At 40.4% G+C, this 57,671-nt stretch carries 55 protein-coding genes and 2 pseudogenes (2 of these 57 only partly in view); 37 read left to right on the forward strand and 20 right to left on the reverse strand.

Annotated features, from left to right (window positions below):
- The 10 genes from F972_RS14195 to ubiG all read right to left on the reverse strand — a co-directional run.
- On the reverse strand, window positions 1–543 hold the 5' portion of the coding sequence (locus tag F972_RS14195) for a TetR/AcrR family transcriptional regulator (RefSeq protein WP_026040037.1). The gene continues 69 nt to the left of window position 1, outside the view; only the first 543 of its 612 coding nucleotides appear in the window; its start codon is at window positions 541–543; its stop codon lies beyond the left edge, outside the window.
- A 243-nt stretch (window positions 544–786) separates the two neighbouring features.
- On the reverse strand, window positions 787–1,587 hold the full coding sequence (locus F972_RS14200; protein WP_004756799.1) for an ATP-binding cassette domain-containing protein: 801 nt from the start codon (window positions 1,585–1,587) through the stop codon (window positions 787–789).
- Between the two features lie 15 nt (window positions 1,588–1,602).
- Window positions 1,603–2,406: an aliphatic sulfonate ABC transporter permease SsuC gene (gene ssuC / locus F972_RS14205; RefSeq protein WP_004680185.1), complete on the reverse strand. Its 804-nt coding sequence runs from the start codon at window positions 2,404–2,406 to the stop codon at window positions 1,603–1,605.
- Window positions 2,403–3,578, reverse strand: a complete 1,176-nt coding sequence (gene ssuD / locus F972_RS14210) for an FMNH2-dependent alkanesulfonate monooxygenase (protein WP_004770030.1) — start codon at window positions 3,576–3,578, stop codon at window positions 2,403–2,405. The genes ssuC and ssuD overlap by 4 nt, the downstream gene beginning before the upstream one ends.
- An 80-nt stretch (window positions 3,579–3,658) precedes the next feature.
- Complete coding sequence (locus F972_RS14215; RefSeq protein ID WP_004770031.1) at window positions 3,659–4,651, reverse strand: sulfonate ABC transporter substrate-binding protein; 993 nt, start codon at window positions 4,649–4,651, stop codon at window positions 3,659–3,661.
- 291 nt (window positions 4,652–4,942) lie between these two features.
- Window positions 4,943–6,298: an amino-acid N-acetyltransferase gene (gene argA / locus F972_RS14220; RefSeq protein ID WP_004758647.1), complete on the reverse strand. Its 1,356-nt coding sequence runs from the start codon at window positions 6,296–6,298 to the stop codon at window positions 4,943–4,945.
- A gap of 111 nt (window positions 6,299–6,409) precedes the next feature.
- Window positions 6,410–6,868 (reverse strand): RcnB family protein, encoded by a 459-nt coding sequence (locus F972_RS14225; protein ID WP_004680181.1) that lies wholly within the window; start codon window positions 6,866–6,868, stop codon window positions 6,410–6,412.
- Window positions 6,869–7,036: 168 nt separating this feature from the next.
- Window positions 7,037–7,783, reverse strand: a complete 747-nt coding sequence (locus F972_RS14230) for a YciK family oxidoreductase (protein ID WP_004680180.1) — start codon at window positions 7,781–7,783, stop codon at window positions 7,037–7,039.
- A 30-nt stretch (window positions 7,784–7,813) separates the two neighbouring features.
- Window positions 7,814–8,512, reverse strand: coding sequence for an HAD family hydrolase (locus tag F972_RS14235; RefSeq protein WP_004770033.1), 699 nt, complete (start codon window positions 8,510–8,512; stop codon window positions 7,814–7,816).
- Window positions 8,512–9,225, reverse strand: a complete 714-nt coding sequence (gene ubiG / locus F972_RS14240) for a bifunctional 2-polyprenyl-6-hydroxyphenol methylase/3-demethylubiquinol 3-O-methyltransferase UbiG (RefSeq protein ID WP_004680179.1) — start codon at window positions 9,223–9,225, stop codon at window positions 8,512–8,514. Before ubiG ends, F972_RS14235 begins: the two co-directional genes overlap by 1 nt.
- Window positions 9,226–9,406: 181 nt before the next feature.
- Between ubiG and F972_RS14245 the strand changes: the two genes are divergently transcribed.
- Complete coding sequence (locus F972_RS14245; protein ID WP_004770036.1) at window positions 9,407–10,030, forward strand: thiol:disulfide interchange protein DsbA/DsbL; 624 nt, start codon at window positions 9,407–9,409, stop codon at window positions 10,028–10,030.
- 54 nt (window positions 10,031–10,084) lie between these two features.
- Here F972_RS14245 and F972_RS14250 read toward each other — a convergent pair whose 3' ends face one another.
- Entirely contained in the window at window positions 10,085–10,720 is a 636-nt protein-coding gene (locus tag F972_RS14250; protein WP_004675353.1) for a TetR/AcrR family transcriptional regulator, read from the reverse strand.
- 107 nt (window positions 10,721–10,827) lie between these two features.
- A complete protein-coding gene (locus F972_RS14255) occupies window positions 10,828–11,478 on the reverse strand; it encodes a TetR family transcriptional regulator (RefSeq protein WP_004770038.1) in 651 nt (216 codons plus the stop codon).
- A gap of 310 nt (window positions 11,479–11,788) precedes the next feature.
- On the opposite strand from F972_RS14255, the gene F972_RS14260 reads away from it, so the two are divergent.
- From F972_RS14260 to F972_RS14275, 4 genes are all read left to right on the forward strand, one after another.
- Window positions 11,789–12,814 (forward strand): flavin reductase family protein, encoded by a 1,026-nt coding sequence (locus F972_RS14260; RefSeq protein ID WP_004770039.1) that lies wholly within the window; start codon window positions 11,789–11,791, stop codon window positions 12,812–12,814.
- 30 nt (window positions 12,815–12,844) lie between these two features.
- A complete protein-coding gene (locus F972_RS14265) occupies window positions 12,845–13,987 on the forward strand; it encodes a fatty acid desaturase family protein (protein WP_171062522.1) in 1,143 nt (380 codons plus the stop codon).
- 108 nt (window positions 13,988–14,095) lie between these two features.
- The gene (rph, locus tag F972_RS14270; RefSeq protein WP_004680175.1) at window positions 14,096–14,812 is read left to right on the forward strand and encodes a ribonuclease PH; all 717 of its coding nucleotides are present in this window, start codon (window positions 14,096–14,098) and stop codon (window positions 14,810–14,812) included.
- Between the two features lie 561 nt (window positions 14,813–15,373).
- The gene (locus tag F972_RS14275) at window positions 15,374–15,568 is read left to right on the forward strand and encodes an ABZJ_00068 family colistin stress protein (RefSeq protein WP_004770040.1); all 195 of its coding nucleotides are present in this window, start codon (window positions 15,374–15,376) and stop codon (window positions 15,566–15,568) included.
- On the opposite strand, the gene nadC is transcribed toward F972_RS14275, so the two are convergent.
- Complete coding sequence (gene nadC / locus F972_RS14280; RefSeq protein WP_004675342.1) at window positions 15,565–16,410, reverse strand: carboxylating nicotinate-nucleotide diphosphorylase; 846 nt, start codon at window positions 16,408–16,410, stop codon at window positions 15,565–15,567. The genes F972_RS14275 and nadC overlap by 4 nt on opposite strands.
- Window positions 16,411–16,554: 144 nt before the next feature.
- Between nadC and ampD the strand changes: the two genes are divergently transcribed.
- Together ampD and murJ are read left to right on the forward strand one after the other, a co-directional pair.
- Entirely contained in the window at window positions 16,555–17,133 is a 579-nt protein-coding gene (gene ampD / locus F972_RS14285) for a 1,6-anhydro-N-acetylmuramyl-L-alanine amidase AmpD (protein WP_004770042.1), read from the forward strand.
- Between the two features lie 61 nt (window positions 17,134–17,194).
- The gene (gene murJ / locus F972_RS14290; RefSeq protein ID WP_171062628.1) at window positions 17,195–18,745 is read left to right on the forward strand and encodes a murein biosynthesis integral membrane protein MurJ; all 1,551 of its coding nucleotides are present in this window, start codon (window positions 17,195–17,197) and stop codon (window positions 18,743–18,745) included.
- Between the two features lie 42 nt (window positions 18,746–18,787).
- Here the strand turns inward: murJ and F972_RS14295 are convergent, their stop codons facing one another.
- The 5 genes from F972_RS14295 to F972_RS14315 form a co-directional block, all read right to left on the reverse strand.
- A complete protein-coding gene (locus F972_RS14295) occupies window positions 18,788–19,471 on the reverse strand; it encodes a BamJ family beta-barrel-assembly machinery protein (RefSeq protein ID WP_010589301.1) in 684 nt (227 codons plus the stop codon).
- Between the two features lie 47 nt (window positions 19,472–19,518).
- The gene (locus F972_RS14300; protein ID WP_004758628.1) at window positions 19,519–20,226 is read right to left on the reverse strand and encodes a BamJ family beta-barrel-assembly machinery protein; all 708 of its coding nucleotides are present in this window, start codon (window positions 20,224–20,226) and stop codon (window positions 19,519–19,521) included.
- 177 nt (window positions 20,227–20,403) lie between these two features.
- Window positions 20,404–22,602, reverse strand: a complete 2,199-nt coding sequence (locus tag F972_RS14305) for a polysaccharide biosynthesis tyrosine autokinase (protein ID WP_004770045.1) — start codon at window positions 22,600–22,602, stop codon at window positions 20,404–20,406.
- Window positions 22,603–22,621: 19 nt separating this feature from the next.
- Window positions 22,622–23,050, reverse strand: coding sequence for a low molecular weight protein-tyrosine-phosphatase (locus tag F972_RS14310; protein WP_004680161.1), 429 nt, complete (start codon window positions 23,048–23,050; stop codon window positions 22,622–22,624).
- A gap of 1 nt (window position 23,051) precedes the next feature.
- Entirely contained in the window at window positions 23,052–24,146 is a 1,095-nt protein-coding gene (locus F972_RS14315; RefSeq protein WP_004770046.1) for a polysaccharide biosynthesis/export family protein, read from the reverse strand.
- A 379-nt stretch (window positions 24,147–24,525) separates the two neighbouring features.
- Between F972_RS14315 and F972_RS15610 the strand changes: the two are divergent.
- From F972_RS15610 to galE, 21 genes and pseudogenes are all read left to right on the forward strand, one after another.
- A pseudogene (locus tag F972_RS15610) lies at window positions 24,526–24,705 on the forward strand (IS3 family transposase); the annotation flags it as partial.
- 3 nt (window positions 24,706–24,708) lie between these two features.
- A pseudogene (locus F972_RS15970) lies at window positions 24,709–25,304 on the forward strand (IS5 family transposase); the annotation flags it as partial.
- Between the two features lie 161 nt (window positions 25,305–25,465).
- Window positions 25,466–26,524 (forward strand): dTDP-glucose 4,6-dehydratase, encoded by a 1,059-nt coding sequence (gene rfbB / locus F972_RS14320; RefSeq protein ID WP_034428285.1) that lies wholly within the window; start codon window positions 25,466–25,468, stop codon window positions 26,522–26,524.
- Window positions 26,524–27,399, forward strand: coding sequence for a glucose-1-phosphate thymidylyltransferase RfbA (rfbA, locus tag F972_RS14325; RefSeq protein WP_004770049.1), 876 nt, complete (start codon window positions 26,524–26,526; stop codon window positions 27,397–27,399). Before rfbB ends, rfbA begins: the two co-directional genes overlap by 1 nt.
- Window positions 27,396–27,797 (forward strand): sugar 3,4-ketoisomerase, encoded by a 402-nt coding sequence (locus F972_RS14330; protein WP_004770050.1) that lies wholly within the window; start codon window positions 27,396–27,398, stop codon window positions 27,795–27,797. Before rfbA ends, F972_RS14330 begins: the two co-directional genes overlap by 4 nt.
- Complete coding sequence (locus F972_RS14335; protein ID WP_004770052.1) at window positions 27,797–28,522, forward strand: acyltransferase; 726 nt, start codon at window positions 27,797–27,799, stop codon at window positions 28,520–28,522. The genes F972_RS14330 and F972_RS14335 overlap by 1 nt, the downstream gene beginning before the upstream one ends.
- 4 nt (window positions 28,523–28,526) lie before the next feature.
- Window positions 28,527–29,642: a DegT/DnrJ/EryC1/StrS family aminotransferase gene (locus tag F972_RS14340; RefSeq protein WP_004770053.1), complete on the forward strand. Its 1,116-nt coding sequence runs from the start codon at window positions 28,527–28,529 to the stop codon at window positions 29,640–29,642.
- Between the two features lie 5 nt (window positions 29,643–29,647).
- Window positions 29,648–30,901, forward strand: a complete 1,254-nt coding sequence (locus F972_RS14345) for an O-antigen translocase (protein ID WP_004770055.1) — start codon at window positions 29,648–29,650, stop codon at window positions 30,899–30,901.
- A complete protein-coding gene (locus tag F972_RS14350) occupies window positions 30,898–31,965 on the forward strand; it encodes a glycosyltransferase (RefSeq protein WP_004770057.1) in 1,068 nt (355 codons plus the stop codon). Before F972_RS14345 ends, F972_RS14350 begins: the two co-directional genes overlap by 4 nt.
- Before the next feature lie 51 nt (window positions 31,966–32,016).
- Entirely contained in the window at window positions 32,017–33,066 is a 1,050-nt protein-coding gene (locus tag F972_RS14355; RefSeq protein ID WP_004770059.1) for a glycosyltransferase family 4 protein, read from the forward strand.
- 26 nt (window positions 33,067–33,092) lie between these two features.
- A complete protein-coding gene (locus F972_RS14360; protein ID WP_004770060.1) occupies window positions 33,093–34,079 on the forward strand; it encodes an EpsG family protein in 987 nt (328 codons plus the stop codon).
- A gap of 12 nt (window positions 34,080–34,091) precedes the next feature.
- Window positions 34,092–35,255, forward strand: coding sequence for a glycosyltransferase (locus F972_RS14365; RefSeq protein ID WP_004770061.1), 1,164 nt, complete (start codon window positions 34,092–34,094; stop codon window positions 35,253–35,255).
- Between the two features lie 14 nt (window positions 35,256–35,269).
- Complete coding sequence (locus tag F972_RS14370) at window positions 35,270–36,097, forward strand: glycosyltransferase (protein ID WP_004770063.1); 828 nt, start codon at window positions 35,270–35,272, stop codon at window positions 36,095–36,097.
- Window positions 36,098–36,118: 21 nt separating this feature from the next.
- Window positions 36,119–37,057 (forward strand): NAD-dependent epimerase/dehydratase family protein, encoded by a 939-nt coding sequence (locus F972_RS14375; RefSeq protein WP_004770064.1) that lies wholly within the window; start codon window positions 36,119–36,121, stop codon window positions 37,055–37,057.
- A gap of 7 nt (window positions 37,058–37,064) precedes the next feature.
- Complete coding sequence (locus F972_RS14380; protein WP_004770065.1) at window positions 37,065–38,078, forward strand: MraY family glycosyltransferase; 1,014 nt, start codon at window positions 37,065–37,067, stop codon at window positions 38,076–38,078.
- Window positions 38,071–38,598, forward strand: coding sequence for an acetyltransferase (locus F972_RS14385; protein ID WP_034426728.1), 528 nt, complete (start codon window positions 38,071–38,073; stop codon window positions 38,596–38,598). Before F972_RS14380 ends, F972_RS14385 begins: the two co-directional genes overlap by 8 nt.
- A 45-nt stretch (window positions 38,599–38,643) precedes the next feature.
- Window positions 38,644–40,518, forward strand: a complete 1,875-nt coding sequence (locus F972_RS14390; protein ID WP_004770069.1) for a nucleoside-diphosphate sugar epimerase/dehydratase — start codon at window positions 38,644–38,646, stop codon at window positions 40,516–40,518.
- A 24-nt stretch (window positions 40,519–40,542) separates the two neighbouring features.
- On the forward strand, window positions 40,543–41,418 hold the full coding sequence (galU, locus tag F972_RS14395) for a UTP--glucose-1-phosphate uridylyltransferase GalU (RefSeq protein ID WP_004770071.1): 876 nt from the start codon (window positions 40,543–40,545) through the stop codon (window positions 41,416–41,418).
- Window positions 41,419–41,434: 16 nt separating this feature from the next.
- Window positions 41,435–42,694 carry a UDP binding domain-containing protein gene (locus F972_RS14400; protein WP_004770073.1) on the forward strand — a complete coding sequence of 420 codons (1,260 nt, stop codon included), beginning with the start codon at window positions 41,435–41,437 and terminating at the stop codon, window positions 42,692–42,694.
- Between the two features lie 2 nt (window positions 42,695–42,696).
- Window positions 42,697–44,370 carry a glucose-6-phosphate isomerase gene (pgi, locus tag F972_RS14405; RefSeq protein WP_004770074.1) on the forward strand — a complete coding sequence of 558 codons (1,674 nt, stop codon included), beginning with the start codon at window positions 42,697–42,699 and terminating at the stop codon, window positions 44,368–44,370.
- A complete protein-coding gene (gene galE, locus F972_RS14410; protein ID WP_004770075.1) occupies window positions 44,363–45,379 on the forward strand; it encodes a UDP-glucose 4-epimerase GalE in 1,017 nt (338 codons plus the stop codon). The genes pgi and galE overlap by 8 nt, the downstream gene beginning before the upstream one ends.
- Window positions 45,380–45,432: 53 nt before the next feature.
- On the opposite strand, the gene F972_RS14415 is transcribed toward galE, so the two are convergent.
- Together F972_RS14415 and F972_RS14420 are read right to left on the reverse strand one after the other, a co-directional pair.
- Window positions 45,433–46,803 carry a phosphohexomutase domain-containing protein gene (locus tag F972_RS14415; RefSeq protein ID WP_004770076.1) on the reverse strand — a complete coding sequence of 457 codons (1,371 nt, stop codon included), beginning with the start codon at window positions 46,801–46,803 and terminating at the stop codon, window positions 45,433–45,435.
- Window positions 46,804–47,012: 209 nt separating this feature from the next.
- The gene (locus F972_RS14420) at window positions 47,013–48,218 is read right to left on the reverse strand and encodes an amino acid aminotransferase (RefSeq protein WP_004770077.1); all 1,206 of its coding nucleotides are present in this window, start codon (window positions 48,216–48,218) and stop codon (window positions 47,013–47,015) included.
- A gap of 443 nt (window positions 48,219–48,661) precedes the next feature.
- On the opposite strand from F972_RS14420, the gene F972_RS14425 reads away from it, so the two are divergent.
- From F972_RS14425 to F972_RS14455, 9 genes are all read left to right on the forward strand, one after another.
- Window positions 48,662–49,372 carry a GntR family transcriptional regulator gene (locus F972_RS14425; protein WP_004756736.1) on the forward strand — a complete coding sequence of 237 codons (711 nt, stop codon included), beginning with the start codon at window positions 48,662–48,664 and terminating at the stop codon, window positions 49,370–49,372.
- Window positions 49,365–50,246, forward strand: coding sequence for a methylisocitrate lyase (gene prpB, locus F972_RS14430; RefSeq protein WP_004680108.1), 882 nt, complete (start codon window positions 49,365–49,367; stop codon window positions 50,244–50,246). The genes F972_RS14425 and prpB overlap by 8 nt, the downstream gene beginning before the upstream one ends.
- Window positions 50,247–50,404: 158 nt before the next feature.
- On the forward strand, window positions 50,405–51,562 hold the full coding sequence (gene prpC, locus F972_RS14435; RefSeq protein ID WP_004770078.1) for a bifunctional 2-methylcitrate synthase/citrate synthase: 1,158 nt from the start codon (window positions 50,405–50,407) through the stop codon (window positions 51,560–51,562).
- Complete coding sequence (acnD, locus tag F972_RS14440; RefSeq protein WP_004770079.1) at window positions 51,562–54,192, forward strand: Fe/S-dependent 2-methylisocitrate dehydratase AcnD; 2,631 nt, start codon at window positions 51,562–51,564, stop codon at window positions 54,190–54,192. Before prpC ends, acnD begins: the two co-directional genes overlap by 1 nt.
- Window positions 54,193–54,281: 89 nt before the next feature.
- Complete coding sequence (locus F972_RS16370) at window positions 54,282–55,280, forward strand: hypothetical protein (protein ID WP_004770080.1); 999 nt, start codon at window positions 54,282–54,284, stop codon at window positions 55,278–55,280.
- A gap of 137 nt (window positions 55,281–55,417) precedes the next feature.
- Window positions 55,418–56,098, forward strand: coding sequence for a hypothetical protein (locus tag F972_RS16375; protein ID WP_228127558.1), 681 nt, complete (start codon window positions 55,418–55,420; stop codon window positions 56,096–56,098).
- Window positions 56,099–56,249: 151 nt separating this feature from the next.
- Window positions 56,250–56,393, forward strand: coding sequence for a zinc ribbon-containing protein (locus F972_RS15620; RefSeq protein WP_004637424.1), 144 nt, complete (start codon window positions 56,250–56,252; stop codon window positions 56,391–56,393).
- Between the two features lie 126 nt (window positions 56,394–56,519).
- A complete protein-coding gene (locus F972_RS14450) occupies window positions 56,520–57,098 on the forward strand; it encodes a DUF4126 domain-containing protein (RefSeq protein WP_004770083.1) in 579 nt (192 codons plus the stop codon).
- A 154-nt stretch (window positions 57,099–57,252) separates the two neighbouring features.
- Window positions 57,253–57,671, forward strand: the beginning of a protein-coding gene (locus tag F972_RS14455) for a DMT family transporter (RefSeq protein ID WP_004770085.1). It continues 469 nt past the right edge of the window; only the first 419 of its 888 coding nucleotides appear in the window; its start codon is at window positions 57,253–57,255; its stop codon lies off the right edge, out of view.

The following is a 57,671-nucleotide window of genomic DNA, read 5'->3' on the forward strand; positions in this document are numbered from 1 at the left end:
GTTGCGCAGGGTCTTGCCTGTGACCATTTCCATTTGAGTAGAAAAATCCGCATAATTTTGGGTGATTGCCCAAATATTGATAATTAATAATTCTGCATCAATTTCTTTGGATAATTTGCCTTGTTCCTGCCAAGTCTCAATCACTTTGGTTTTGCGTTTAAACAGCTTTTTCAATGGACCTTTTAAAATCGGTAAAATATGTGGTGCACCCTGAATGATTTCCAATGCAAATAAACGAGAAGCTTTTGGCTGATCTTTTGAACTTTCGATTTTTTGCATCAAATAATGAGTTAAGGCCTCAGTTGGCTCAAGCTCGACTTCCAATATCTGTAAGGGTGCCAACCACTTTTGCATTACGGTGGTGAGCACTTCAACATACAGTGACTCTTTGTTTTCATAATAATAAAAGATATTGGATTTATGCATATTTGCCAGTTGGGCAATTTCATCCAGACTTGCACCACTAAATCCATAGACGGAAAAAACATCCAGGGCAGCATTCAGCAGTTGATTGCGCTTTTGTGTACTCTTTTTCTGTTCCATCTGCGAGCTTGATTCAAAAAATGTCATTGACATTGTAAGATAAATTGGCGGATTTGTGCAAAATAACCGTATTTTTTATCGAAAAAGCAGGGATTGCCAGACCAGTAGTCACGATGTACTTGATAATTATTGAAATCTAAAATGGGTAAGACATATTTTGTAAATAATTCCTCAGTCATTGCGAGAAATTGTCGAGTGGTTGTTGTTCTTGAAATGTGGTTTTTGAGATGGGTAAAAGCGGTTTTAGGTGGCTAAAACCGCATTAAGGACCTGTTGTTCCAACTGGGCAAAGGCAATGCTTTTTTTGCGTGGACGTGGAAGATTGACCTGGAAATTATGCGCAATATGCCCCTGATCCAGCAGAATAATTCGGTCAGCAAGCTGTACTGCTTCACTGACATCATGTGTCACCAGAATTGCGGTAAAGCCCTGTTCTTTCCAGAGGCGTTCAATCAGGTTCTGCATTTCCAGACGGGTAAGTGCGTCCAGTGCGCCAAGTGGTTCATCCAGCAACAGGATACGCGGTGCATGTGACAATGCCCGAGCCAGTGCGGCACGTTGACGCTGACCGCCTGATAGCTGGGCAGGCCATTGTGCAGCCTTTTCCTTTAGGCCGACTTTTTCTAGAAGTTGCTCTGCAAGCCCACGCTGACTTTTGGCCAATCCCAGTTGCACATTTTGCATGACACTTTTCCAGGGTAGCAGGCGTGGGTCCTGAAACATCACCCGAATGTCATCATTGGTGATGCCCTCACGGAAGTTGCGTGCGGACTGGAACTTGATTTCACCATAGCTGGTCTTTTCCAGTTGTGCGATTAGGCGTAGCAGGGTGCTTTTACCACAGCCACTGCGCCCGACAATGGCAACAAACTCGCCTGCCTGAATGTTTAAATCCAGATCCTCAAGTACCTTGACCTCGCCATAGAACTTATACAGTTGCTCAATCAGGATATCTGCACCATTGGCTGGGGCGTTTGTGGTATCTAGCTTAATAATGGGCTGGATGAAATTATTTTCATATAGGTTTAGATTGAGGTTGCTCATGTTTATTTTCCTTTTTTATTTTTGATAACCTGAATGCCAGCGTAATAAATAACGTTCCAGCAGTTGCGCAAAGACATCGGCCAGTTTCCCCAGCAAGGCATACAGCAGGATACCCACTAGCACGATATCGGTTTGTAAAAACTCCCGTGCATTCATGGTCATATAGCCAATGCCTGACTGGGCGGAAATGGTTTCAGCAACGATCAGCAATACCCACACCAAACCGAGAGAGAAACGTAGCCCCACTAAAATGGAGGGCATTGCGCCAGGTAAAATAATGTCTTTATACAGTTGCCAGCGGTTCAGCCCATAGCTTCTACCCATTTCAATCAGCTGCGGATCAACTGAACGGATGCCATGATAGGTATTGATATAGATCGGGAAAAACACCCCGACCGCCACTAGAAACAACTTGGCGGTTTCATCAATGCCAAACCATAAGATCACCAGTGGAATCAGGGCAAGTGCAGGGATGTTGCGGATCATTTGCAGGGTGGTGTCCAGCAGCGTTGATGCAACACGGGATGAGCCATTCAACAAGCCGAGAACTAGCCCCAGCCCCCCACCCACCAATAAGCCGAGTAAAGCCCGTCCAGCACTGACCTTGACATGCTGCCAAAGTTCACCACTGATGAGCAGGTGCCAAAAGGCACTGACCACAGAAGAGGGGGCGGGCAGAACCCGACTTTGCAGTAAACCTGTACTTGAGGCAATTTGCCAGATGACGATCAATAAGATCGGTAACAGCCACGGTAACAGGCCTTTGCCGAGCTGCTGTGTTCCACGTGAAACATTGTTTAAGAAAACTTTTGCACTCATGCTGTCTCCTTGACCAGATTTTTTGCTTCCGTAGTCTCAGGGACGTAGTTGTTGGCAATGATTTCCCCAAATGGTCCTGTTAAGTGCGGTTGTGCCAGTTTCTTGCGTGTTTGCAGCGGCAAGAGTGGAAACACCAATTCCGCAAAACGAATCGATTCTTCCAGATGTGGATAGCCTGAGAAAATAAAGGTATCAATGCCTAAATCCGCATACTCCTGAATCCTTGCAGCCACCGTTTCTGGGTCACCCACCAATGCCGTGCCTGCACCACCGCGAACCAGACCAATGCCTGCCCAAAGATTCGGGGACACTTCAAGTTGATCTTTACGTCCACCATGCAACGCCGCCATGCGTTGTTGGCCCACTGAATCCATTTGCGCAAATTTCTTCTGTGCTGCGGCAATCGTGGCATCATCCAGATACTGGATCAGTTCATCCGCCGCTGCCCAGGCCTGTTCATTGGTTTCACGCACAATCACATGCAGGCGAATGCCGTAATTTAGGGTTCGGCCTATAGCGGCAGCCTTGGCACGTAAATATTGGATTTTTTCCTTAACTGCGGCAGGTGGTTCACCCCAGGTTAAATAGGTATCAACCTGTTCTGCTGCCAGCTCAGTCGCCGCTTCGGATGAGCCACCAAACCATAACGGGGGATGAGGCTGTTGTACGGGTGGATAGAGCAGTTTGGCATCATCGACGCTTAAGCGTTCGCCATGAAAAGTAAACGATTCACCTGTATGCGAACGGGTCAGGATTTCACGCCAGATTTTGACATATTCAGAAGCGGTCTGGTAACGGGTACTGTGGTCTTCATACAGGCCATCGCCCTTGAGTTCCTGTTCATCTCCACCTGTGACAAGGTTGAGCAGGATACGTCCATTGGAAAGACGGTCGAAAGTCGCTGCCATGCGGGCGGCGAGCGCAGGCGTGGTAATGCCTGGACGGAGGGCCACCAGAAACTTAAGTTGTCTGGTGGCATCAATCAGGCTGGCAGCTGTAATCCATGGGTCTTCACAGGAACGGCCTGTTGGAATCAGTACGCCATCATAGCCCAGGTTGTCAACTGCCACCGCAATCTGTTTCATATAGGCATGATCGACCTGACGTGCGCCCTTGCTGGTGCCTAGATAACGGCTGTCACCATGAGTGGGGATAAACCAGAAAATATTCATGTCGATGTTCCTTATGAAAAAGTAAAAAATTTATTTGGCAGAGCAGACACTGTGCTGAATGTTGATCTGTATTCTGCTGATTACTTAATGTCGTTCTTGAGTACCGCGTCCTGAATTACCAACTGTTTTGGAATCAGTTTCTGCGCGTAGAATGCATCAGCAACATATTGCTGTTCCTTGGCAACCTTTTCAGAGATGGGCTGAACCCCGAAGCCCATGCGTGAAATCGATGCTTTTAACACCTCAAATTCCAGTGCGGTTGGTTTTTCCAGTAGTTTCGCGGCATCATCTGGATAGGTCTTGACCCAGTCGGTGGTCTGGTTCAGGGTTTGAACAACGGTCTTTAAAATTTCAGGATGATTTTCGGCAAATTTACGGTCCGCTAAATAGAACTGGTAATTGCTGACCAAATGCTCGCCATTGGCAATGACACGCGCATGTACCTGATGTTCCGCCGCAGCTAGGAATGGGTCCCAAATCACCCAGGCATCAACTGCGCCCTTTTCAAATGCGGCACGGGCATCTGAGGGTGGAAGATAGACAGGCTGGATGTCATTGAGGGTGAGGTTGTTGGCTTCCAACAGTTTCAATAATAAATAGTGGACGTTTGAACCCTTGTTCAGTGCAATACGTTTGCCTTTCAGGTCTTGTACGGATTGAATTGGGGAATCTTTTTGTACAATCAGGGCTTCAGCAGTAGGTGCTGCTGGCTGGTTGGCCACATACACCAGATTTGGATTGGCTGCCTGAGCGAAAATAGGCGCGGCTTCACCTGCCTCACCCAAAGAGACACTGCCAACATTCAAGCCCTCCAGAAGTTGTGGACCCGCTGGAAACTCTACCCATTTGACATTTACGCCTTGAGCAGCAAGGTTTTTTTCTAGTTCACCTTTTGCTTTAACAATCGGCAAAATACCATACTTCTGAAAGCCGATATTTAATGTTGTGGTTTCTTGTGGTTTGGCCTCTTGCTGCTCAGCTTTTTTTGCACAACCTGTGATGTTAACCAAGCTGGCAAGCATTGCTGTAATTAGGATAGGTTGTGTCCATAAACGACTGATAAAAATGGCCATGCTGCTTGTGCTCCCCGAAAATCAAAAGATGAAATAAGCTGAGCAATCAAACTAAAACTTTTTTTATTGCATAAAAAATAAATAATCAGGCTTTATTTATCTAAAAGATTGCAAAACAGAATATTGGATATGCTTATCGTGGGTATAGATATCAAAAAGGAGCGTTATTTTTATAAGCTATTGTTTTTAGTGTTTTTCTATTTTAAGGCTATGGTTTTGCTGAGGGAAGATATAACAAAAAGACAGGATGTGGAGATATCATTATCAAAAATAACAATATCTCCAGAGGCATTAGTCAAGGGATTTTTTAAATACCAAAGAATTACGTTGATAGTTATAAAGTGCCTGACGTGCATTTGGCAGGTCATCCACACTGGCAGGGCTAAAGCCGTGTTCCAGAAACCAGTGCGCCGTGCGTGTGGTGAGGACAAATAGTTGCTGAATACCTTGCTGTTTGGCCCTGTTTTCCAGAAATTGCAAGATCTGGCTACCACGGTTAGATTTGCGGTAACTGGAGTCGACAGCAACACAGGCGATTTCGGCAGAACATTTTTCATTGGCTTTCGCTGGAATCGGGTAGAGTGCGGCACAGGCCAGAATCATGCCATCACGCTCAATCACGGCAAACTGCTCAATCTCACTTTCAAGGCGTTCGCGGGAGCGATACACCAGAATACCTTCCTGCTCAAGTGGCCGCAGCAGGTTTATCAGGCCGCCCACATCATGAATATTGGCAATCCGTACCTCCTCATAATGGGCATCGGTAATCATGGTGCCAATGCCATCACGAGTGAACAGTTCCTCAATCAGTGCGCCATCATAGGCATAGGAAATCAGGTGTACACGATGTACGCCTGACAGGGAAGCCTGTTGCGCCTGTTTTAAATGTAGGGCAAATTCGGGAGACTGGTTTTGGTATTGCTGAATATAGGGATCAAGCTGACGTGGGCTGAGCTCACGCAGCAACTGCTGTTTGGCATCCATTAAACCTTGCTGTTCACCCAGAAAAATTAGCTTGTCCGCCTTTAACATGGTTGCCGTTTTAGTGGCTACTTCCTCCGCCAGCAAATTAAACACTTCGCCAGTGGTCGAGTAACCCGTTGGCCCTAACAACACAATATTGTGATTGTCCAGATGACGATGGATGGCATCGGTGTCAATTGAGCGGACATCGCCTGTAAGCTGGAAGTCAACGCCATCACGGATGCCATAGGGTTTGGCGGTGACAAAGTTTCCAGAAACCACATCAATGCGTGCGCCATACATCGGGGAGTTGGCAAGTCCCATCGAAAGCAGTGCCTCAATTTCCAGGCGAATTGAACCCACGGCATTCATCACCCCCCGCAGTGACTCACGTGTGGTAATGCGGCGGTTTTGGTGGAAAGGTGTTTCAATATTGCGTTCAGTGAGGTTCTGGTTAATCTGTGGTCGTGCGCCGTGTACCAGAATCAGGCGGATGCCGAGTGAATGTAACAGGGCAATATCATGGATGATGTGCTGGAAATTTTTATGCTGAACCGCCTCACCGCCAAACATCAGCACAAAGGTTTTATGGCGGTGCGCATTGATATAGGGTGCGGAATGGCGAAACCAATGCACATAATCCTGTGTGCTACTCTGTGATATTTCAGTGATTTGGTTCGCCATGTTGATCTCAGATCGCTATCAATTAATCTGATTCTAACGAAAAAAATGAAAAGATAAATCTATTCCTAAAACAACGGCCCAAGTTTATTGGACCTGCACATGGGAAAACGTCTAGAATCCCATGATGCGAACAATGCTGTTGTCATCCGAGTTGACCAGGATGTAGTCATTGTTGATTTTGTACCATTGCTCGTTACGGCCTGGTCTTGGCAGGTTATTGTCCTTGTAGTCAACCTTGTAGCTATTGCCACGATAATGCTGAGGCATGACATAGCCCGCCTGCCAGCGATGCTGCTTCAGGCGTTCAACCCCACGTTCCTGACGCATTCGGCGCTCACGATCACGGTTTTCCTCTCCTGGACGGCCCTGCCAGTTGCCACGCGGATCATCATCACGATCAAAGTTGCGGCCCTGCCAACCACCGCCACGGGAATCGTCACGGTCAAAGTTGCGGCCCTGCCAACCACCGCCACGGGAATCGTCACGGTCAAAATGCGGGCCTGCAAAACTACCCATACTGCTGAAAAGGGTGGTTGAACCTAATATCAAGATGATGAAAACTTTTTTCATGATGCACCTAGGCGGATGTCTCTCATGGCAAAACTGTACTCTAAAAATGCAGAGAAACTGTGAAGATCAATTCATTATTCCATTAAAAAGATGGAGATTCTCCCCAGTTCTCCTTTAAAAACGATAGGTTGTGACCGTTTCAGGCCCATTGTTGGTTGATGCGAAAACCTAGGCCTGCGCATCAATGCTCTGACCATTCATGTCCAAACTATCATCACCCATGAGGTAAAGATAGGCAGGCATAATCTCGTCAGCTGTTGGCAGCACTTTCGGGTCTTCATCAGGATAGGCCTTGGCGCGCATGGCGGTGCGTGTGCCGCCTGGATTGATGCAGTTAAAGCGGATGTTTGGATAGCTATTCTCTGCGGCAAAAATCTTGCTCATGGCTTCCGTGGCTACCTTGGAGACGGAATAGGCGCCCCAAAGCGCACGCGGTTCTCGTCCCACACTGGAACTAGTGAACACCACCGAGGCGTGTGCCGATTTTTGCAGCAGTGGAAGCAGTGCCTGTGTCAGGGCAAAAGGCGCACGCAGGTTGACGGAAAGCACGTCATCCCACACATCAATTGGATAATGTGCCAGTTCAACACGGTCACCCAGCATGCCCGCATTGTGCAGGATACCATCTAAGCGGCCAAACTGCTGTTCCAGTGTATTGACCAGAAGCTCATAGTCATGGCTGGAGGCGGTTGAAAGCTGTAAGGGCAGAATGGCAGGTTGTGGCGCACCCAGACCCTCAATTTCATCATAGATGACTTCGAGTTTGTTCAGGCTACGACCATGAAGCACAACCGTGGCGCCATGTAAGGCATAACTAATAGCAGCGGCACGCCCAATTCCATCACCTGCACCTGTAATCAGGATAATGCGATCCTTGAGCAGGTCTGGACGAGGTTGATATTCTGAATATTTCATTGTTATACCTCCTATTGTTATCTTGTATGCTTAGCCCATCATACCCTGATTTTCGGCTAAAACCGCGATTTTATTTTTTAACAGTTGGTGAAGTTCAGGCACGGTTTGAATAATCGCATCAGCCTGCCATGCCAGCAGGTCATCACGGGACTCAACAGGCAGGTAACCATAGGCTGCCAAAATCGTATACATCTCCGCATTGCGCCCTGCATCAATATCACGTGGGTGATCCCCCACATAGATAATGTCCCTGGCCTCCAGATTCAACTGTTTCGCTGCCAAATACATCGGTTCAGGGTCAGGCTTGGTTTTGCTGACATCCTCTGGACACACCAGTACCGCGCAGCGTTCGGTCAGGTTTAGTGCGGCCAGCAACAATTCACTTAAACCACGCGGTTTATTGGTGACAATACCCCAGGGAATTTGATGGGCTTCGAGTTCCACAAGCAGGGGATACATTCCCTCAAACAGGTTGGTGTCGACCACGATATTGTCGCCATAGGTATTTAGAAAACGCTGACGATGCGCCAAAAATACGGGGTCTGTTACGTCCATTTCAGGATAAACCAGCTGGACCATCGCACGTGCACCTTCGGACACCTGAGTACGGATGATTTCCGCCTCCACCACAGGACGTTGCTCATCACGGCACATTTGCTGGATAATACGGACAAAGTCCGCCGCGGTGTCAATCAGGGTACCATCAAGATCAAATAAAACCGCTTTCATTAGGCACCTGTATTGACTGTATGAACCATGTAATTGACATCGACATTGGGTGCCAGCCAGTAATGCTTGGTCAATGGATTGTAATGCAGGCCAGTCATTTCCTTTAAGGTAAGACCTGCATTGCGGATGTCATGCGCCATTTCCGATGGACGAATGAACTTATGATAATCGTGGGTGCCTTTTGGCAGTAGGCGCAGCACATATTCCGCACCGATAATCGCAAACAAGTAGGATTTGGGATTACGGTTAATGGTGGAGAAGAACACATGACCACCTGGCTTGACCAAGCTTTGGCAAGCCTTGACGATGGAGGCTGGATCGGGAACGTGTTCCATCATTTCCATACAGGTGACGACATCGTATTGTCCTGCCTGTTCCTGCGCCAGTTGCTCAACGGGAATCTGGCGGTACTCAATATTCTGTACATTCTCCTGCTGTGCATGCAAGCGACCCACCGCAAGTGGTGCCTCGCCCATGTCAATGCCCAGCACATTGGCACCACGGCGTGCCATGCTTTCCGCCAGAATACCGCCACCACAGCCCACATCCAGCACTTTTTTGCCCGACAGTCCACCGACCCGCTCATCAATCCAGTTTAAGCGCAACGGGTTGATTTGATGCAGGGGACGAAACTCGGAATGCTGATCCCACCATTTGGCAGCCAAGGCCTCAAATTTTGCGATTTCCTGTGGATCAACATTCAACTGCGACATGGTGTCACCTCATTCATATTAGGATGATTATTTTGGTTTAATCTGTTGGTAGTGTAGCGATTCTGGAAAAAAAAGCGATAAATCCAATAAAAAACTTCACAGAAGCAAAACGAATTGGTCGTGTTTGTTTTATATTTAGTATATAAACTTACGAAAAATGCTTAGAGGAAAAGCAAACTCAATGAAAAAGTTAGTATTAAGTGGTTTAAGTGCAGTTGTAATGGCGTTTTCAATGAATGCAACGGCTGCTGATTTTGTTGCTGGTAAAGACTATACCGTGGTTGCCAATCCGGGTAAAACAGCTGCGCCAGCGGGAAAAATTGAAGTACGTGAATTCTTTTGGTACGGTTGCCCGCACTGCTTTAAGCTTGAACCACATATGCAAACGTGGTTAAAGAAAATTCCAAAAGATGTGTATTTCCTGCGTACCCCAGCGGCAATGAACAAGGTGTGGGAACAGGGTGCTCGTGGTTATTATGTGTCTGAGGCACTAGGTGTACGTAAGAAAACCCATATTCCACTGTTCCACGCCATCCATGATGGTGGTCAGCAGATTTTTGATCAAGCATCACAAGCAAAATTCTTCGCCCGTTATGACGTGCCTGAGCAGAAGTTCAACAGTATGTTTAATTCATTCCCGATCACTGCAAAAGTGGCTGAATCTAATCAGTTGGCACAGCAATACCAGTTGACGGGTGTTCCAGCGGTGGTGGTTGCAGGTAAATATGTGGTGCAAGGTGAAGATGGCAAGGTCACCCAGGTAGTTGACTATCTGCTTGAGAAAGAGCGCAAGGGCGGTAAATAATTTACGGGTTTGTGGTGGTGTAAAGAAGGACTGTTCAATACGGTCCTTTTTATTTTAGGGCTGTTCCAGTTGAAACTCTTTTAAGTCAATCTGTACCGTCTGGGTCGGTAGTGACAGCGCCTGACTGACATAGAGGTTGATCAGCTTCTGGCGGGAACCAATTGAACGCTGGTAATAGCTTGAGTTAAGCAATAGGGCGGCACCGTAGGTCAAGGACCAGATATAGGACAGATAGTCACGGATCGACATATCATAGTTAAGTGACTTTAAATATTTCTCAGTCATTTCTTTTAGTGAAACAATACGTTGCTGGCGAACCGCATACAGCTCATCAAACAGGTGCTTCAGCTTTGACTCGGTCATGGTCAGATGTTCTTCTAACTGATGCAGTAAAATCGTACGACTCGGTGAGGTTAAATGATAAAGCATATAGCGAGGCGCATACTCCTTAACATCAGTGTTATATTTTTCTGAAATTTTTAAAATTTCTTTTTCATTCTGAATAATCAGTTCCAACAGTAATTCATTTTTACTGCGGAAATGTTTATATAAAGTACCTTTAGCAATATCTAGCTCGGCAACCAGTTCATCCAAGGTCATTTCTTGGTTGTTTTCTAGTAAAAGTTTTTCTGCAACCTGCAAAATTTTTTCTTTACGAATTAAGAACTGAGTATGACGATCAGGATTCATGATGCTTATAGGCTCCTCATAGTGTTCTAAACGGCATTTGCATTAGTGTGTTATTAATCATAACGCTAAGCAATGCTTTTATATATCAAACTTTAGCTTTGATAAGATCAGGCATTTTGTGGTTCCCAGTTGGAGATGCCACGGAATAATAAGCGTACCTGAGTTGCCGCATTGTCAATAAACAGCTTCTGTTGTTCGAGTAAATGATCAATCGTGAACTGTTTCGGGAGGTTGATCCAGGTCATGGCCCATGTAAATGACATATTGATCAGGATGGTGGATAGCACTTGCAGGTCCTTGGACTTTTTAATGTGCTTAAAGGTTTCAAGCTTGCACAAATCAATGGCAAGGTCCTCAATCAAAAACTCAATTTCCCGTGCGATTGCGATTCTTACCGTCTCAGAACCGCCCCAGCGTTCAGCAATCATGAACTGCCACTGCTGCGGGCTATGGTTGACTGCCTGTACAAATAGTTCAATGCTGGTACGGGTTTTGGCGCTTCCGCCATGCTGTAGATAGCTTTGTCCCAACTGATGGATCAGGCTTTTTAAATGGAGTGACACTTGGTCAACCAGCTCCTGTCCCAATGTATCCATGTCCTGAAAATGACGATAGAACGCCGTTGGCACCAACCCAACTTCGCGAGCCACCTCACGCAAACTGATGCTACTAAATGAGCGCCCAGATGTACTGAGATGAAGTGCCGCATCCAGTAGAGCCTGCCGACTCTGTTGTTTTCGTTCATCTCTAATCGACATGAATAAGTTCCATTAAAACCATAAGCAGAGTCTAGCAAAAAATACAAAACTTTTTTAGCCCCAACCATTGCTAAATAAGACAGATTCCTGCTTGTCCAAAACCATGGCATTGTGGCTGGGCAAAAAGCATCAGGTTTAAATCATTTATTTTTTCATGATTTTTAGCCACTTATAAAAAGAATAAAGAATATTCAAAAAATTAGTGAACAAGTGTTGACTCAGTGAACACAAATAAATATAGTGTACACATGTTCACTATATGAATATACGTTCACTCAAGATAAATAGCCAGATACAAAACGAGGAACTTATGAACGCACAGTTAAGCTATCAGCCACATTGGGTTAGAGAAGATTTTGTTGATTTTATCTTACAGAAAATCAAGCCGACATTTGCATGGAAACGCATCCTTGCTGAAGTGACTGGGGTACAGTCCTTAAGTAAAGATATGGTTTTATTGACTTTAAAACCAAACAAAAACTTTGATATCGCTGCGGTACGTGCAGGTCAAAGTATTTTGCTTACCTTGATGATTCACGGGGTTTATCATCAACGTAGCTACTCAATTATTGATGTTACCGCACAAGGTGAAATTTGTCTGGGTATTAAAGTACAGGGCTTGGTGTCAAGCGCAGCGCAACTTTTGCATGTGGGTGATAGTATTGAGATTTCACAGACGCAAGGTGATTTTGTTCTGCATCAAGGACAACAATCTGCACTCTTGATTGCTTCTGGTTCTGGGATTACTGCAATTTACTCGTTGTTAAAACAAGCTGTTGCACAGAATTTAAAAGAAGTTCACGTGGTGTATTTTAACCGTGCTGAAGTGTTCCATCAGGAAATATTGGCTTTAGCAGAACAATATCCACAACTGAAATATCACTTTTTTAATACAGCACAGCAAAAGCAGCATTTAGATACCGCTTTATTAGAAAAGTTAGTTCCGAACTTTAAAGAATTACAGACATATGCTTGTGGTCATCATAGCATGATGCGCCAAGCACAAGAGATTTATGCTCAACAGGATGCGGTAGGAAATTTTCATCAGGAATTTTTCCAACCTGTACAAATTGAGCAGTCTAACGAAGCTCAACCGATTACTTTCCGTCGTGCACAACAGAATTTTATTGCAACGACCAATCTATTAAGTAGTGCGGAGCAAGCAGGTTTACGCCCACAGCATGGTTGTCGCATGGGGGTCTGTAATCGCTGTAGCTGTACCAAAGTCAGTGGTGTAACACAAAACGTGATTACGGGTGAGATTGATGATCAGCCTAATCGTGCGATCAAGTTATGTGTAAGCCAAGCCCTTAGCCCAGTCACGATTGACCTATAAAAACAAATATTGAGGATAATTGAAATGAATATGGCATTAGAATTTAAAGCAGCATCAAAGTCAGCACATTTAAGCCCTGAACAAGTTCAGGAATTGGGTCGTCGCGTAGAAGAGATTCGTTTAGCTGTTATGCAGAATTTAGGCGAAGAAGATTCCAAATATATCTATAAAGTCCGTGATTTTGTGCGTTATACCGAGATTGCATCTCGTGGCATGTTGATGTTTGGTGGTTGGATTCCACCTGTATGGTTACTAGGTACAGCAATGTTAGGCGTATCTAAGATCGTCGAAAACATGGAACTTGGACACAATGTCATGCATGGTCAGTTTGACTGGTTGAATGACCCAAGTTTACGTGGTGAAGATTATGACTGGGACAATACCTGCTCAGGAAATGATTGGCGTTTTACCCATAACTATATGCACCATACTTATACCAATATTGTGGGCAAAGACCATGACGTTGGCTATGGCATCTTACGTGTCACGGAAGACCAAAAATGGGAAGTTCGTCATTTGGCCAATATTCCATTGGCATTACAGTTAATGTTCTTTTTCCAATGGTATGTGGGCGTACAAAACCTACATTTAGAAGATGCTTTGGTCTACAAAACTAAAACATGGAAACAAGCATGGGCAGATGCAGCCGAGTTTCGTAAAAAAGCGACTCGCCAAGTCCTCAAAGATTATGTGTTTTTCCCTGCGATTGCGACGATTAACTTTATCCCAGTATTGGCAGGCAATGCTGTAGCCAATGTGATTCGTAACTTATGGTCTTCGGCAGTGATTTTTAATGGTCATTTTACTGAAGATGCAGAAACCTTTGAAGCCGATAATACTGAGAACGAAACCAAGGCAGAATGGTACTTACGTCAGATCCGTGGTTCGAGTAACTTCACAGGTGGTAAGTGGATGCACTTTATGAGTGGTAACTTAAGCCATCAGATTGAGCACCATTTGTTCCCAGATATGCCAGCAAATCGTTATGAGCAAGTGGCACCGCAGATCAGAGCTTTATGTGCTGAATATGGCGTGAACTATAACGAAGCTAATTTCATGAAGCAATTTGGTACTGTGTGGGTGGCTTTGGCGAAATGTTCATTGCCAAATGATATGTCGGCACAATTGGCGCAAGGTTGGACAAATTTAAAAGCGAGATTTAAATTTGCTTAAAGGATTGCGTATTCGTGGAATTGTAACGAATAAGTAAAACTGAAATCGCGTGTAATTGAGCTATACTATGGTGCAATTATATTTGTGCCATAGTTTTAAGGAATCGTTATGCGTATTGACCAAAGAACATTAGACCAATTACGTGAGGTAAAAATTACCCGTAACTATACCCGCTATGCAGAGGGTTCAGTTTTGGTTGAATTTGGTCATACCAAGGTGCTGTGTACAGCGAGTATTGACAATTCAGTACCACGCTTTTTGAAAGGACAGGGGCAAGGCTGGGTCACTGCGGAATATGGCATGTTGCCGCGTTCAACGCATACACGAAGTGATCGTGAGGCGGCACGGGGAAAACAGACAGGCCGTACCCAGGAAATCCAGCGTTTGATTGGCCGTAGCCTAAGAGCAATGGTTGACCTGAAAAAGCTCGGTGAAAACACCATCACCATCGACTGTGATGTGATTCAGGCAGATGGTGGGACACGTACCGCAGCAATTACAGGGGCGGCGGTTGCCTTGGTTGATGCAATGAATGTGTTGCTCAGCAACAAGAAAATTAAACAGGACCCGTTAAAAGGTCTGGTGGCAGCCATCTCGGTGGGGATGTATCAGGACGAGGTTTTACTCGACCTCTGCTACGAAGAAGATTCAAATTGCCAAACGGATTTAAACGTGGTGATGACGCAGGCAGGCGAATTTATTGAGATTCAGGGAACGGCAGAAGACAAGCCGTTTACCCGTAGCCAGTGCAATGCCATGTTAGAGCTTGCAGAAAAAGGGATTCAGGAACTGATCCAAAAGCAACAACAAGCTCTCGGTTGGTAATTTCCAGTTGATAGTTCAGGCGGTCTGGCTACTTTAGACCGCCTTTTTTTGTCCTAATCAATCTGGGCGTTTGATATCGGATATTTACATAAGTCTAAATAGCATTAGACAGAACAGCATGCTCTTCAACATAAATTCACTTAGTCTGTCTATGTTGTAACAAAGCCAGCGAATTCATTTCACTTTGCCCTGTTAGATTAAGCAAATTAAACAGGAACATTGACATCCTCCCCGACCTAAAGGAGGGGGATTCCTACTGCTAGATGGCAATGTCCTGCCACGAAACAGATACTATAGTTCTCTGCTTCTTATTCCAATGTAGTCCTACCTTTCGGATTGCAAAGAGCGCACGGATTACAATGGGGAAAACTGTTTTTTTCGTGTTGTATCAGTCTGCTGACTAAAAATATACAACGTAATTATCATAGCACATGGATTACTAGATTCAAATGTTTTTAGCAATCCTAGCTAATCCCCACAAGGGGGACTAGCGGATTGCAGCCTTATATCCTCGGGCTAAACCCCGAGGTTTTACGGCTATTCGGATAAATAGGGATAATCATGTTACAGGTTTTTTTAGTATTTCTTACCGCAGTGACTTTCGTTCTCATGGCAGCCGATCCACGCCCAACTGATTCAACTGAGGCCAAGTCAGCTTGGACTGAACAGCTCAAGACATCTGAAACCCCAAAGGTTGCAGATGCTTCGGCTAAAGATAAAACAACTGTAGAGGAAGATGATTCCGAACAGGTCTAGCCGTTAAAACGCATGGATAAATCAACAGCTCTTACATCTTTGGTCAATACGCCCATCGAAATGTAGTCAACCCCTGTGCTGGCAACTTCACGTAGGTTCTCAATGGTGATATTGCCTGATGCTTCCAGTTTGCAACGTCCCGCAACGTGTTTCACGGCATCAATCATTTGCTGTTGGCTAAAATTATCCAGCATTACAATATCGGCACCTGCTTCCAGTGCCTGATTCAGTTCATCCCAAGTTTCAACCTCAACTTCAACAGCTTTTCCTGGGGCAATCTCATGGGCTTTGGCAATGGCCTGAGCAATTCCACCTGCCGCCATAATATGGTTTTCCTTGATCAGGAATGCATCAAACAAACCTAAACGGTGGTTCTGTCCGCCACCGATACCAACCGCATATTTTTGCGCAATACGCAGGCCTGGTAAGGTTTTACGAGTATCTAATAGTTTGGTATGTAAACCATCCAGTTGTTTTACATAACTTGCGGTTTTGGTTGCCACCGCAGACAGGGTTTGGATGAAGTTCAATGCAGGGCGTTCTACTGTCAAAAGACTACGGGCAGAACCAGCAAGCTTTAAAAAGGCTTCATTGGCTGCAACCACTTCACCCTCTTGTTTTAACCAAGTGACTTGAACGGTATTGTCATAAGCCTGAATCAATGCATTGACCCAGGGCTGTCCTGCCAACACCATCTCTTCACGGCTAATAATGGTCGCAGTGGCCTGTTCATCTGCTGGTGTGAGCAGGGCCGTGATATCGCCGTCCCCAATATCTTCCTGTAATGCTTGCTGAATATTGATTTGAATAGATTGTTCAAGCAAAGATTGTGGGATGCTCATACGATTTCCAGTAGATGTTGACCAAAAAACTTGGGGCTTATCTTAGCATTGTCCTCGTAAAAAATAAGTATTTGATCTCGATTATTCACGATAAAGCATGTCAGAATGTGGAGGATAAATATTAAATTGCTGATTCGGGTCACAATGCAACAATCTAGATTTGCTCAAGTCCAAGATGGAATCCTACAAGGCGCAACACAGATTGCATCCCCCAATTTTAATGCCCGTCCTATTGATGCTGAAATTCAGTTGATTGTGATCCACAACATTAGCCTGCCACCGTCCCAGTTTGGAGGCGGCTATATCCAGCAGTTTTTTCAGAATCAACTGGATTGGTCGATCCATCCCTATTTTCAGACCATTGAAGGGATGCAGGTATCCGCACATTTGCTGATCTTGCGTACGGGAGAGGTCATCCAGTTCGTCAACTTTAATGACCGCTCATGGCATGCAGGACGTTCTAGTTATCTCGCTCAAAAAGAATGTAATGACTATTCGATTGGCATCGAATTAGAAGGCAGTGATGACTTGCCCTTTGAGCCAGAACAATATCAGTCACTTGTAGACGTGGTGAAAATACTGCGCCAGGCCTATCCAAAAATTCAGAACCATATTGCAGGGCACTCAGATATTGCCCCAAAACGTAAGACTGACCCAGGGTTGTATTTTGACTGGCAATTGTTCCGTCAGTTGTTATCTGAAAAAACATCAACCGATTTATGATTTCACAACGAAATCTATTTTAACTTTCATTACAATAACGCTTTTTAAAGATAAGCCGTAGGTGAGTGCGATGGCATTGTGGCGATCGACTGTAATTGTCAGTGCAATGACGATGTTATCCCGAATTTTGGGTTTGGTACGCGATGTAGTGCTGCTCAATGTGTTTGGTGCAGGTAAGGACTTTGATACCTTTGTTGTTGCCTTTCGCATTCCCAATTTTTTTCGGCGTTTGTTTGCTGAGGGTGCATTTTCGCAGGCCTTTATTCCTGTCCTGACAGAATATAAAACCAGCCGTGCTCATGCCGAAGTTCAGATCCTGATTAGCCGTGTCTTTGGTTGTCTACTCACCGCAATGACCTTGCTGACCTTTGTGGCGATGGTTGCCGCACCTGCAATTATTTATCTGTATGCCCCTGGTTTCCACAATGATCCTGAGAAATTTGATCTCGCGGTCAGTATGTTCCGTCTGACCATTCCATATCTGATGTTTATGTCATTGACAGCATTTGCTAGCAGTATCCTGAACAGTTATGGTTCATTTGCCTCACCCGCATTTTCACCTGTATTGCTGAATGTGGCAATGATTGCAGGAGCGTGGTGGTTAACGCCATATATGGCTGAACCGATCATGGCGCTGGGCTGGGCAGTGGTGGCTGCGGGTATTTTGCAGCTTGCCATCCAGATTCCTGAATTATGGAAAAAGAATCTACTGATTCCACCCAAGGTTGATTTTAAACATGAGGGTGTCGACCGTATTTTAAAGTTGATGCTACCAGCATTGTTTGGTGTTTCAGTTACACAGATCAACCTATTGCTGAATACCATCTGGGCATCATTTATGCAGGATGGTTCGGTTTCCTGGCTCTATAGCGCAGAACGTATGACTGAACTGCCTTTGGGCTTGATCGGTGTGGCGATTGGCACAGTGATTCTGCCATCACTTTCGGCCCGCCATGCTGAACAGGACCAAGCCAAATTCAGGAGTATGATTGACTGGGCAGCCAGGATCATTATGTTGGTGGGCATTCCTGCAAGTATTGCCTTATTTATGCTGTCTACGCCGATTATTCAGGCATTGTTCCAACGCGGTGAATTTACCGTGGAAGATACACATATGACCGCGCTGGCGTTGCAGTGTATGAGTGCTGGTGTGATTTCTTTTATGTTGATTAAGGTGTTTGCTCCTGGCTTCTATGCTCAGCAAGATACCAAGACTCCTGTCCGTGTGGGTTTAATGGCGGTTGCGGCGAATGCCATTTTAAACGTGGTGTTTATCGGTTTCTTTAAGCTGATTGACTGGCATGCAGAACATATGGCTTTGGCGCTGGCTTCTTCAGGTTCTGCCTTGGTCAATGCAGGTATGCTGTATTTCTATTTACACAAACGCAATATCTATCGTTTTGGAACGCACTGGAAGAAACTGGCAGTACAATTTACCATTGCCAACCTGACCATGATTGCTGCGCTTTGGTATGCACTGACTTGGTATCAGGGCGATATTTCACAGTGGTTACGGATTGCTGAAGTGGTTGGGCTGTGTGTCGTTGGGGTAGTGGCCTATGCCGTAGGATTATTGGCAACTGGGTTCCGCCCAAGACATTTAAGAGCCTAATAGCTCTCTAAAAAAGTAAACCCTCCATCAGGAGGGTTTTTACTATTTAACTTCAAGTAATTCAATATCAAAAATCAGGGTACTGTTGGGTCCGATTGCATCACCTGCACCAACATCGCCATAGGCCAAATTGGCTGGAATAAAGAAACGGCTTTTACCACCCTCTTTCATGGTTTGCACACCCTCAGTCCAACCAGCAATCACTTGGTTCAGTTTAAACTCAATTGGATGGTTGCGGGCAATTGAGCTGTCAAACACAGTGCCATCCAGTAAACGACCTTCGTAATTCACCTTAACCGTAGAGGTTGCCTTTGGAGATTTTCCTTTGCCTTCCTGCAAAATTTGGTACTGCAAGCCTGACTTGGTGGTTATGATGCCTGTCTTTTGAGCATTTTCAGCGAGGAATGTTTTACCAGCAAGTTCATTTTTCTGGCCAACTTCCTGAAACTCAATCAGCTGTTTTGCCTCTAAACGTTTTTTATATTGGTTGAGTACTTTCGCCATGTCTTCATCAGTCAAAGATGCGACTTTTCCTTGAACAGCTTCCTGTACTCCCTGAACAAAAGTTTCAATATTCAGGTCTTTTAGGGTTTCGGCATTGCCTTTCCCCATTAAATAACCGTAACTATAGCCCAGTTGGTCTTTTTGTGGGCTTTTTAGCGTAATTGGGGCAGCGTGGACTGTAGCAAAAGTTGAAGCTATTAAAATAAGGCTTAATTTTTTCATTATTTCTTCCAAAATAAAGGAGAGCACATGCTCTCCCTATTAATCAGTTATTTTACAGCGATGAGTTCTACATCAAAGATTAAGGTACTATTTGGTGGAATAGAACCAGGTACACCCTGAGCACCGTAACCCAGGTTTGCTGGGATATAGAGTGTGGCTTTACCACCCTCTTTCATAAACTGTAGACCTTCGGTCCAGCCTGGAATGACTTGATTCAATGGGAATTCAATGGGCTCACCACGGTCGTAGGAGCTGTCAAAGACCTTGCCATCAGTGAGCTGTCCCTTATAGTGAACTTTCACCACAGAAGTGGCGGTAGGCTGTTTGCCCGTACCTTCTGTAATGATTTTATACTGCAAACCTGAAGCAGTGGTTTTAACGCCGTCTTTTTTAGCATTTTCAGTGAGGAATGAATTACCTGTTGCCTCTGCTTTCTTTGTTTCGTTCAGTTGCTTTTGTTGTAATTCTTTTTGGAACTCCATATACGCAGCTTGTAATTCCTCTTCAGTATATGCAGCAGGCTTTTGTGCATGCGCATCACGGAAACCTGTAATAAATGCACCTGTTTCCAGTTCAGGTGGAGTCTGCTTTGCAACTTCATAACCGAGTGCATAACTGATTTTTGCAACAGGTGCCGCATTTTTATCTGCTTTGGTGCCTAGCTCAGTCGCTGGGTGTTGAGTTGCATAATAAATTGGAACAAGGGCTGCACCAGCTAAAACGACTGCAACCACAACAGGTAAAGCTTTACTCATGAGATGTCCGAAGTAAGATTTTAATAAAAAACATGGTCATGATCTTAGCATGTCTAAGCTTAAGCATTGAATAACTCAGCTAAAAAATGCGTGTATTTTTTATATAGTTTATGTGTTTATCGATAAAAAGCCAGACTTTGAGATCTGGCTTTTTGAGATGATTATTGTGATGGATTTTTAATCATCTTTATTTGCTTTGTAAGCATATGAATAATTGTATCCATACCCGTAACCAGCACCAGCACGTTGAATATCATTTAAAATGAAGCCATTTACTTTCACGCCAGCTTGTTCAAAGCGGTTGACAGTCAGTTCAAGTTCTTTCATTTGCGTCTTGGCATAACGTGCCACTACCAAATTCACACCCGCATATTGTGAAATAATAATCCCATCGGTGACTGCAAGAACTGGTGGGGTATCAATCAGAATATGGTCAAATTGGCTCGACAAGTGCGTGAGCATATCTGCAAATTTTTGAGTACTTAACAACTCTGACGGATTAGCAGGGCTTTTACCACGACTGATGAAGCTTAAATTTTCAACTTCAGTACTGCGTACAATACTGCCTAACTCGTGTTGACCATTCAGGTATTCGGTTAAGCCTGGCTTAGGGTCGAAATTAAAGTATTTATGCATATAACCACGACGTAAATCGGCATCAATCAATAATACGCGCTTATCACTTTGCGCCAAAATGGTGGCTAGATTGATTGAAATAAACGATTTACCCAACTCTGGTGCAGGGCCAGAAATCATAATGATATTGTTTTTGGCACTGCTTAAAGCAAAGTGAATAGCAGTACGCATGCTGCGTAGGCTTTCAATGGCAATATCATCACTATTTTTAACTGCAAGAATTGGAATATTCTTTTTCTTTTTCAGAATTTTAATACGGCTTTCTTGCACAGGTGAACGTGGTACAGTGGCATAAACAGGTAAATCCAGTTCATTTTCAATTTGATTCGAGTCTTTAATACCTGAGCGCAACATATTACGCAGTAAGGCCAATAATGTGCCCAAGAAGCCACCTACAAAAATAGCAAGTACTAATGTGATGAGCTTTTTAGGTTTAATTGGTTTTACAGGTTCAATTGCAGTATCAATAATGCGTACATTACCAATTTCACCTGCTTTGGCAATTTTGAGTTGTTGGTAGCTATTCAATAACGCGGTGTATAACTCAGTATTTACCTTAACATCGCGGTACAGTTGTAAGTACAGTCGCTGGGTTTCAGGTAAACGCTTAATGGATTGAGTCATTTCCGAAGTTTTTTTGTTAATTTCAGAAAGTTGAGCGTTAATTGCTGACATTAATGGGTGGTCAGGCGTATATTTTGAAGAGAGTTCTGCTTGTTGCTGTTGTAGTTGGATTTTTAATTTTTCCAGCTCAACATTCTGCTTTAGCATTAACTCCGCTTCTTGTGTTACATCAATTGTGTTGTATTGTTCTCGGAAACGGTTAAATTTAATTTCAGAGTCTTCGAGTTGTTGTTTTAACTCAGGCAGTTGCTTTTCAAGGAAGCTCAATGTTTGAGCCGATTCCAGTGATTTACGTTCAATATTTTGTGCTTGGTAAATATTTAAGATGTGGTTAAGTACTTGTGTGATATGTTCTTTATCTTCACCATTGTAGTTAAGGCCAATCACACCAGAGTTTTTACCTCTTTCGGCTACGCCGTAATCTTTTTTAATCCATTGTACGGCTGAAGGCATAGATAATTTAGTGACTGAAAAATCATGCGATATAGGGTTTTTCGCATAAATTTGAATTTTCCATAAACCTTTCTGATCTAGGCTTTGATTGATCGCATTTAACTTGCCTTTAAATACAACATCTTTTTTATAAGACAGGCTAAACTCTTGTCCATTGATAAAGTTTAGTGTGAGTTTTTTATCGAGATAAAAATTAGGCACATCAAAAGATTGAATAACAAATACATTTTTTTTATCTTGCCAAGTCACAACATTATTTTTATAGATAACTTTACTTTGAACTGTGTTGAGCAAACGATGCGTCAAGCTATTTTGTTCATCGGTGATGCGAATATCTAGCTTTAAGTCTTGTATGGTTTGTCCGAGCACTTTGCGCGAGTTTAAGATTTCAATTTCCGCATCTGCAGCTGACTTTCCACCCACTCCTCCAGGTAGTGCGCTTCCTAAATCCCCTAAAAGAGCTGCGGCACCAGCACCTTTAGCGTCCTCAACCTGAATCATAGCATCCGTTGAGTAGACATTTGGCGTTACTTTTAAGTAAAGGAGAGCGAAAACGAGGCTAAGGAGTGTACATAGAGCAATGAGCTTCCATTGCGACAGCAAAGAAAAGAATAATTCTTTTAAGTCAATGGTATCGTCTTGAGGTGTGCTATTCGAATTCATGAAATAAAACTGCTAAAAATTAAAAATGGGATTGCCAGTCAGAAACGTATTTTTGAATGTTGCGACAAGTTTCATCAAAAAAAGCTTGATCATGTTGATAAGGATCGGGCACATTTTGATTTTGCCAATGCCCCAAACGAAAAACCTTTCCTTTGGCAAAAGACCAAGTTTGCTCAAGATGTTTTTTTTGATTATTACTCATGACTAAAATTAAATCTGATTTTTTAATCATTTCGGCAGTAATTTGTCTGGCAATGTGTGGACGCATATCAATATTCAGCTGATCCATACAGTGTATAGCTTTTGCATCTGCCGAATGCCCAGACATTGCAGAGAGACCTGCAGACTCAATATTTAAATTGGGATGATTGTTTTTTAGAAAATATTCAGCCATGGGGCTACGACATATATTTCCAATGCATACAACTAAAACATTTTGAATTTGCATGCTATTTACCTAACTGGTCAAATGTGTAAAGTGCACTCGAGAAAGGCACAATTTGATTCATGATACGTTGCCAGCGTGTAAGCCCCGTTGCATCGATATATACAATATCATTTTTTTGCATCTGAAATTGATTGGCTAAAGCCAAATTGCCTAAGCTGCTTAAGTTCAAATGATAAATTGTAGAGGTTTTAGTATTTAAATCTGTACGCATCACAAAAATACGTGCAGCACTTGCAGAATAAGGGTTAATACCTTCACTTTCACCCAATACATCACTTAAGGTCATGCCCTGATCACGTAAAGTAAGTGCCTGGCTTTTGTTTGATTCCCCCATAACATACAACTTTTGATTTTGTTTTGTGTTTACAAAAATTGTATCGTTAGGTTGAATCAATAATTGATGTAAGGAATATCCGCGTTTCTCAAGCTCAATACTATTAAGATTAAATGTTCGGCCATTACGAATCAGTTGAATAGCTGTGTTATCGCCTGTCTCGGTATTGACACCGCCAGCCATACCTAAAGCAGTGTAAATGCTAACAGGCTGATCATTCAAGGTATATTGCCCGCTTCTCATAACTTGACCATTCACAAAATAACGCTTCCCTTCGTAGGATATTACACGAACGAGTACATCAGGTGTTTTTAAATAATGAGAAAATTGTGTTCTGAGTATTTGGTTTAGTTCTGAAACAGTTTTTCCCGCAGCATGAACTCTCCCAACTAAAGGTAGGTAAAGGTTGCCATCACTGCCAATTGGATAACCTACAGCTTTGATATTGGTTGCATCTTGAAAGGGTGGAGTAATTTCTGGGTAAGCCCAAAGCTGTATGGATAAAATATCCCCTGAACTTAAACGATATAAGGTATGTTTTATATTAAACAGCTCATTTAAATTTGCCGAAGAGTTTATTTGAGAAAGAGCCAAGGTTGGAAGGTTTTCTTGAGTCAATTGCACAACAGAAAGCTCAGCACCTTCATCTGTTTTATAAGAACCTTGGTTTGGTAGGTCGTATGTCTGCAGACCCGAAGTGATCGCGCAACTTACTGTACTAATGCTGATTGTAAGAATTGAGAAAAGCTGATAATACTTCACATGAAACCCTTGTTAATTGTATTTTATCTAATGAACCCTAATTCTATGCTAATGACAAGAAAACCTGAGGCGAGGTAATTTTAGCTGAAAAGAACAGAAAAGCATAATACTCTTTTCGCTGGCTCTAAAGCATATTGCATATTCTTAATTAAGTGAACACTGAGTGGACAGTAAACGTAGACACCTATTCTCCATTTAGTTGGACAGCTAAACATCTTTAGGGAACAGAAAAGGTAACTCTGCTGTTAAAGACAAAGTTACCTATAAGGACAAGAGTTAAGCTTACTATTCCAATAGTAAGCTAAAAATTTTACATAGCTAAAGCTTATTGCTTATTGGAAAAATACAATTCTACAAATAATACTCATAAAGGATATCTGTAGTACATGGCAGTGTATTTTCTAGGAGAAAAGAGGCAAATGCTATCTTGTTTGAGTATATTGAAGTTTACTACAATCGAATCAGAAGGCATTCTGCAAATGGCTGGTTAAGTCCAGAAGCCTTTGAACAGAAATATTTCAAGAATTTAGAGGGATCGGTTGTCCACGATACTGTCTAGGATCACTTCTCGATTTGGAATAAAAAGTCTTCAGAAACTGAACCTAGCATACTTGAGCAAGCTTTAAAAAAATGTAGTTGGCGAGGCCCGTATCAACAATGGACGGAAAGAACAAACGAGCTTTATCATGATTGATTCACAAAGTGTAAAAAACACAGATACTGCACGTGATAAAGGGTATGATGCTGGTAAAAAAATTCAGGCATTAAAAGACATATTATTGTTGATACTGAAGGTCTCCTGCATGGAATATTGGTTACGACAGCAGATAAAACAGATCGTCAAGGTGCGTTAGATACTATAACTTTGCATAAAGATAGCTTACAAAATGTATAGGTTGTACTTGTTGATGGCGGTTACACAGGTGAACCCTTTTCTTTGGCTGTTAATAATTTAATCGGATCCCCAGTTGATGTAGCTAAAACAAGTGAATTGCATAAATTTGCAGTCATTCCACAACGCTGGGTTGTGGAAAGATAATTTGCTTGGTTAGAAAAATGTAGAAGGCTCTGGAAAAACTCTGAAAAGCACCTAAATACGAGTGTTCAGTTCATTAATTTAACCTTTTTAAGGCTAGTTTGCATAGAAAATATTCTGGGTACGTTCTAACAAAGTGCGTGGATTTGTTATATCATGCAAAAAAAATAGGATTTAGTTGCATGAATTTTAGTTGTGTTAAAAATATTTTTTAACTTTAATATCTAAATAATTTAATGTTAAATGAGTAAGATAGTCGAATTTTAAGATTATGGTAGAAAATATGAGAATACTATTAACTGGAGGGGCTGGATTCATTGGTTCGGCTGTGGTACGTCACATCATAAAAAATACGGATGATGAAGTTTTAAATCTAGATAAACTTACTTATGCAGGTAATTTAGAATCATTAAATGAAATTAGTGGAAATCCTCGTTATCAATTTCAACAAGTTGATATTTGTGATGCTGATAAATTAGCAGACGTTTTCACTATGTTCAAACCTGATGTTGTGATGCATTTAGCGGCAGAGTCTCATGTGGATCGCTCAATTGATGGGCCGACAGCATTTATCCAAACCAATATTGTGGGCACTTATACCTTATTAGAAGCAGCGCGTCAGTATTGGCAAGGGCTTGAAGAAAGTAAAAAGACTCATTTTCGTTTTCATCATATTTCAACAGATGAAGTTTATGGAGATTTAGAGGGTACGACAGATTTGTTCACAGAAACAACTTCATACGCGCCAAGCTCTCCATATTCTGCCTCTAAAGCCAGTTCGGATCATTTGGTACGTGCTTGGCACAGAACCTATGGTCTACCTGTTATAGTAACCAATTGCTCAAATAATTATGGGCCTTACCATTTTCCAGAAAAATTAATTCCATTGGTGATTCTAAATGCACTGGATGCTAAACCTTTACCAGTATATGGGAATGGTCAGCAAATTCGGGATTGGTTATTTGTAGAAGATCATGCACGTGCTTTATATAAAGTAGTGACCGAAGGCGTAGTAGGTGAAACCTATAATGTTGGTGGCCATAACGAAAAACAGAATATAGAAGTGGTCAAAACTATTTGTAAGATTTTGGATGAGTTAAAGCCACAAGCCAATGGTCAAACTTATGAATCACTGATTACATTTGTAAAAGACCGCCCTGGCCATGATTTACGTTATGCCATTGATGCTACCAAAATAGCCAAAGAATTAGGGTGGGTGCCCGAAGAAACCTTTGAAACGGGTATTCGTAAAACTGTACTATGGTATTTAGAAAATTTAGAATGGTGCCGCCGTGTACAAGATGGTAGTTATCAGCGTGAGAGATTGGGGGTAAGTGCGTAATGTCTATAAAAGGAATTATTTTAGCGGGCGGGTCTGGAACTCGCTTATATCCTATTACCAAAGGTGTATCCAAGCAGTTGCTTCCTATTTATGATAAACCTATGGTCTATTATCCACTATCAGTACTTATGCTTGCAGGTATTCGTGAAGTACTCATTATTAGTACTCCTGAAGATATTGATGGATTTAAACGTTTATTGGGTGATGGTGCTCAATTTGGCATTCAGCTTGAATATGCCGTCCAACCTAGCCCAGACGGCTTGGCACAGGCATTTATCATTGGTGAAAGCTTTATTGGGGATAGTAATGTTTGCTTAGTACTTGGCGACAATATTTTTTATGGTCAAGGTTTTACCCCAATGTTACGTCAAGCTGTCGCACGTCAAAAAGGTGCAACGGTATTTGGTTATCAAGTGAAAGACCCTGAGCGTTTTGGTGTGGTTGAATTTGATGAACAAAAACGTGCAATTTCTCTAGAAGAAAAACCGAAAGATCCAAAATCACACTTTGCAGTCACCGGTTTGTATTTTTATGACAATGATGTAATTGAAATTGCGAAACAAGTAAAACCATCTGAGCGTGGAGAATTAGAAATTACCACAGTTAATCAGATGTATTTAGAGCGTGGTGATCTAAATGTGGAATTGCTTGGACGTGGTTTTGCATGGTTAGATACAGGTACACATGCGAGCTTACTTGAAGCGGCACAATTTGTAGAAACCATTGAAAAACGTCAAGGCTATAAAGTGGCTTGTTTGGAAGAAATAGCCTTTAATCATGGCTGGCTTAGCAAGGAACAAGTTTTAGCAATTGGTCAGAGTATGAATAAAAATGATTATGGTCAGTATTTGATTTCATTGGTGAATGAAGTATGAAATTAATTGATTGGATTGACTTACCAAATTTAGGTGATGAGCGTGGTGGATTGGTCGTTGCCGAAGCCAATAAGACGATTCCTTTTAATATCAATCGTATCTATTATATTTTTGATGCAAAGCCAGATGTTCCACGTGGTTTTCATGCACATAAAGCTTTATATCAGGCCGCATTCTGTATAAAAGGAAAGTGCAGAATGCTCATGGATAATGGTGTTGAAAAACAAGAAGTATGGATAAATCAAGCCAATAAAGGGTTAGTCATTCCTCCAATGGTTTGGCATGAAATGCACGATTTTTCAGAAGATTGTGTATTGTTAGTATTAGCCAGTGAATATTATGATGAAAATGATTATATTCGTACTTATGATGATTTTTTAAAAAAAGTTGGTTACTAATGAATAATGTACATCAAACTGCGATTATTTCACCAAGAGCACAATTAGGACAGAATGTAACTATTGGGGCAAATACGATTATTTATGATAATGTCAGTATCGGTGATAATACTACCGTAGGCGCATTTTGTGAATTAGGTGTTCAGAATCATTTGTCTAATGGTGAAATGTTACAAATAGGTGCAAACTCACATATTCGTTCACATAGTGTTTTTTATGAAGGATCTATTTTTGCAGAGGGTTTAACAACAGGACATCGTGTTACAATAAGAGAAAAGGTTGTTGCTGGGAAAAAATTACAAATAGGAACTTTGTCTGATTTGCAGGGGCATTGTGAAATTGGAGATTATGTTAGATTTCACAGTAATGTACATATTGGTCAAAAAAGTAAAATCGGAAATTTTGTGTGGATTTTTCCTTATGTGGTGTTAACCAATGATCCTTATCCACCAAGTGATAATTTGGTAGGTGTGACCGTACATGATTTTGCTGCAATTGCAACGATGAGTGTTATTTTACCTGGAGCAACGATTGCTGAAGGGTGTTTAATTGGTGCACATAGTACAGTTAAGGGTTTAACTGAACCACATTGTATTTATGTGGGAAGTCCAGCAAAAAATGTGGGTTCAACGTCTAAAATAAAACTGCCTGACGGAACATCTGCATATCCTTGGACACAACACTTTAAACGTGGTTATCCAGAAGATATTACAAAAAATTGGTAAGAAGATGATCTCATTCCTTGATTTAAAAAATATCAACCAGCAGTATCGTCAACAATTGATCGAAGCTTGTACACGAGTAATTGACTCAGGTTGGTATATTGGTGGTACTGAACTTGAACAATTCGAACAGAATTTTGCAAAGTATTGTGGTACACAATATGCAATTGGTGTAGCAAATGGTTTAGATGCCTTGATTCTGACTTTAAGAGCTTGGAAAGAGCTTGGAAAGCTACAGGATGGTGATGAAGTTATTGTACCTTCAAATACTTACATTGCGAGTATTCTAGCCATTAGTGCTAATCAGCTTAAACCTGTACTTGTTGAGCCAAATCCAAATACGTTTAATCTTGATCCTGCAAAAATTGAAGCGGCGCTTACAGATAAAACCAAAGTCATTTTACCTGTCCATTTGTATGGTCAACTGGCTGCAATGCCAGAAATTATGCAAATTGCCAAACAATACAATTTATTGGTTTTAGAAGATTCAGCGCAAAGTCATGGTGCGCAATTACAAGGGAAAAAAGCAGGAAACTGGGGCGATGCTTCAGGTTTTAGTTTTTATCCTGGAAAAAACTTAGGTGCATTGGGTGATGCGGGCGCAGTTACAACCAATGATGCAGAATTAGCTACTATGTTAAAAGCATTGCGTAACTATGGCTCACATGAGAAGTATAAAAACTTAGTTCCAGGTGTGAATAGCCGATTAGATGAAATACAAGCAGCTATGCTGGATGTCAAGCTCAAATACTTGGATCAGGAAACTCAGCATAGACGTCATATTGCGAGTTTGTATTTAAATGGAATTAAAAATCCTTTAATTCAACTCCCATTGAATGGAATTAATGCTGAATCCAACGAGCAGCATGTTTGGCATTTATTTGTAATTCGCACTAATCAACGTGATGCTTTACAAAAGTATCTATTAGATCGTGGTGTTCAAACATTAATCCATTATCCAATTCCACCACATAAACAACAAGCGTATAAAGAATGGAATCATTTAAGTTATCCAATTTCTGAGCAGATACATAATGAGGTACTAAGTTTACCTATGGCGCCGACACTGTCTGCAGTAGATGCAGACAGAATTATCGCTTTATGTAATCAATTTCAAGCTTAAAAGTAATGAATCTGCTAAAGACGAGCGTATTAAATGGGGTGGCTGTTTTAATTAAAACAGCCACAATGTTTATTTTGAATAAAATTTTAGCGGTATATGTCGGCCCTGGAGGTTATGCTGCAATTGGGCAGTTTCAAAATTTTATACAAATGGTCACAACTTTTGCAGGAAGCGCAATTAATACAGCAGTAATAAAATATACTGCTGAATATCATGAGGATGAAACTAAGCAAAGAGCAATTTGGAAAGCAGCAGGCAGTTCAGTTCTTATTTTTAGTTTTATTTTTTCGCTCATTATTCTTATTTTCCAGAAACAATTGTCGCTGTATATTTTTCAGACGACGGCATATCAGTCTGTTTTTGCGTGGTTTGCTGCTTTTTTAGTTTTATTTAATTTAAACGCACTCTTTTTAGCCATTTTAAATGGCAAGAAGGAGATTTTAAAACTAGTTGTTGCAAATATTGCTGGAAGCATACTTTCTTTATTAGTAACAGGGTTTTTAGCTGTTCAATATCATTTGTATGGTGCTTTAATCGCGTTATCAATTTATCAATCTATTGCTTTTTTTGTAACGTTGTTTTTATGTTATAAAGCCAATTGGTTTAATATTTCGTATCTATTTGGAAAAATTGAACCGCATATCGCTAAAAAGTTTGCAGCATTTGCTCTCATGGCGCTAGTTAGTGCGGTGTGTGTTCCTTTGTCGCAAATGGCTATTCGTTTTTATTTGTCACAAGAGTTTGGATTGAACTATGCAGGCTATTGGGAAGCGATGATTCGCTTAAGTGCAGCATATTTGATGTTGGTTACCACTACACTAGGAGTTTATTATTTGCCTAGATTGGCCGAACTGACACATTTGGATGAAATAAAAAAAGAAGTGTACTTAGGTTATAAGTTTATCTTTCCTTTGGCGGTCATTGGTGGTTTGAGTGTCTATTTATTACGCGATTGGATTATTGCACTGTTGTTTAGTCAAGCATTTTTGCCTATGCGAGATTTGTTTTTATGGCAAATGATAGGCGATTCGCTTAAAATAGGCAGCTGGATTTTGGCTTATCTTATGTTAGGTAAGGCAATGACGAAGCTGTTTGTCACCACAGAAATATTATTTGCTTTATCTTCTGTTGGACTGACTTATGTATGTAGTAAGCTTTTCGGTTTTGAAGGTGTTTCGATTGCTCATTTAGTAAATTATGCTTTGTATTGGGCTGTTATGAGTTATTTTGTGATTAAACAATTGGAAGCAAAACAATGAAAATTCTATTATTAGGTGAATATAGTGGGTTACATAATAATTTGAAAGCTGGCTTGCAGGAACTTGGACATGATGTAACATTGGCGGCATCTGGAGATGGTTTTAAAAATTTCCCGTCGGATATAAAATTTGATAGCCTAAGAAAAGGTATTTTGGGTAAGGTTGAGAGAAATTTAAGTTATTTTTTAAATTTAAATAGAATGGTTGGATATGATGTTGTTCAAATTATTAATCCTATAGTGTTTAATCCCAGATTTGGTATAAATAAATTTTTATTAAATTATATTATTAAAAATAATAATATTGTAAGTCTTTTGGGGGCTGGTTGTGACGCATTTTATTGGCAAAAAACTAGGAATGAATTGGAATATGGGCCTTTTGATGATAATTTGAAATATGAGTATCAATCGGTTACTAATCCCTATTATGATGGAGATGATGCGTTAAATTGGAATATTATGCTAGCAAATAAAGTTAATCACATTATTCCTATTATGTATGAGTATGAAGTTGGTTATAAAAATTTTAATAATTTGAGAAAATGTATTCCTATTCCTATGAATATTAATAAAATAGAATATCAGCCTAATGTCATAGATGGGTCATTAAAAGTATTTCATGGTTTGAATAGATATGGATTTAAAGGGACAAAAATAGTTGAGCAGGCTTTTTTGAATTTGAAACAAAATAAATTTTTAGATCTTAGAATCGAAGGAAATATGCCTATAAATGAATATTTGAAAGTAATGAAAAGAACAAATGTCATAGTTGATCAAGTTTATTCTTATTCAGCAGGTATGAACGCTATATACGCATTAGCGATGGGTAAGATAGTTTTGGGCGGTGCTGAACCAGAATCATTGAAGGCATTAGGTTTTACAGATACACCAATATTTAATATTAAGCCAACTGCAGAATCTATTGTTCAGACAATCGAATATTTGCTGGATCATCGTAATGAGATTCCTGAGAAAAGTCTTGAGGCTAGAAACTTTGTGATAAATAATCATAATTATATTGATGTAGCAGAAAGATATATCAATACTTGGCTAACTAAGGCTTAATTTTTTATTTTCGTGTGATATGTTATGAATATATGTTTTTTTGTCTCGAGTATGAATTTAGCTGGCGGTACTGAAAAAATGGTATCTTTAATATCAAATGGATTGTCCAAAGATAATAATGTATATATATTAAGCATATATTCTGGAAGTAATCCATTTTTCAAAATAAATAATAATATTGTGCTCTATGAGATTTATAACCAAAAAAAATCGCTTATATTTAATTTTTTTAATATAGCAAAATTTGTTCGAAATTTTGTTTGTAATAATGATATAGATGTATTTATTGATGTAGATACAACTTTAAGTTTATTCTCTCTAATTGGTTTAATAGGTCTAAATGTAAAACATATCTCATGGGAGCATTTTAACTATAATGTTTTTAGAGCTAATAAAAAAAGACTGCTGGCACGAAGGTTGGCTTCTAGATATTGTGATTATGTTATTACTTTAACTGAAAAAGATAAAAATATGTGGTTGGAGAATGAAGATTGTAAAGCAAATATTTGCTGTATTAATAATCCTATACCGTATAAAAAAATGGAAGATGATAATTTTATTTATGATGTGAATAGTAAAACAGTATTATCTATTGGCAGATTCGTTGAGCAAAAAGGTTTTGATTTATTGATTGAAGCATGGAGTTTAATTCATAATCGTGTTCCTGATTGGAATCTTAAAATTATTGGTTCAGGTAAAGATCAAAAGCTATTGGTTGATTTAATTAGTAAATATAATTTATCTGATTCAGTTTTAATTATACCACCTACTAAGGATATAGAAAGTCATTATAAATCAGCAAGTATTTATTGTATGAGTTCTAGATTTGAGGGTTTACCAATGGTATTACTTGAAGCAACTTTTTATAAAATACCTATCATATCCTTTGATTGTGATACTGGTCCTAGCGAAATTATTGACCATAATATAAATGGATTATTGTGTGAGCCTCTAAATGTAAAGGAATTGGCAGAAAATTTATATTTATTGATGAGTAATAAAAATCTCAGGAAAGATTTTTCGGATAAATCTTCTAGTATTATTTCTAAATTTTCGTTGGATCTAATATTAGAGCAGTGGAATAAGATTATTGAGTCATAATATTTAAGTGTTATTGTGAAGATTATATGAAAAAACTATATGTTCAAAAAATCATATTCTATATATTGGCATTGTGTTATGCCTTTTTTTTAAGTATCCTACCTAACGATATTTTTAGAGATCGTAGTGGGTATGTTATTTATGCTGAGGAAGCTAATTTATATTTAATTAATGCATATAATGAAGGTGTTATATCATTTTTATTTTCAGAACCTATTTTTTTGATAATTAGTCATGTTATTGGTTTAATTATTGGTGACAATTTGGTTCCTATTTTTTTTGTATTTGTAAGTGGATTTATATATTTTTATTCAGTTTTAAAAGAGTCTTCGGATGCATTGTCTAGATTATTGGTATGTGTATTAATTTTTTCAAGTCCAAGTTTTATCCACTTACAAAATGTCGTGTTAAGACAGGGTTTTGCAACAGCTATATTGTTGCTAGTATGTATTTCAACTAGTGATAGGAAAAAGTGGCTGGTTACTTGTTTTGTGTTAGGTTTTATACATAATTCTTTCTTTCTAATTGGTTTTTTAATATTTTTTGATTATATTTTATCTATTTTTAATATTAAGGATATATTTAAATATTTTATTTTTTTAGTATCATTTTTTACATTTGGTTTATTTAGCAATTTTTTGTTTTCATCAATTGAGTTTAAGCAGTCTAATTTTATCGAAAACAGTGATATGAGCGTAAGTGGATTTGCTTTTGCTTTATGGTTAGGTGTCCTTTTTCTTATAATATTTAGAATTAAAAAGTACAATATTAAATATGATGTGGATACAATCGCTATTGTTGGTCTAATTTTTTATTTAAGTATGTATTTTTTATCACCAATTGGCGGTAGGGTGATTTTATCGTTTTTACCTTTTATATTTTTATCAATTGTTAAGAATTTAGATAGGATAACTTTATTGTTTATTTTATTATTTTTGTTTGTTAATTTAACTATTTTCAGGAGTGTAATATCTGCAAATAGTTTAAACTCGCCATTACTCTCATTTTTTTAAGTTGAATAAAGTATGAATAAAATAGCTCTTTATTGTAATTGGCATGTAAAGCCAGTAGATAATGGTTTTTATATATCTTCATTAGAAGCTAAATATCTTCATGAATTTTATGAGTTTTCAGATTCAGATGAAATTTATCTTCTAAGTGGTATTGATGATGGACAAATAAGTGATGATGAAATTTTCATTCCATTTGATCAAGTAAAGTTGGTGGGTATACCTAATTTAAATACTTATTTTTCTGCTTATAGGAATTTTTTTAAAATATATTCAGGCGTAAGATTTCTATTATTAAATTGTGATTTTATATATATTAGAACACCCGAACCATTTTCTTGGCTGTTCGGTATTTTTAAAAAAAAATCACAAAAGTTAGTGTATCATTTTACATCTGATCCAATTGATTTGATCAAAGTAAAATATAGAGATATGCCTTTAAAGAAAGTATTTGTTTTATTAATTTTTTTACTTGAGTATTATTTTATATGTATAAGTGCTTTTTTTAATAAATCAACTTGCAATGGGAATTCAATTAAAAAAAATATTCCATTTTTTTTAAGGGATAAGACGAAAATTTTAATTGAAAGTACTCTACCTAAGTATAAAGAGCCTTATTGTCGAAGTAGGTATGATAATAATATTACAAGTTTTTTATGTGTAAGTCGTCTTATGCATTCTAAGGGACTCGAGCAACTAATTGAAGCATTTAGTTTTTTGACAAAAAAGTATGATAATATAGTATTAAATATAGTTGGGGATGGTCCTCTCAAGTCAGTGTTACAAAATAAAATTGATAGTCTTAAATTAAATGATAGTATTTTTTTGCTTGGATTTGTTCCAAATGGTGGAGATTTAGATTTAGTTTACCAAAAAAATGAAATATTTATAAATCCCTCTTTATCAGAAACAGGTCCTCGTGTTTTAATTGAGGCTATGAGTTTTTCTTTATTTTGTATAAGTACTGATGTTGGGTATTCAAAATATGTAATGAGTTTTAAAGATGAATGTTTTGGAAGGATTATAGCTCCGAATGATATTGTTTCACTTGCAAATGAAATGGAAAATGCTCATTTAAATAAGAATGATTTTTTAGATTTGGCAAATAGAGGAGCTAAAAGAGCATCTAATTTCACATTAAATAATTTTGTTAGTGATATTGTGAATTATTTGGATTGAAAGGTTCTACTGATATGAGTAAATTTTCTGTATTATTATCTTTATATTATAAAGAGAACGCTCTAGCCTTTGATCAGTGCTTTCAAAGTATATGGAATAATCAAACAATTACTCCTAATGAAATTATTTTAGTCATAGATGGGCCTATTAATACGGAACTGAGTCAAAAAGTTCTTTATTGGCAAAAAGAGCTTAATCAAATTTTAAAAGTTATACCTTTAAAAGAGAATGTTGGTTTAGGAAAAGCACTTAATGAAGGGCTTAAACATTGCTCAAATGACTGGGTTTTTCGTATGGATACAGATGATATATGTGTTGAAAAACGTTTTGAATATCAATTACAATTTATAAAAAATAACCCTAATGTAGTATTATTTGGTGGTCAAATTTTAGAGTTTGATAAAAATGTTAATGACGCTAATAAACTTAAACCTGTACCTGAAGAGTATTCAGATATATTAAGCTTTTCAAAAAAACGAAATCCTTTCAACCATATGACTGTAGCCTATAAAAAAAGTATAATCTTATCTCTTCATGGTTACCAACACCATCTCTTCATGGAGGATTATAATTTATGGTTACGTGTTATTAGTAAAGGATATGAAGTTGCTAACCTTAGTCAAGTACTTGTCTATGCAAGGGTTGGAAATGGAATGCACGCTCGGCGTCGTGGTTCAGAATATATTAAGAGTGAAAAACAACTTTTAGATTTAAAAATAGCTTTAAAGACTCAATCATTAATTTCTGCATACGTTACATTTATTTTACGTTCTTTCTTTAGGTTTTTACCAAGCAATCTTTTAGGTTTTGTTTATAATAACCTTCTGAGAAAAAAGCCTTAATAAAATTTTGGTAAGTTATAAATGAATATTTTAATCACAGGTGCAACAGGATTTGTAGGTACAGCTCTGACTGAACGGGTGAGTAGTGTGTATGACACGATTGCTTTAGTCCGCACTCAGAATCATGTACTTTCTGCAAATATCCAACAACTTGTTGCTGCTAATATTTTTGCAGCAGACTTACCCGACAGTATAGATGTCATTATCCATTTAGCAGGTCGTGCTCATATTCTAAATGAACAAACAACAAACCCATTGAGCGAATTTCGCAAAGTGAATGTGGATGGTACTTTGCAATTAGCACGTCAGGCTTTAGATAAAAAAGTAAAGCGCTTTATATTTATGAGTTCTATCGGTGTGAATGGTTCAGTGACGCTCCAGCAACCATTTACAGAAGATGCTTTACCACAACCCCATGCAGATTATGCGGTTTCCAAACTAGAGGCTGAACACGAACTTAAAAAGCTATTTGCAGGATCAGACACAGAGCTCGTCATTATTCGTCCACCTTTAGTTTATGCTGCTCATGCACCAGGTAACTTTGCTCGGTTACTCAAACTAGTTGCGAGCAATTTACCTTTACCTTTTGCAGGCACACAAAATAAACGCAGCTTTGTTGCACTTGAAAACTTGGTAGACTTTATACAAACCTGTATTGAACATCCGAATGCAGCCAATCAAACATTTCTAGTAGCAGATCAAACTCCTATTTCTACACGTGAACTAGTGCAATATTTAAAGCAGGGCATGGGAAAACCTGCACGTTTTATTTATATTCCACAGCCTCTTATGAAACTAGGGGCTGCATGTATTGGCAAATCCAAACTCTATGAGCAGTTGTTTGAGTCACTAGAGGTCAATACGACCAAAGCTCAGAAGTTGTTGGGTTGGATAGCGCCATTGAGTACCCAGCAAGCGATGTTGCAAGCGGGTCAAAATTATTTAAAAATGAAAGAGTAATTTACGCATGTCAATTTTTGCACTGAGCATCGTATTTTTTATACTGACATTACTATTCACAGGCTACATGCGGCATTATGCCCTAAAGAAAAACATTATAGACAACCCCAATGAGCGAAGCTCTCACAGCGTACCCACGCCCCGCGGTGGTGGCGTTGCGGTTGTGTGTAGCTACTTGTTGGCGCTGGCGGTGTTGATCTATAGCCAACAATTGACGCTACATATTGGCTTAACTCTTATGGCAGCGGGCTTTGTCATCGCTTTACTTGGTTTTTTAGATGACCATGGGCACATTAATTCCATGTTGCGCTTAGCCGTACATTTTTTGGTGGCAATTGGTGTGGTGATCAGCTTGGGAGGCTTTAGCGAAGTTACAGCTTTTAATGGTCTGCAACTCGGCTTTATAGCCAATATTATTGCGGTACTATTTTTGGTGTGGTTGCTCAATCTATACAACTTTATGGATGGCATTAACGGTATTGCCAGTGTCGAAGCCATTACCACTGTCGTTAGTATGGCTATTTTGTATTATGTACTCAATAGCACATTAAACTCAGACATACTTTGGTTATTGGCAGCCTGTGTATTTGGTTTTTTACTGTGGAACTTTCCCAAGGCTAAAATTTTTATGGGCGATGCTTGTAGCGGATTTCTCGGCCTCACTTTGGGTATTTTGGCGCTCATCGCCCTCAAGGAAAACTTGGTGCTGTTTTGTGCGTGGATCATTTGTCTAGGTGTATTTGTGGTCGATGCGACCTATACCCTGATAAAACGCGTATTGAGCGGCTATAAAATGTATGATGCTCATCGAAGCCATAGCTATCAAATTTTATCGCGCAAATGCGGGAGTCATACTCCCGTGACTTTAGCGGTTGCAGCAATTAATCTATTGTGGTTATTTCCTATCGCTTATATAACGGTTACACAAGCATGGGCGTACCCTGAACTGGCGGTATTGATTGCCTATATACCATTGTTAATTGTGGCTATAAAATTCAAGGCAGGTCATGCAGATGCCTAATAAACCCAGCTTGTTAATTTTAGGTGCAGGGGGATACGGTTTGGCCGTTGCAGAAGCTGCAGAATTGAGTGGACAATGGCAAGAGATTATGTTTGCCGATGATCGTTGGCCTGCAACACAGCATGTGGCGGAATATAACATTGTTGCAAATATTGCCAGTTTGCATCAGTTAGACACCATGCATCTTCAAGCGATAGTGGCGGTGGGTAATAATGCTTTAAGATTGCAATGGCAACAAACCGTGTTGGGGCTAGGTATAGAATTGACATCGGTCATTCACCCACACAGCATGATTAGTCCAACAGCACAAATTGGCCTAGGGGTGAGTGTCATGGCAGGGTGTATAATTAGTCGTAAAACTGTGATCAACGATGGCGTAATTTTAAATATTGGTGCATTATTGGATCATGATGTTGTCATTGAAGCATTTGCCCATTTAAGTGTGGGGGTAAAAGTAGCAGGTGGTCAAAGAGTTGCTACACATTCATTTTTAGAGGTTGGAACCTGTATTCTGCATTAAAGTAATACGGTGTTTTAAAATTCAAATATTAATAATTGTATATCTATGAAATCCATAATTGAACTTGCTGTAGAATCCCCTCGCTCAGTCAAACTTGCATTTTTAGTTGTGCTGGATTTCTGTGTATTTCCTGTCTTGCTGTGGCTATGTTATGCCATTCGCCAGTTTGATTTAGGCGCAGAAGTGGTGCCCAACTTGGCTTTTGGTTCGGTATGGGCAAGTGTGATTGCAGTTGTATCGCTGTTTATTTTCGGGGTGTATCGCTTTATTGTGCGCACCTACAGCGAACTGTTTATGGTCAAATTGGGGTTGGGAACTGCTTTGACTGTGGCAGGATTGTATGCGTTGGCATATTTTACCGATGCCTTTATTCCCACTTCTATTCCGCTTATGTTCGGCTTTCTCATGTTCGCTTGGGTCTGGTTTAGCCGTGGCTTTATTCGCTTTATCGTACGTTCTTATTTACAAGCCGATGTACAAAAAAAACGTGTGGCGATTTATGGTGCAGGCAATGCAGGACAGCAAATTGCAGCAGCACTATACAATTCCGATGAACACTTACCTGTGTTGTTTATTGATGATGATCCGTCACTCACTGGGCAACAGTTGGGCCGTTTAAAAGTCTATGATGCAGAAACAGCATTAAAAGTCATGCCGAAAAAGCATATTGATGAAATTTTGATTGCGTTGCCTTCGGTCGGACGTATGCGTAAAAGCGAGATCGTCAAATTCTTAGAGCCTGCACATATTAAAATTACCGAAATTCCAGGACTGACCAAACTAGTCGATGGTGAAATTCGCGTATCGGATATTCAGGAAGTTGATATTATTGACTTGCTCGGGCGTGACCCTGTGCCACCAGTACCCGAACTGTTGGCTAAAAATATTCAAAACAAAATGGTCTTGGTCACAGGTGCGGGGGGCTCCATTGGTTCTGAACTGTGTCGTCAAATTGTCAAAAACAAACCCAAAGCCTTGGTGATTTATGAACTGACCGAATTTGCGTTGTATAGCATTGACAAAGAATTACGCTTAACTAGCGATGTCACGATTATACCAATTTTAGGTTCAGTGCTCGATCAGGCCAAACTAGAGCGAGTGATGGAACAGTATAGGGTTCAAACCGTGTACCATGCGGCTGCTTACAAACACGTACCCTTGGTAGAATGTAACCCATTGGCAGGTTTGAAAAACAACGCCATTGGTACGGCATTTAGCTTAAATGCAGCGGTCAAAACAGCTGTAGAAACCTTTGTGCTCATTTCTACCGATAAAGCCGTGCGTCCGACTAATGTCATGGGGGCGTCTAAACGTATGGCAGAATTGTATTGTCAGGCGATGGCAGAAGCGCAAGATCAGACCCAAATTAGCATTGTCCGCTTTGGGAATGTTTTGGGTTCATCGGGTTCGGTGGTGCCGTTGTTTAAACAGCAAATTGCCAAGGGTGGGCCCATTACCGTGACTCATCCTGAAGTAACCCGTTACTTTATGACCATTCCAGAAGCCTCGCAATTGGTGATTCAGGCGGGTGCTTTGGGTCAGGGGGGCGATGTATTCCTGCTCGATATGGGAGAACCTGTACGCATTCAGGATTTAGCCCGCCAAATGATTGCCCTAAGTGGCTTAAAAGTACGAGAAACAGGCAGTCAGGAAGGTGATATTGAAATCCAGTACTCTGGCTTACGTCCAGGCGAAAAACTCTACGAAGAACTGTTGATTGATGCCGATAATACCGAAGTGACCCAGCACAGTCGTATTTTACGTTCTTATGAAAAAATGTATCCCTTGGATGAATTGCTGATGGTGTTTGAGCGCTTAAATGATTTAACTGCGGTGCAATCGGATATTGATTGGGCATTAAGCCAGCTTGAACACTATGTTGATGGTTATGTCCGTGGTAAAGAAGTCAAAGTAAATTAAAATATCGAGATCAGGTTAAGACATATGATTAAAAAAGCAATTTTACCCGTCGCAGGTTTAGGCACTCGTTTTTTACCTGCAAGCAAATCCATTCCAAAAGAAATGGTGACAGTAGTCGATCGTCCCGCAATTGAGTATGTGGTACGTGAGGCAGTTGAGGCTGGGATAGAACAAATTATTTTGGTGACTCATTCATCTAAAGCATCAATTGAAAACTATTTTGATCGTAATTTTGAGCTTGAAACAACTTTAGAACAAAAAAAGAAATTTGATTTGCTTAAGGAAATTACTGATATTTTACCGAAGCATGTGAGTGTGGTGAGTGTACGCCAACCGCAACCTTTGGGATTAGGTCATGCAGTGTTATGTGCCAAAGATATTGTGGGTAATGAAGCATTTGCAGTGTTATTGCCTGATGTACTGGTTAAGAACCAAAGCTGTGATAATGATTTGTCATTAATGATCCAGCGTTTTGAGCAGTCTCAAGCTGCTCAGATTATGGTAGAGGCAGTTCCTGACCATTTGGTTGATCAATATGGTATTGTAGATGTTGCGATTTCTCCGAATGAAGGGGAAAGTGCTATCATGCAGGGAATTGTTGAGAAACCTGCTGTAGGTACTGCGCCATCCAATTTATCTGTGGTAGGGCGTTATATTCTACCTGCTGAGATTATGAGCCTATTGGAGAATACGCCTCGTGGTGCAGGAAATGAAATTCAACTCACAGATGCGATTGCAACATTGCAGCAATCACAAAATGTTGAAGCCTATCGGATGAAAGGGCAAACTTTTGATTGTGGGAGTAAGCTTGGATATCTAAAAGCAGTACTACATTACGGTATTGAACATCCGAAATTGGGCGCAGAGTTTAAGGGTTTGATTCAAGAATTAGCCCTATAATTTAGGGTAAATGGTTATGAAAATTGCAATCTTTGGTAATACTTTATATGCAGGCGTGATGTCTGCATTATTGTCTGAATCTGGACATTTTGTATATTGGTGTTCTCATATCAACCCAAATGAAAATGGTCAGCAATATTCTTTTCATGATGAAAGTGTCAGTCGATTACTTGAAAAACAACTCACTAGTGGATTTCTGATTTATCGTGATTTGGATAGTATTCCTTTAGACATTGATGCTTACTTATTTAGTTTTAATCAAACCCAAAAACAACAAGTTTTTCAACTATTGGCATCACTAAAACAGCGTCCAATTATTCATCCTAAACTGATGATCAATGCATCTACCTTTGGCTTACATGGGACTGAGCATTTTCAACAAATTCTTTCTGAAGATGACTGGGCCTATTTACCAGATACCATCCAAGAGGGAAATGCGTTACAAAGTTTAACTCAGGCAAAACACTTAATCGTTGGATGCATAGAGACCGCAGTACAAAAAAAGATTAAAGAATTGTTAAGGCCTTTCTTCCCTTTGGATCAGCAATATCTGTTTATGCCAATTCTGGATGCTGAGTTTACCAAGCTGAGTATTTCTGGCATGTTGGCAACACGAATTAGCTATATCAATGATCTTGCTGTCGTGGCGGAAAAACTGGGGATTGACATTGCTTCAGTACGTCAGGGAATGGCTGCCGATAATCGCGTTGGTTCAGCTTATTTATCTCCAGGCGCAGGTTTTGGCGGTGAGAATTTCTCACATGATATTTTAACCCTTGCCAATACTGTGGCAAATACAGGGGTTAAAAGTCAGTTGCTTGCGCAAGTTTGGGACATTAACGAACAGCAGAAAGAAATCTTATTTCGCAAACTGTGGAATTATTACCATGGTGACTTACATGGCAAGACAGTTGCGATTTGGGGTGCTTCATTTAAAGAAAATACCTCAAGTATTCAGCAGTCACCGATCCATCCCATGTTGGCAGCTTTATGGGCTCAAGGAGTCACAGTACGTTTACATGATCCACAAGCTTTAGATGAAATCGAAGCGATGTATGGGCAACGTGAGGATCTTATTCTATGTAAAGACCAATATGTGGCCATACAAGGTGTACATGGCTTATGTATTTTGACGGCATGGAAACAGTACTGGAGTCCTGACTTTAAGCAATTAATACAGTTGATGTCACACCCTTTGATTCTGGATGGTCGTAATATTTATGATCCGCATTATGTGAAAGCTCAGGGCTTTGCATATATGGGGGTGGGGCGTTAATTATGGTCAAAAATATCCAGCCATTTTTGTTAAAAGATCAGCAAGTGGTGATCGAAAATCTATCTGATTTACAGGAACAATCTAAAGAGACGCATCTTAATCAATTATTTGCAGCCGATCCTTTGCGTTTCCAGAAATTTTCAGTTGAATATGATCAACTTGTTTTAGATTTTAGTAAGCATCGAATTAATCAGCAGATTTTAGATGGGTTGGTTGATCTAGCCCAGACCCGAGATTTGGCGCAATGGATTAGAAAGCTATTTTCAATCGAGCAGATTAATTACACTGAACATCGGGCTGCTATGCATTGGGCATTGCGTTTGCCCAAATCTGAACAGGGTTGCTCTGAAATTAACCAACAGGTGCATACACAGTTAGCACGTATGTATGCCTTGGTTGAGAAAATTCATGCGGGACAATACCGTGGTGTGACGGGTGAAGTCATTCAGGATGTAGTGAATATTGGTGTGGGTGGTTCCGATTTAGGTCCATTAATGGTCACTCATGCCCTCTCAGACTATAAAACAACCACAAGTAAACCTTTAGGTATTCACTTTGTTTCGACCATGGATGGCAGTCAGCTTTCTGATTTGCTGCATCAATTACGGCCAGAAACCACTTTATTTATTATTTCGTCCAAGTCTTTTGGTACGATTGATACGCTTTCTAATGCCCAGACAGCACGTCAATGGTTAGAGAACACATTAGGTGTAGACAATAATATTCTCAAACATCATTTTATTGGGGTTTCTACGAAACCAGACAAGATGACCGCGTGGGGTATTGCATCTGATCACCAATTATTATTATGGGATTGGGTTGGTGGTCGCTATTCCTTATGGTCCTGTATTGGTCTGCCGATTGCGCTGAGTATTGGGGTAGAGGGCTTTAAGCAACTATTAACTGGTGCTTATGCGATTGACCAGCATTTTCAAACAGCTCCATTTCACCAAAATATTCCCGTACTTATGGGATTGTTAGGTGTATGGAATAATAATTTTCTCGATATTCAGACTCATGCGGTACTGCCTTATGATGGGCGGTTAAAGTATTTTGCAGCCTATTTGCAACAGCTTGAGATGGAGTCAAATGGTAAATCCATCCAGCGGAATGGTGTGAAAGTGAGTTCAGCGACCTGCCCAATTGTCTGGGGAGAAGTTGGACCGAATGCGCAACATGCTTTCTATCAACTCTTACACCAAGGAACACATTCGGTCAGCTGTGATTTTATTGCGCCAGTGAAACGTTATAATGCCAACCAATTTACCTATGCTGAAAATGCAGAGGCCTTAGTTGAGCAACATCATTTGGCACTCTCAAATTGTTTGGCTCAATCGCGTTTGCTCGCCTTTGGCAATCAGGCGCTCTCAGTAGATGAGCTAAAAGATTTACCTAGTTATAAGCAATATGAGGGTAATCAACCGAGCTCAACCATTCTATTAAAAGAGTTGAATCCCTATAGCTTAGGGATGCTTATCGCATTGTATGAACATAAAGTGTTTGTGCAATCTGTTTTATGGAATATCAATCCCTTTGACCAATGGGGTGTTGAAAAAGGTAAAGAAATCGCCAATCAACTATTACCAATTCTAAATGGTGAACAGGGTGATTTATCGGCACTCGATGCATCAACTCAAGGTTTATTAAAAATTTTATTAGGAAAAATAGATGGCTAAGATTTTAGTTGCAGGTGGTGCTGGCTATATCGGTTCTCATACTTGTGTTGAACTGCTAAATGCGGGGCATGAGGTGGTTGTATTTGATAACCTGTCGAATAGTTCTGAAGAATCTTTACATCGTGTACAGAAATTAACCAATAAGGATTTGGTTTTTGTTAAAGGTGACATCCGATTTGAACAAGAGGTTGATCAGGTGTTTCAAGACCACCAGATTGATGCTGTGATTCATTTTGCTGGTCTGAAAGCGGTTGGGGAAAGCCAGCAAATTCCATTGGTTTACTTTGATCACAATATCGCTGGCAGTATTCAGTTAATGAAGTCGATGGAAAAAGCAGGTGTATTTAGACTGGTGTTTAGTTCGTCGGCAACGGTTTATGATGAAGCGAATATATCCCCATTGAATGAAGATATGCCAACAGGCATGCCAAGCAACAACTATGGCTATACCAAGCTCATCATTGAGCAGATGCTACAAAAGTTGGCGCAAGCAGATTCACGTTGGTCGATTGCATTACTGCGTTATTTTAATCCAGTCGGCGCACATAAAAGTGGTCAGATTGGGGAAGATCCTCAAGGCATTCCAAACAATCTCATGCCATATGTGACACAAGTGGCTGTTGGTCGTCGTGAGAAATTATCCATTTATGGCAATGACTATGACACGATTGATGGAACAGGTGTGCGTGATTATATTCATGTGGTAGATTTAGCCAATGCCCATTTATGTGCCTTAAATAATCGCCTTGCTGCGCAGGGATGTCGTGCATGGAACATTGGCACAGGCAATGGTTCATCCGTATTACAAGTCAAAAACACCTTTGAGCAAATCAATGGTGTGCCTGTTGCGTTTGAATTTGCACCACGTCGTGCAGGTGATGTTGCTACTTCATTTGCAGACAATACGCGTGCATTGAGCGAGCTCGGTTGGCAGCCTCAATATACATTGGAAGATATGCTGGCGGATAGTTGGAATTGGCAAAAACAAAATCCAAATGGATATCAATAATTATTGTTTCATATAAACAGGGAGTAACAGCTCCCTGTTTTTTAACTTTTCGCTTATCCTTGAATCAAATCTGTCAACTCATCCACATAATTTTGCATCGGTTGCGGGTTTTGATCGGCACGGCTTTCAATATTTAAACGCAATAAAGGCTCGGTATTCGATGCGCGGACATTCAAACGCCACGCACCAAAATCAAGACTCACACCATCGGTACGGTCTACTAATGGATTTTGGTCCGCATAATGATCAAAAATCTTTTGTACCGTTGCTTGTGTATCTGCTACTTTAAAATTGATTTCACCGCTACATGGAAATTTGGTAATCATATTCTCAACTAATGTTGAAAGTGATTGACTTGTTTCAGAGAGTAGGGCAATAGTCAGTAACCATGGAATCATGCCACTATCACAGTACGCAAAGTCACGGAAATAGTGATGTGCGCTCATCTCACCGCCGTAAACCGCATTATGTTCACGCATTACATCTTTAATAAAAGCATGCCCAGATTTTGATTGAACCGCGATACCTTGATATTGATCTACGATATCAAATGTATTCCAAACTAGGCGTGGATCATGCACAATTTTTTCGCCAGATTGTTTGATTAAGAATGCTTGTGCCAATAAGCCAACGATGTAATAGCCTTCGATGAATTGACCTTTTTCATCAAACAAGAAGCAACGGTCAAAATCCCCATCCCATGCAATACCCATATCTGCATTGTGCGCAAGCACAGCATCGCGGGTGCTGTCACGGTTTTCAATTAAGATTGGGTTCGGAATCCCATTGGGGAAAGTCCCATCCGCTTCATGATGAATTTTAATAAATTCAACAGGAATATTCAGTTGTTGGAATTTCTGTTCAATTGCATCAATGACATGGCCTGCTGCACCATTGCCTGCATTCACTACTAGCTTGAGTGGTTTAATTTTCTGTGGATCAATATAAGTCAGTAGGTGTTCAACAAACTCAGGTAGGATATTATAGTTTTCAGTTGTACCTTTTTGCTCAACTTCGGTAAAAGTACCTGATTCAGCGAGTGCTTGAATGTCTTTTAGACCCGTATCAGCACTGATTGGACGTGCATTTTCACGAACCAATTTCATGCCATTGTAGTCCATCGGGTTGTGGCTGGCAGTTACTTCAATGCCACCTTGTACATCAAGATGGAAAGCGCCGAAATAAACTTCTTCGGTACCCGTCATGCCTAAATCTAGAACATTGACACCTGCATCATTAAGACCACGAATGGTTGCTTGCTTTAAACCTTCACTGCTCAGACGGATGTCACACCCAATCACCACTTTTCTAGGTTGATAGATTTGTCCGTATGCACGACCAATTTTATAGGCGATTTCTTCGTTCAGTTCTGTGCCTAATTTTCCGCGAATATCATAAGCTTTAAAGCAAGTCAGTTGAGTCATTTTGAGAAGAGCTGTGTAGTTTATTAATATGTTGCAGTATACAAAGACTGGGCTGGATTAAACAATCGTAGATACAGATTAAATCATTTATAACTGACTTAGCCCTAGATATACCGATTTCAATATATTCAAAGTATCTCCTTATATACATAATAAAAAATGGTTGTTCCACGTGAAACAACCATTTCCAGTTTATAATGATGGATGGGTTAAGCTGATTTAGCTAACACTTCAGCCATTGCTGTGGCAACTTTATAAATATTATTCATATTTAAACCTGCAACGCAGATGCGACCACTACGTACAAGGTAAATTGCATATTCTTCACGTAAGGTGTCGACTTGCTCGCCTGTCAAACCTGTGTAGCTGAACATGCCTTTTTGATTGACAAGGTAGCTAAAGTCACGGTCAGGAAGTGCTTTAGTCAACTCATCTTTTAAGATGCTACGCATTTTGATAATGCGCTCACGCATCTCTTTGACCTCGACTTGCCATTGTTGATTCAGATCAGCGTCATTGAGCACCTGATCAACCAACCATGCACCCGTTGTTGGAGGGCTAGAATAGTTGCGGCGTACGGTTGCCTTTAATTGACCGAATGTGCATTGAGCCGCTTCAGCATCGTCACAGACAAAGGTTAGGCCGCCCACACGCTCACCATAAAGTGAGAAGATTTTAGAGAACGAGTTGCTGACGATGAAGTTTAAACCAGCTTGGTCTAGAGCACGAATCGCATAAGCATCTTGTTCCATACTATCGCCAAAGCCTTGGTAAGCGATGTCAAGGAATGGAATCAAGTTACGCTCTTTTAATACTGCAATCACCTGATCCCATTGGGCTGGATTGAGATCCGCACCTGTCGGGTTGTGGCAGCAAGGGTGTAATAATACAATGCTTTGATCTGGCAAAGTTTTTAATGTCGATAACATGCCATCAAAATCAACGCCACGTGTTTCAGCATCGAAATATGGATAGTAGTTGCTCTTGATGCCAGCACCATTGAAGATCGCAACATGGTTATCCCACGTTGGTTGGCTGACCCAAACTTCTGAATTTGGGAAATAGGTTTTTAAGAAATCTGCACCAACTTTTAATGCACCTGAACCACCAAGCGTTTGAATGGTTGCAACACGACCTTGTTGAATAGCAGGGCTGTTTGCGCCAAACAATAGAGCTTGAATTGCGTCACGGTAAGGCTTAAAACCTTCCATTGGAAGATAAAGTTTGGTTTTATCATTTTTAGGGGCAATACGTTTTTGCGCTTCGATAATGGTATCAAGCTGAGGAACGATACTGTCTTCGTTATAGTATAAACCAATACTTAGATTAACCTTTTCAGCGCGTGGATCAGCATTAAACTGTTCCATTAAAGAGAGAATTGGGTCGCCTGCATAAGGTGGGATATGTTGAAACATTAACAATGTCCTTTTATTCAACAAGGTGCATGGATGTGTCTTGTGGAGCGCTGCTCCAGATGCCCAATAATGTACCAATAAAGCGCCTATGAAGCACGCTGTTATTTACATTTCTGGTACAGTATTTACTTACAAAAATTCGTATAAAATCGATCGATTATAAGGATTGTCTACAATCAAGCTGTCATACCATGGTCGTAGCATACGTAATATAAATACTGGGAAAAATGCCTTGAATCAATTGAAATAAAGTACTTAAATTTTATTAACAATATGTTTTATATATAATTATTTTATGTATTTAGTGCCTTTTTCAGAACATTCTATTGTGAGTCAAGCGAATAGTATCGACTGGATCAGTCTATTTTATTGTCGACAATCCTATTGCATTTTTTCTTCTATCTCGTTATAAAATCATCAAAACTGTAGAGATTGTCGACAATATGCAAGATACCCTTGTTCCTCAAGCCATCAGCACCAGTCAGAGTATTACGCTGACGGAACATGTATTTAAGCAAATTCAATCAGCAATCGTGTTAGGACAAATTCCTGCGGGCAGCAAAATTTCAGAGCCCGAATTAGCGCGTATTTACGGGATTAGTCGTGGTCCATTGCGCGAGGCGATTCATCGTCTCGAAGGGCAGAGATTGGTTGAGCGTACGGCACATGTTGGTGCGCGAGTTGTTTCTCTTTCTCTACAACAATTTAAAGAACTTTACCAAATTCGTGCTTCACTTGAAGGCTTAGCTTGTAAGCTGGCTGCACAGCACATTGATAAAAAACAAATTTTGGCATTGCGTGATGTGTTGCGGATGCATGCTGAAGATGAAAATTTTAAAGCAGGTAAGGGTTATTACCTACAAGAAGGTCAAGACGATTTCCATTACTGCATTATCAAAAGCAGTGGCAATAAAACCTTAGAAAAAATGTTATGTGACGAGCTGTATCACCTCATCCGTATGTATCGAATTCAATTTTCAAATACCCCTGATCGACCAAGCAAAGCTTGGGATGAACATATCCGCATTTTAGATGCGATTGCAGAGGGTGATGGTGAGCTTGCCGAAATGCTCATGCATCGTCACATCAATGCATCCTACAAAATTGTTGAGCAAACATTGCTGCAAACCCAAGGAGAACATCAACATGGCTAAATCTGCTGGTCAGCTATTCCGCGACGCGGTCGCAAATGAAAAACCATTACAAGTGGTGGGTGCGATTAACGCCAACCATGCATTGTTAGCAAAACGTGCTGGTTATAAAGCTATTTATTTGTCAGGTGGTGGTGTTGCGGCAGGTTCGTTAGGTTTACCTGATTTAGGGATTAGCAACCTTGATGATGTGTTGACCGATGTACGCCGTATTACGGATGTTTGTGATCTACCCTTATTGGTTGATGTGGATACAGGTTTTGGTGCTTCCGCATTTAATATTGCACGTACCACCAAGTCGATGATCAAGTTCGGTGCAGCAGCAATGCATATCGAAGACCAAGTGGGTGCAAAGCGTTGTGGACACCGTCCTAACAAAGCGATCGTGACCCAACAAGAAATGGTAGACCGTATCAAGGCAGCGGTCGATGCGCGTACTGATGAAAACTTTGTGATCATGGCACGTACCGATGCACTTGCAGTTGAAGGTTTGCAAGCAGCCATTGACCGTGCAGGGGCATACATTGAAGCAGGTGCGGATATGTTATTCCCTGAGGCGATCACTGAATTGGCAATGTATAAGCAATTTGCTGATCTGACCAAAGTTCCAGTATTAGCGAACATTACTGAATTTGGTTCTACGCCATTATTTACCACTGAAGAATTGGCTTCTGCGGATGTGAGCATTGCGTTATATCCACTTTCAGCATTCCGCGCGATGAACAAAGCAGCGGAAAATGTGTATGAGACTCTGCGTCAAGAAGGCACACAGAAGAACGTTGTTGACACCATGCAAACCCGTCAAGAATTGTATGAGCGCATTAACTACCATGCGTTTGAACAGTATCTTGATGGAACTTTTGCAAAGAATAAATAATCTCTGAAATTTACCCCTCCTAACCTCCCCTTAAAAAAAGGGGAGGAACCTCACCAATCAGATCACATTTTGATTTCGTGAAAGTCTCCCCCTTATAAGGGGGAGATTTAGAGGGGGTAAAAGTGCAAACACATAAACACCATAAAAAGGTCAATCTTATGAGCAGTAATGAAACACCAGTCGGCTTCAAGCCAAAAAAATCAGTTGCGTTAAGTGGTCAAGTTGCAGGCAACACAGCACTTTGTACCGTAGGTCGCAGCGGCAACGACTTACACTATCGTGGTTACGACATTCTTGACCTTGCAGTGGGCAGCCAATTTGAAGAAGTGGCGCACTTACTTGTACATGGCAAACTGCCAAACAAAGCTGAGTTGAAAGCATATAAAGCAAAACTGAAAGCACTTCGTGGCTTACCAGCAGCATTGAAAACTGCACTTGAGCAGTTACCACCATCTGCACACCCTATGGACGTGATGCGTACAGGTGTATCAGTTTTAGGTTGTTTAACGCCTGAACATGAAGACCACAATGAAGCAGGTGCAAAAGACATCGCTGATAAATTGATGGCAAGCTTGGGTTCAATGTTGTTGTATTGGTATCACTTCAGCAACAACGGTCGTCGTATTGAAGTTGAAACGAATGATGACTCAATCGCTGCACATTTTCTCCATTTACTTCATGGCGAAGCGCCATCTGAAGAATGGATTCAAGCCATGCATACCTCTTTGATTCTGTATGCAGAGCATGAATTCAACGCTTCTACATTTACTTCACGTGTTGTTGCAGGTACAGGTTCAGACATGTACTCAGCAATCACGGGTGGTATTGGTGCGTTACGTGGTCCTAAACATGGTGGTGCGAACGAAGTTGCTTTCGTGATTCAACAACGTTATGACAATGCAGACGAAGCAGAAGCAGACATCCGTAGCCGTGTAGAAAAGAAAGAAGTGATCATCGGCTTTGGTCATCCTGTTTATACCATCTCTGATCCACGTAACGAAGTGATCAAGAAAGTGGCGCGTGATCTTGCAGATGCTCAACAGAACACCAAAATGTACCTTATTGCTGAACGTTTAGAAGCAGTGATGAAAGAAGTGAAGAACATGTTCCCGAACCTCGATTGGTTCAGCGCGGTGAGCTATCACCTCATGGGTGTTCCAACGGCAATGTTCACGCCATTATTCGTAATTGCACGTACCGCAGGTTGGTCAGCACATGTGATTGAACAACGTCAAGATGGCAAGATCATTCGTCCAAGCGCGAACTACACTGGCCCTGAAAACCTAGAATTCAAACCATTGGCGGAGCGTGGTTAATGTCGAATCAATACCGTAAACCGCTGCCAAATTATCAAGGCGATACCCAGCTCGAATATTATGACGTGCGCCAAGCCGTTGAAGATATTCAGCCAGGCGCATACGAGACCTTGCCATACACTTCGAAAGTGTTGGCAGAACAGCTTGTGCGTAAAGCTGATGCAGAAAATTTAACTGATTATTTAAAGCAATTGATTGAACGCCGTCAGGACATGGATTTTCCTTGGTATCCTGCACGTGTGGTATGTCATGACATCTTAGGTCAAACCGCACTCGTCGACCTTGCTGGTTTGCGTGATGCGATTGCTGACAAAGGTGGCGATCCTTCTAAAGTGAACCCAGTAGTTCCAACGCAGTTGATCGTGGATCACTCTTTGGCAGTTGAATATGGCGGCTTTGATCCTGACGCGTTTGAGAAAAACCGTGCGATTGAAGATCGTCGTAATGAAGACCGTTTCCATTTTATTGAGTGGACCAAAACCGCTTTTAAAAATGTTGATGTGATCCCTGCGGGCAACGGCATCATGCATCAGATCAACTTGGAGAAAATGTCTCCAGTGATTCAAAACCGTGATGGCTTGGCTTTCCCTGATACCTGTGTGGGTACAGATTCTCACACACCACATACCGATGCGCTTGGCGTAATTTCAATTGGCGTGGGTGGTTTGGAAGCTGAAAATGTCATGCTTGGTCGTGCATCGTGGATGCGCCTACCAGACATTATCGGTGTTGAGCTAGTCGGTCAGCGTCAAGCAGGCATTACTGCAACGGATATCGTACTCGCTTTAACTGAGTTCTTGCGTAAAGAGCGTGTTGTTGGTGCTTATTTAGAGTTCTTCGGTGAAGGCGCTGACAGCATGTCTGTAGGCGACCGTGCTACGATTTCGAACATGACACCTGAATATGGTGCAACAGCGGCGATGTTCTACATCGACCAGAACACCATTGATTATTTACGCCTGACGGGTCGTGAAGATGCGCAAGTGGCATTGGTTGAGCAATATGCCAAAGAAATCGGTCTTTGGGCATCGGATATGAGCAAAGCCCAGTACCAACGTGTACTTCGTTTCGATCTTTCAACCGTGACTCGTAACATTGCAGGGCCATCGAACCCACATGCACGTGTTTCAACCAGCGACTTAAAAGCCAAAGGCATTGCAGGGAATTTAGATCTTGCGAAAGCACAAGAGGCAGAAGGTTTAATGCCTGATGGCGCAATCATCATTGCGGCAATTACTTCTTGTACCAATACTTCAAACCCACGTAACACTGTGGCGGCGGGTCTATTGGCACGTAAAGCCAATGAACTGGGCTTAGTACGTAAGCCTTGGGTGAAATCATCATTTGCACCAGGTTCTAAAGCGGCGGCATTGTATCTTGAAGAAGCTGGCGTACTCAAAGACCTAGAGAAACTTGGTTTTGGTATCGTAGCCTATGCATGTACTACGTGTAATGGTATGTCAGGCGCGCTTGATCCAGTGATTCAACAAGAAATCATTGACCGCGACCTGTATGCGACAGCGGTACTTTCAGGTAACCGTAACTTCGATGGTCGTATCCATCCTTATGCAAAACAAGCGTTCTTGGCATCGCCTCCACTTGTGGTAGCGTATGCGATTGCAGGGACAATTCGTTTTGACATCGAAAAAGATTCATTGGGTACAGACAAAGACGGTAATCCAATTTACCTGAAAGATATCTGGCCATCTGATGCTGAAATCGATGCACTGGTAAAAGAAGCTGTGAAGCCTGAACAATTCCGTAAAGTCTACATTCCTATGTTTGACCTCGGTGAAGTTGAGCAAGCGGAAAGCCCACTTTACGACTGGCGTCCAATGAGTACTTACATTCGTCGTCCGCCGTATTGGGAAGGGGCGTTGGCTGCACCACGTACTTTGACCAACATGCGTCCGCTTGCAATTTTGGGGGATAACATCACGACTGACCATTTGTCGCCTTCAAATGCGATCATGATGGATTCGGCTGCGGGTGAATACCTACACAAAATGGGCGTACCTGAAGAAGACTTCAACTCATATGCGACACACCGTGGTGACCATTTGACTGCACAACGTGCAACATTTGCCAACCCGAAATTGTTTAATGAAATGGTGGTTCGTTCTGACGGCACGATTAAACAAGGTTCAAAAGCGCGTGTAGAGCCTGAAGGCGAAGTGATGCGTATGTGGGAAGCGATTGAAACTTACATGAACCGTAAGCAACCTTTGATCATTGTTGCAGGTGCGGATTATGGTCAAGGTTCAAGCCGTGACTGGGCAGCGAAAGGTGTTCGTCTTGCAGGTGTTGAAGCAATCGTGGCGGAAGGTTTCGAGCGTATTCACCGTACTAACTTAGTGGGTATGGGCGTGTTACCGCTTGAGTTTAAAGCTGGTATAAACCGTAAAACTTTGGGTTTAGATGGTACTGAGCTGTATAGCGTAATTGGTAATATTGCACCGCGTTCGACTTTAACTTTGGTGATTGAACGTGCGACAGCAGATGGTAAAGAAGAGATTGTGGAAGTGCCTGTGACCTGTCGCCTAGATACGCTTGAGGAAGTTTCTGTGTATGAAGCGGGTGGTGTATTGCAGCGTTTCGCACAAGACTTTTTAGAAGGTCAAGTGGCTTAATACTTTAGCTAAAAGTGATTGATATTTTTGTAAAAAAACCCTATCTTGATGATGGGGTTTTTTATTAAATAAGAATATAGGGTTAGAATATGCCTGATAGATTAGAATTGACAAAAAATGTTCTATTTTTTAAATCTAATGTTTCGCCTAATGACATTGTAATTCATGAAATACTCAAATTAGCAACTGATAATAAAGAAGATAATACGCAATTTATAATAGATAAATTTAGAACTAAGAAGCAGACACAAACAAATATTGATTACACTTTATCAATTAAAGTCTTTTCAACAGTCAGACCAGTTCATTTCTTAGATGATGATAATTATGAAGACCGTATTTATGCCTATATAATTTTAATGGAGATAGATGATTATTTAGTTTTACTAAGTAAAAGCTGTTCGACATATTTACAGTTTGTAAAAGATAGTTTTCAATTAATTGATGTTAGTGAGTTGAGTAAATTAGTTGGAAAAAATGCTGATTTCCAAAAAATATCATTACGCAATATGACTGTTTCAGAAAAAGCTATTAGAAATAGATCATTTGAAGCAAGTGATCTGGAGGGATCTTTTTCAAGTCATTCAGCAGGACGTTCAGTCCCATCGTACTTTAAAGTAAGGGAGCAAGGGCAAACGAAGTCTATTTCAGCGAGTGGTAGATTTGTTGAATCATCGTCTAGACAGTCTGTTGAGAGCATAGTTGAATGGGCACATAGTCAAATTCAATTAATTAAAAATGCTAAAGAGAATGAGTTTCTTCAAATATTTGCAAAAAAAGTTTTATTAAATGATGTGCTTTCTTCTTGTAATCCAGCAGCTTTATTAATTGATGTTTCTGCAATTGAGGAAAGGATAGAGGATGGTATAATTTCATTAAAATATGAACGAAAAAGAAAAGAAAAAATAAATGGTAAAACTAAGCGTGTTAAAAAAGTTATAGATGTACCTAATGTAATATCTGATAAATTATTTCTTCGACTTGGGGCTGTGTATGAAATAGATTCTAATCTAGACATAGTTAGCTTAGAAGAATCCACAAAAATAAATAGAAATAAAAAACATTGTCTATTTATTCGAAATTATTGAGAAATTTTAAAATCGAAGAAAATGGTAAGTTAGAAAGCCTTTTAAATTACATTAATAAAAATGGGCTATTCTGTTTAACTTTTGATAACCCTCGATATATGTACTGCATGGAGAGTTGCTTCGAGGATGTATCTGGGGTGTCTGAAATAGATTCGATTTTAGCTATGCTTTATCCTCAAAATAACATCAAACAAGTTACATCAGAAAAAGGAGAATTTAGTACTGTACAAGAAGCTTTTACACCAAATTCAATGTTTAATTTTGTAGAAATGATACATTCAAATAACGATTATATTTTTTGTGATGATTTAGGTGATGAATGGGCAGATCATTTAACTATTGATTTAAAAGACTTTAGTATTAATTTTATTCATTCAAAATATTCGAATGATGAAACTAACTCAGCAAGTAGATTACAGGATGTAGTGGGGCAAGGTATCAAAAATTTAGGAAATATGCATTTTTCAAGACAACAAATATTAAATAAATACTCCACGACTTTTGCAGATTCATATAAGAGTGGAAAGGGTGCTAATGGTAAAGGTAAGGGAGTACAAACTAAAATTTCTAGGATTCGCAAGGATGCTGGTAATTTTAAACAAGATATTGATTTAATTTTAAAAAACCCAAAATTACATAGGAAGTGTATCCTGAGTTGTAATTTTATTTCAAAATCCAACATAGAAAAAGAACTGAGAAAATTACAACAAGGACATAAAGTTGGAGGGCATATTATTCAATGGCTATGGATTTTATCTTCATTTTCTCATGCGGCTAAAGATGCAGGTGTTTTTCCAATGATATATTGTGCCCCTTGAGAGATAGTGGGGAGATAATGCTTGGGAGGAAAAAAAATCTAAGCTCTTTCTTAACCTTTCCGACATCACTACTCGTCAGAAAGGTCAATAAATAATCAAAACTATCACGCTATAGTATATGGACCATTTCTAAAATCTATGGAGAACAAAGATGGTTACTGCTGGCGAAAAACCTGGAACAGGCTTCTATTTTTGTGTTCAATGCGGACACCGCACCTATTTAGAAATTGGTACTGATCGTTTACCTCCGTGTACCAAATGCCTTGGCAATCAATTCAACAGTAAGAATGCCTAAGCCGCAAACACCAAACAGTTACCCACTGTTTTGAATAAAAGCCCTGTCACTCGATAGGGCTTTTTTGTTACTGTAAAATATGAAATAACAAGATAGCGATATCTGACAAAAATAAGGAAAATCCAGATGGAAACAATTTTAGGACTTTGTATCGGCGTAGGATTAAGCGCAGCCTGTGGTTTTCGTGTCTTTGTGCCTTTATTGATGATGAGCATTGCAACTTTGTTGGGTTGGTACGAACCTGCCAAAGGCTTTGAATGGTTAGCCATTCCATCTGTATGCGCTGCACTTGGATTTGCAACCATCTGTGAAATCGCAGCTTACTATGTGCCGTGGGTCGATAATCTCTTGGATACCATTGCCACACCTGCTGCTGTAGTGGCAGGCACACTCAGTACGATGGCAGTCAGTAGTGGAGAAATGTCTCAGTTTGCGACTTGGGCAGCCGCACTGATTGTGGGTGGTGGGACGGCAGGCGTGGTGCAAATGAGTACGGTCGCTGCACGAGGTGTTTCAACAGCAACCACTGGTGGACTGGGAAATTTTGTAGTGGCAACAGGTGAGTTGCTTGGCTCAATTGTGTTGTCGATTTTGGCATTTATTATGCCTGTGCTGATTACGGTGTTGGTGATTGTTTTAGTGATTGTGGTCGCACGTTGGGTACAGAAAAAAAGACAAAATAATTTTGATCAGTCAGCTTACTAAAAACAAGGATAGAATATGGACTTGATCAGTTTAAAAAACATCATAAGTCAAACATATTTTTAGGGTTCAATATCATGAATGGATATATTGACCATCGAAAAAAAGTTTAAAACAGAGTAAATTACCATCACTTTTTGATTTTGCGTTTTAGCCTATGGCAATCACTTGGATTCTATTCACTCTCATGGCCGCTTTCATGCAGGCGTGGCGTAACGCATTTCAAAAACAACTCAGTACCACGGTTGATGTCTATGGAACAACGCTGGCAAGGTTTTTATTTTCCCCCATCTTTGCCTTTAGCTATCTGGCATTTCTCTATCTGCACCAACCTGTCACAGCGCAGGTTCATTTCTCCCATAAATTCTGGGTCTATGTGGTGATTGCGGGCATTAGCCAGATTTATGCCACAGCATTAATGGTCAAATTATTCCAGCAGAAGAACTATGCCATTGGTGTCGGGCTAGCCAAAAGTGAAGCCATTTTGGCGGCTTTGGTCGGTGTTTTATTCCTACAGGAGCATTTAACAGCCTGGGGCTGGGTGGGAGTATGGATTGGTGCAGTGGCAGTCTTTCT

This window comes from Acinetobacter sp. CIP 102529, from assembly GCF_000368325.1.
Lineage (GTDB): Bacteria > Pseudomonadota > Gammaproteobacteria > Pseudomonadales > Moraxellaceae > Acinetobacter > Acinetobacter parvus.

Bases quoted from the DNA above. Each gene is read 5' to 3' on its own strand.
- F972_RS14365 (WP_004770061.1), top strand. From the start codon at position 34,092: ATGAATAAAATAGCTCTTTATTGTAATTGGCATGTAAAGCCAGTAGAT.
- ssuD (WP_004770030.1), bottom strand. From the start codon at position 3,578: ATGAATATTTTCTGGTTTATCCCCACTCATGGTGACAGCCGTTATCTA.
- F972_RS14370 (WP_004770063.1), top strand. From the start codon at position 35,270: ATGAGTAAATTTTCTGTATTATTATCTTTATATTATAAAGAGAACGCT.
- F972_RS14345 (WP_004770055.1), top strand. From the start codon at position 29,648: ATGAATCTGCTAAAGACGAGCGTATTAAATGGGGTGGCTGTTTTAATT.
- nadC (WP_004675342.1), bottom strand. From the start codon at position 16,410: ATGAGCATCCCACAATCTTTGCTTGAACAATCTATTCAAATCAATATT.
- F972_RS14350 (WP_004770057.1), top strand. From the start codon at position 30,898: ATGAAAATTCTATTATTAGGTGAATATAGTGGGTTACATAATAATTTG.
- F972_RS14400 (WP_004770073.1), top strand. From the start codon at position 41,435: ATGAAAATTGCAATCTTTGGTAATACTTTATATGCAGGCGTGATGTCT.
- F972_RS14295 (WP_010589301.1), bottom strand. From the start codon at position 19,471: ATGAAAAAATTAAGCCTTATTTTAATAGCTTCAACTTTTGCTACAGTC.
- F972_RS14450 (WP_004770083.1), top strand. From the start codon at position 56,520: ATGGAAACAATTTTAGGACTTTGTATCGGCGTAGGATTAAGCGCAGCC.
- F972_RS14225 (WP_004680181.1), bottom strand. From the start codon at position 6,868: ATGAAAAAAGTTTTCATCATCTTGATATTAGGTTCAACCACCCTTTTC.
- rfbA (WP_004770049.1), top strand. From the start codon at position 26,524: ATGTCTATAAAAGGAATTATTTTAGCGGGCGGGTCTGGAACTCGCTTA.
- F972_RS14230 (WP_004680180.1), bottom strand. From the start codon at position 7,783: ATGAAATATTCAGAATATCAACCTCGTCCAGACCTGCTCAAGGATCGC.
- F972_RS14380 (WP_004770065.1), top strand. From the start codon at position 37,065: ATGTCAATTTTTGCACTGAGCATCGTATTTTTTATACTGACATTACTA.
- pgi (WP_004770074.1), top strand. From the start codon at position 42,697: ATGGTCAAAAATATCCAGCCATTTTTGTTAAAAGATCAGCAAGTGGTG.
- ssuC (WP_004680185.1), bottom strand. From the start codon at position 2,406: ATGAGTGCAAAAGTTTTCTTAAACAATGTTTCACGTGGAACACAGCAG.
- prpC (WP_004770078.1), top strand. From the start codon at position 50,405: ATGAGCAGTAATGAAACACCAGTCGGCTTCAAGCCAAAAAAATCAGTT.
- galU (WP_004770071.1), top strand. From the start codon at position 40,543: ATGATTAAAAAAGCAATTTTACCCGTCGCAGGTTTAGGCACTCGTTTT.
- F972_RS14420 (WP_004770077.1), bottom strand. From the start codon at position 48,218: ATGTTTCAACATATCCCACCTTATGCAGGCGACCCAATTCTCTCTTTA.
- F972_RS14215 (WP_004770031.1), bottom strand. From the start codon at position 4,651: ATGGCCATTTTTATCAGTCGTTTATGGACACAACCTATCCTAATTACA.
- F972_RS14340 (WP_004770053.1), top strand. From the start codon at position 28,527: ATGATCTCATTCCTTGATTTAAAAAATATCAACCAGCAGTATCGTCAA.
- galE (WP_004770075.1), top strand. From the start codon at position 44,363: ATGGCTAAGATTTTAGTTGCAGGTGGTGCTGGCTATATCGGTTCTCAT.
- F972_RS14310 (WP_004680161.1), bottom strand. From the start codon at position 23,050: ATGCAAATTCAAAATGTTTTAGTTGTATGCATTGGAAATATATGTCGT.
- F972_RS14375 (WP_004770064.1), top strand. From the start codon at position 36,119: ATGAATATTTTAATCACAGGTGCAACAGGATTTGTAGGTACAGCTCTG.
- F972_RS14300 (WP_004758628.1), bottom strand. From the start codon at position 20,226: ATGAGTAAAGCTTTACCTGTTGTGGTTGCAGTCGTTTTAGCTGGTGCA.
- F972_RS14245 (WP_004770036.1), top strand. From the start codon at position 9,407: ATGAAAAAGTTAGTATTAAGTGGTTTAAGTGCAGTTGTAATGGCGTTT.
- argA (WP_004758647.1), bottom strand. From the start codon at position 6,298: ATGGCGAACCAAATCACTGAAATATCACAGAGTAGCACACAGGATTAT.
- rfbB (WP_034428285.1), top strand. From the start codon at position 25,466: ATGAGAATACTATTAACTGGAGGGGCTGGATTCATTGGTTCGGCTGTG.
- prpB (WP_004680108.1), top strand. From the start codon at position 49,365: ATGGCTAAATCTGCTGGTCAGCTATTCCGCGACGCGGTCGCAAATGAA.
- F972_RS14255 (WP_004770038.1), bottom strand. From the start codon at position 11,478: ATGTCGATTAGAGATGAACGAAAACAACAGAGTCGGCAGGCTCTACTG.
- F972_RS14235 (WP_004770033.1), bottom strand. From the start codon at position 8,512: ATGAAAGCGGTTTTATTTGATCTTGATGGTACCCTGATTGACACCGCG.
- F972_RS14265 (WP_171062522.1), top strand. From the start codon at position 12,845: ATGGCATTAGAATTTAAAGCAGCATCAAAGTCAGCACATTTAAGCCCT.
- F972_RS15620 (WP_004637424.1), top strand. From the start codon at position 56,250: ATGGTTACTGCTGGCGAAAAACCTGGAACAGGCTTCTATTTTTGTGTT.
- acnD (WP_004770079.1), top strand. From the start codon at position 51,562: ATGTCGAATCAATACCGTAAACCGCTGCCAAATTATCAAGGCGATACC.
- F972_RS14385 (WP_034426728.1), top strand. From the start codon at position 38,071: ATGCCTAATAAACCCAGCTTGTTAATTTTAGGTGCAGGGGGATACGGT.
- F972_RS14425 (WP_004756736.1), top strand. From the start codon at position 48,662: ATGCAAGATACCCTTGTTCCTCAAGCCATCAGCACCAGTCAGAGTATT.
- F972_RS14355 (WP_004770059.1), top strand. From the start codon at position 32,017: ATGAATTTAGCTGGCGGTACTGAAAAAATGGTATCTTTAATATCAAAT.
- F972_RS16370 (WP_004770080.1), top strand. From the start codon at position 54,282: ATGCCTGATAGATTAGAATTGACAAAAAATGTTCTATTTTTTAAATCT.
- F972_RS14330 (WP_004770050.1), top strand. From the start codon at position 27,396: ATGAAATTAATTGATTGGATTGACTTACCAAATTTAGGTGATGAGCGT.
- ubiG (WP_004680179.1), bottom strand. From the start codon at position 9,225: ATGTCGCAGTTGAATGTTGATCCACAGGAAATCGCAAAATTTGAGGCC.
- rph (WP_004680175.1), top strand. From the start codon at position 14,096: ATGCGTATTGACCAAAGAACATTAGACCAATTACGTGAGGTAAAAATT.
- F972_RS14390 (WP_004770069.1), top strand. From the start codon at position 38,644: ATGAAATCCATAATTGAACTTGCTGTAGAATCCCCTCGCTCAGTCAAA.
- F972_RS14275 (WP_004770040.1), top strand. From the start codon at position 15,374: ATGTTACAGGTTTTTTTAGTATTTCTTACCGCAGTGACTTTCGTTCTC.
- F972_RS14335 (WP_004770052.1), top strand. From the start codon at position 27,797: ATGAATAATGTACATCAAACTGCGATTATTTCACCAAGAGCACAATTA.
- F972_RS14305 (WP_004770045.1), bottom strand. From the start codon at position 22,602: ATGAATTCGAATAGCACACCTCAAGACGATACCATTGACTTAAAAGAA.
- F972_RS14415 (WP_004770076.1), bottom strand. From the start codon at position 46,803: ATGACTCAACTGACTTGCTTTAAAGCTTATGATATTCGCGGAAAATTA.
- F972_RS14250 (WP_004675353.1), bottom strand. From the start codon at position 10,720: ATGAATCCTGATCGTCATACTCAGTTCTTAATTCGTAAAGAAAAAATT.
- F972_RS14200 (WP_004756799.1), bottom strand. From the start codon at position 1,587: ATGAGCAACCTCAATCTAAACCTATATGAAAATAATTTCATCCAGCCC.
- F972_RS14360 (WP_004770060.1), top strand. From the start codon at position 33,093: ATGAAAAAACTATATGTTCAAAAAATCATATTCTATATATTGGCATTG.
- F972_RS14260 (WP_004770039.1), top strand. From the start codon at position 11,789: ATGAACGCACAGTTAAGCTATCAGCCACATTGGGTTAGAGAAGATTTT.
- ampD (WP_004770042.1), top strand. From the start codon at position 16,555: ATGCAACAATCTAGATTTGCTCAAGTCCAAGATGGAATCCTACAAGGC.